This window comes from Pseudomonas sp. TAE6080, from assembly GCF_018732265.1.
Taxonomy (GTDB): domain Bacteria; phylum Pseudomonadota; class Gammaproteobacteria; order Pseudomonadales; family Pseudomonadaceae; genus Aquipseudomonas; species Aquipseudomonas brenneri.
Map to the genome: position 1 here is coordinate 1 of NZ_JAHIDY010000046.1, position 43,397 is coordinate 43,397.

39 protein-coding genes are annotated in these 43,397 nt (G+C 60.9%); 15 read left to right on the forward strand and 24 right to left on the reverse strand.

Translation table 11 applies throughout. The annotated features are described in order from the left end of the window. Nucleotides 1–165: 165 nt before the first annotated feature. Nucleotides 166–795: a glutathione S-transferase family protein gene (locus tag KL786_RS25105; RefSeq protein ID WP_215519338.1), complete on the forward strand. Its 630-nt coding sequence runs from the start codon at nucleotides 166–168 to the stop codon at nucleotides 793–795. A gap of 169 nt (nucleotides 796–964) precedes the next feature. Here KL786_RS25105 and creD read toward each other — a convergent pair whose 3' ends face one another. From creD to rloA2, 4 genes are read right to left on the reverse strand one after another with little or no spacing between them, the layout of a single operon-like run. Next, entirely contained in the window at nucleotides 965–2,338 is a 1,374-nt protein-coding gene (creD, locus tag KL786_RS25110) for a cell envelope integrity protein CreD (RefSeq protein WP_215519339.1), read from the reverse strand. Nucleotides 2,339–2,389: 51 nt separating this feature from the next. After that, the gene (gene creC, locus KL786_RS25115; RefSeq protein ID WP_215519340.1) at nucleotides 2,390–3,829 is read right to left on the reverse strand and encodes a two-component system sensor histidine kinase CreC; all 1,440 of its coding nucleotides are present in this window, start codon (nucleotides 3,827–3,829) and stop codon (nucleotides 2,390–2,392) included. Beyond that, a complete protein-coding gene (creB, locus tag KL786_RS25120; protein WP_215519341.1) occupies nucleotides 3,829–4,506 on the reverse strand; it encodes a two-component system response regulator CreB in 678 nt (225 codons plus the stop codon). The genes creC and creB overlap by 1 nt, the downstream gene beginning before the upstream one ends. Before the next feature lie 58 nt (nucleotides 4,507–4,564). After that, on the reverse strand, nucleotides 4,565–5,065 hold the full coding sequence (rloA2, locus tag KL786_RS25125; RefSeq protein WP_215519342.1) for a retropepsin-like aspartic peptidase RloA2: 501 nt from the start codon (nucleotides 5,063–5,065) through the stop codon (nucleotides 4,565–4,567). Between the two features lie 175 nt (nucleotides 5,066–5,240). Here rloA2 and yihG point away from each other — a divergent pair, with 175 nt between their 5' ends. Further along, a complete protein-coding gene (yihG, locus tag KL786_RS25130; protein ID WP_215519343.1) occupies nucleotides 5,241–6,128 on the forward strand; it encodes a 1-acylglycerol-3-phosphate O-acyltransferase, YihG family in 888 nt (295 codons plus the stop codon). On the opposite strand, the gene KL786_RS25135 is transcribed toward yihG, so the two are convergent. Continuing rightward, nucleotides 6,125–6,694, reverse strand: a complete 570-nt coding sequence (locus tag KL786_RS25135) for a DUF2780 domain-containing protein (protein WP_215519344.1) — start codon at nucleotides 6,692–6,694, stop codon at nucleotides 6,125–6,127. The two genes, yihG and KL786_RS25135, sit on opposite strands and share 4 nt — an antisense overlap. A gap of 180 nt (nucleotides 6,695–6,874) precedes the next feature. Between KL786_RS25135 and KL786_RS25140 the strand changes: the two genes are divergently transcribed. Continuing rightward, nucleotides 6,875–7,333 carry an anti-sigma factor domain-containing protein gene (locus KL786_RS25140; RefSeq protein ID WP_215519345.1) on the forward strand — a complete coding sequence of 153 codons (459 nt, stop codon included), beginning with the start codon at nucleotides 6,875–6,877 and terminating at the stop codon, nucleotides 7,331–7,333. A gap of 79 nt (nucleotides 7,334–7,412) precedes the next feature. Here KL786_RS25140 and fdhA read toward each other — a convergent pair whose 3' ends face one another. From fdhA to KL786_RS25180, 8 genes are all read right to left on the reverse strand, one after another. Further along, a complete protein-coding gene (fdhA, locus tag KL786_RS25145; RefSeq protein ID WP_032858631.1) occupies nucleotides 7,413–8,612 on the reverse strand; it encodes a formaldehyde dehydrogenase, glutathione-independent in 1,200 nt (399 codons plus the stop codon). A gap of 187 nt (nucleotides 8,613–8,799) precedes the next feature. Further along, nucleotides 8,800–9,657, reverse strand: coding sequence for a formyltetrahydrofolate deformylase (gene purU, locus KL786_RS25150; RefSeq protein WP_029296961.1), 858 nt, complete (start codon nucleotides 9,655–9,657; stop codon nucleotides 8,800–8,802). 132 nt (nucleotides 9,658–9,789) lie between these two features. Next, on the reverse strand, nucleotides 9,790–10,422 hold the full coding sequence (locus KL786_RS25155) for a sarcosine oxidase subunit gamma (RefSeq protein WP_215519346.1): 633 nt from the start codon (nucleotides 10,420–10,422) through the stop codon (nucleotides 9,790–9,792). Between the two features lie 134 nt (nucleotides 10,423–10,556). Further along, complete coding sequence (locus tag KL786_RS25160) at nucleotides 10,557–13,574, reverse strand: sarcosine oxidase subunit alpha (protein WP_215519347.1); 3,018 nt, start codon at nucleotides 13,572–13,574, stop codon at nucleotides 10,557–10,559. Then, complete coding sequence (locus tag KL786_RS25165) at nucleotides 13,571–13,873, reverse strand: sarcosine oxidase subunit delta (protein WP_010207083.1); 303 nt, start codon at nucleotides 13,871–13,873, stop codon at nucleotides 13,571–13,573. Before KL786_RS25165 ends, KL786_RS25160 begins: the two co-directional genes overlap by 4 nt. Nucleotides 13,874–13,888: 15 nt before the next feature. Continuing rightward, on the reverse strand, nucleotides 13,889–15,139 hold the full coding sequence (locus tag KL786_RS25170; protein WP_032858636.1) for a sarcosine oxidase subunit beta: 1,251 nt from the start codon (nucleotides 15,137–15,139) through the stop codon (nucleotides 13,889–13,891). Between the two features lie 22 nt (nucleotides 15,140–15,161). Beyond that, nucleotides 15,162–16,415 carry a serine hydroxymethyltransferase gene (locus tag KL786_RS25175; protein ID WP_215519348.1) on the reverse strand — a complete coding sequence of 418 codons (1,254 nt, stop codon included), beginning with the start codon at nucleotides 16,413–16,415 and terminating at the stop codon, nucleotides 15,162–15,164. Nucleotides 16,416–16,674: 259 nt separating this feature from the next. Then, complete coding sequence (locus KL786_RS25180; RefSeq protein ID WP_215519349.1) at nucleotides 16,675–17,403, reverse strand: TraX family protein; 729 nt, start codon at nucleotides 17,401–17,403, stop codon at nucleotides 16,675–16,677. A 90-nt stretch (nucleotides 17,404–17,493) separates the two neighbouring features. Here KL786_RS25180 and KL786_RS25185 point away from each other — a divergent pair, with 90 nt between their 5' ends. Continuing rightward, the gene (locus tag KL786_RS25185; RefSeq protein ID WP_029296975.1) at nucleotides 17,494–18,534 is read left to right on the forward strand and encodes a threonine aldolase family protein; all 1,041 of its coding nucleotides are present in this window, start codon (nucleotides 17,494–17,496) and stop codon (nucleotides 18,532–18,534) included. 52 nt (nucleotides 18,535–18,586) lie between these two features. On the opposite strand, the gene KL786_RS25190 is transcribed toward KL786_RS25185, so the two are convergent. Continuing rightward, nucleotides 18,587–20,401 carry a flavin monoamine oxidase family protein gene (locus tag KL786_RS25190; protein ID WP_215519350.1) on the reverse strand — a complete coding sequence of 605 codons (1,815 nt, stop codon included), beginning with the start codon at nucleotides 20,399–20,401 and terminating at the stop codon, nucleotides 18,587–18,589. A gap of 264 nt (nucleotides 20,402–20,665) precedes the next feature. Here KL786_RS25190 and KL786_RS25195 point away from each other — a divergent pair, with 264 nt between their 5' ends. The 3 genes from KL786_RS25195 to KL786_RS25205 all read left to right on the forward strand — a co-directional run bounded on the left by KL786_RS25195 (nucleotide 20,666) and on the right by KL786_RS25205 (nucleotide 23,310). Beyond that, nucleotides 20,666–22,111 (forward strand): purine-cytosine permease family protein, encoded by a 1,446-nt coding sequence (locus KL786_RS25195; protein ID WP_215519351.1) that lies wholly within the window; start codon nucleotides 20,666–20,668, stop codon nucleotides 22,109–22,111. Beyond that, nucleotides 22,108–22,923, forward strand: coding sequence for a nitrilase-related carbon-nitrogen hydrolase (locus KL786_RS25200; protein ID WP_215519352.1), 816 nt, complete (start codon nucleotides 22,108–22,110; stop codon nucleotides 22,921–22,923). Before KL786_RS25195 ends, KL786_RS25200 begins: the two co-directional genes overlap by 4 nt. Before the next feature lie 186 nt (nucleotides 22,924–23,109). Further along, complete coding sequence (locus tag KL786_RS25205) at nucleotides 23,110–23,310, forward strand: hypothetical protein (protein ID WP_215519353.1); 201 nt, start codon at nucleotides 23,110–23,112, stop codon at nucleotides 23,308–23,310. Nucleotides 23,311–23,360: 50 nt separating this feature from the next. Here the strand turns inward: KL786_RS25205 and gbcB are convergent, their stop codons facing one another. Continuing rightward, nucleotides 23,361–24,461, reverse strand: coding sequence for a glycine betaine monooxygenase reductase subunit (gene gbcB / locus KL786_RS25210; protein WP_215519354.1), 1,101 nt, complete (start codon nucleotides 24,459–24,461; stop codon nucleotides 23,361–23,363). A 281-nt stretch (nucleotides 24,462–24,742) separates the two neighbouring features. On the opposite strand from gbcB, the gene gbca reads away from it, so the two are divergent. Next, entirely contained in the window at nucleotides 24,743–26,038 is a 1,296-nt protein-coding gene (gene gbca, locus KL786_RS25215) for a glycine betaine monooxygenase oxygenase subunit (protein WP_215519355.1), read from the forward strand. 690 nt (nucleotides 26,039–26,728) lie between these two features. Here gbca and KL786_RS25220 read toward each other — a convergent pair. The 7 genes from KL786_RS25220 to KL786_RS25250 form a co-directional block, all read right to left on the reverse strand. Then, nucleotides 26,729–27,295, reverse strand: a complete 567-nt coding sequence (locus KL786_RS25220; protein ID WP_215519356.1) for a GNAT family N-acetyltransferase — start codon at nucleotides 27,293–27,295, stop codon at nucleotides 26,729–26,731. A gap of 97 nt (nucleotides 27,296–27,392) precedes the next feature. Next, nucleotides 27,393–28,163 (reverse strand): electron transfer flavoprotein subunit beta, encoded by a 771-nt coding sequence (etfB, locus tag KL786_RS25225; protein ID WP_154843036.1) that lies wholly within the window; start codon nucleotides 28,161–28,163, stop codon nucleotides 27,393–27,395. A gap of 15 nt (nucleotides 28,164–28,178) precedes the next feature. Continuing rightward, nucleotides 28,179–29,399, reverse strand: coding sequence for an electron transfer flavoprotein subunit alpha (etfA, locus tag KL786_RS25230; protein ID WP_215519357.1), 1,221 nt, complete (start codon nucleotides 29,397–29,399; stop codon nucleotides 28,179–28,181). Then, nucleotides 29,399–31,342, reverse strand: coding sequence for a dimethylglycine demethylation protein DgcB (dgcB, locus tag KL786_RS25235; RefSeq protein WP_215519358.1), 1,944 nt, complete (start codon nucleotides 31,340–31,342; stop codon nucleotides 29,399–29,401). The genes etfA and dgcB overlap by 1 nt, the downstream gene beginning before the upstream one ends. Nucleotides 31,343–31,497: 155 nt before the next feature. Next, complete coding sequence (gene dgcA, locus KL786_RS25240; RefSeq protein ID WP_215519359.1) at nucleotides 31,498–33,558, reverse strand: dimethylglycine demethylation protein DgcA; 2,061 nt, start codon at nucleotides 33,556–33,558, stop codon at nucleotides 31,498–31,500. A gap of 15 nt (nucleotides 33,559–33,573) precedes the next feature. Continuing rightward, entirely contained in the window at nucleotides 33,574–34,104 is a 531-nt protein-coding gene (locus KL786_RS25245; protein ID WP_215519360.1) for a DUF5943 domain-containing protein, read from the reverse strand. Nucleotides 34,105–34,173: 69 nt separating this feature from the next. Next, complete coding sequence (locus KL786_RS25250) at nucleotides 34,174–35,151, reverse strand: dipeptidase (protein WP_014720245.1); 978 nt, start codon at nucleotides 35,149–35,151, stop codon at nucleotides 34,174–34,176. A gap of 220 nt (nucleotides 35,152–35,371) precedes the next feature. Here KL786_RS25250 and KL786_RS25255 point away from each other — a divergent pair, with 220 nt between their 5' ends. Then, nucleotides 35,372–35,773, forward strand: a complete 402-nt coding sequence (locus tag KL786_RS25255) for a lysozyme inhibitor LprI family protein (protein ID WP_032858661.1) — start codon at nucleotides 35,372–35,374, stop codon at nucleotides 35,771–35,773. A 42-nt stretch (nucleotides 35,774–35,815) separates the two neighbouring features. Beyond that, complete coding sequence (locus tag KL786_RS25260) at nucleotides 35,816–36,223, forward strand: DUF3010 family protein (RefSeq protein ID WP_215519361.1); 408 nt, start codon at nucleotides 35,816–35,818, stop codon at nucleotides 36,221–36,223. Nucleotides 36,224–36,348: 125 nt separating this feature from the next. Here KL786_RS25260 and KL786_RS25265 read toward each other — a convergent pair whose 3' ends face one another. Next, nucleotides 36,349–37,284 (reverse strand): GlxA family transcriptional regulator, encoded by a 936-nt coding sequence (locus KL786_RS25265; protein ID WP_215519362.1) that lies wholly within the window; start codon nucleotides 37,282–37,284, stop codon nucleotides 36,349–36,351. A 194-nt stretch (nucleotides 37,285–37,478) separates the two neighbouring features. Here KL786_RS25265 and choX point away from each other — a divergent pair, with 194 nt between their 5' ends. The 5 genes from choX to KL786_RS25290 all read left to right on the forward strand — a co-directional run bounded on the left by choX (nucleotide 37,479) and on the right by KL786_RS25290 (nucleotide 41,690). Then, complete coding sequence (choX, locus tag KL786_RS25270; RefSeq protein ID WP_215519363.1) at nucleotides 37,479–38,417, forward strand: choline ABC transporter substrate-binding protein; 939 nt, start codon at nucleotides 37,479–37,481, stop codon at nucleotides 38,415–38,417. A 74-nt stretch (nucleotides 38,418–38,491) separates the two neighbouring features. Continuing rightward, complete coding sequence (gene cdhC, locus KL786_RS25275) at nucleotides 38,492–39,379, forward strand: 3-dehydrocarnitine:acetyl-CoA trimethylamine transferase CdhC (RefSeq protein ID WP_065942713.1); 888 nt, start codon at nucleotides 38,492–38,494, stop codon at nucleotides 39,377–39,379. Between the two features lie 164 nt (nucleotides 39,380–39,543). Next, nucleotides 39,544–40,509 carry an L-carnitine dehydrogenase gene (locus KL786_RS25280; protein WP_215519364.1) on the forward strand — a complete coding sequence of 322 codons (966 nt, stop codon included), beginning with the start codon at nucleotides 39,544–39,546 and terminating at the stop codon, nucleotides 40,507–40,509. A gap of 73 nt (nucleotides 40,510–40,582) precedes the next feature. Further along, nucleotides 40,583–41,056 (forward strand): thioesterase family protein, encoded by a 474-nt coding sequence (locus tag KL786_RS25285; protein WP_215519365.1) that lies wholly within the window; start codon nucleotides 40,583–40,585, stop codon nucleotides 41,054–41,056. A gap of 370 nt (nucleotides 41,057–41,426) precedes the next feature. Beyond that, on the forward strand, nucleotides 41,427–41,690 hold the full coding sequence (locus KL786_RS25290) for a hypothetical protein (protein WP_029300669.1): 264 nt from the start codon (nucleotides 41,427–41,429) through the stop codon (nucleotides 41,688–41,690). A 96-nt stretch (nucleotides 41,691–41,786) separates the two neighbouring features. Here the strand turns inward: KL786_RS25290 and gbdR are convergent, their stop codons facing one another. After that, on the reverse strand, nucleotides 41,787–42,890 hold the full coding sequence (gene gbdR / locus KL786_RS25295) for a choline metabolism transcriptional regulator GbdR (RefSeq protein ID WP_215519366.1): 1,104 nt from the start codon (nucleotides 42,888–42,890) through the stop codon (nucleotides 41,787–41,789). Between the last annotated feature and the right edge of the window lie 507 nt (nucleotides 42,891–43,397).

A 43,397-nucleotide genomic window follows, 5' to 3' on the forward strand; every position in this document is an offset into this window, starting at 1 on the left:
CTCATGCTGCTGAGGCTGCTAGCTGAAACTGTCCAACTTTTCGGGGGCAGTCCACAAATGTGGGAGCTGGCTTGCCTGCGATGAGGCCCTAAAAAACACCATAGAACCCTCGCCAGCCCCTCGACAACTGTCTAGTCTATGGCCGACCTTTTCCGAGGATTGCCCATGTCCGCGCCCAGCATGACGTTGTTCCAGCACCCCGCTTCGCCGTTTGTCCGCAAAGTCCTGGTCCTGCTCCACGAAACCGGCCAGCAAGACCGGGTCGCCCTGGAGACCGTGCTGGTCACGCCGATCAACCCGGTCCCGGCGCTGAACGAAGGCAACCCGGTGGGCAAGATCCCGGCCCTGCGCCTGGCCGATGGCAATGTGTTGCACGACAGCCGGGTGATCCTCGACTACTTCGACCACCAACACGTCGGCAACCCGCTGATCCCCCGTGACGGCTCGGCCCGCTGGCGGCGCCTGACCCTGGCCTCGATGGCTGACGCGGTCATGGATGCGGCCGTCTTGATGCGCTACGAAACCGCCCTGCGCCCGGCCGACAAGCAGTGGGACAGCTGGCTGCAAGAGCAGCGCAACAAGATCCGCCGCGCCCTGGCCGAGCTGGAGCGGGACGCTATCGCCGAGTTGGCCTGCCATTTCGACATCGCCTCAATCAGCGTCGCCTGCGCCTTGGGTTATGTGGATTTCCGCCACCCGAACCTGCAGTGGCGCTCAAGTAATCCAAAACTGGCCGCCTGGTACGCCGAGGTCAGCCAGCGGCCTTCGATGCTGGCGACTCAGCCTCCGGCCTGACCGGAGCCCCTCCTGTAGGAGCGAGCTTGCTCGCGAAGGTATTGCAGGCGCATTGCCGAGGTGGATGTACCTTTTGCGCGAGCAAACTCGCTCCTACAAGGGGCGGGGAGCAAGGCGATGATCATCGCCACCAACTCTCCCCTCACCTGCTGATCCTCACGCAGCCCGCTCATTGCACCGCCTCCAGGTCAAACTCCAAGGGCTCGGCCGCCTTGCGCTTGCCCACGCCATACCAGTCCAGTTTGCGTGTCAGTACCATCACCGTGCCCAGCAGCCCGAACAGCAACAACGAGCCCATCAACAGCGCGTAATCCTCGGCACTCAGCAACCCGTACAGCAAGCCGTACAACGCCGCCAACCCCGCCGAGAACCCCAGGCCGTGGGCCACGCTGCGCAGCACATGGCACACATAAAAACCGATCAACAACACACAGGCACTGGCCGAGACCAGGTACGCCAGGGCAAAGCCGATATGCTCGGACAGCGACAGCAGCAGCAGGTAGAAAAACGCCAGGGCCACGCCCACCAACGCATATTGGATCGGATGCACCGCCAGGCTTTTGAGCACTTCGAACAGGAAGAAACCGGCGAACGTCAGGGCGATAAACAGCAGCGCATATTTGATCGCGCGGTCACTCTTGAGGTACTGGTCCACCGGGTCGATAAAGTTCACGCCAAAGCTGCGTTCGTTGAAGTCATCACAGCGACTGCCAACCACGCAGCCGTACAGCGCCTCTTCAAGGTTGGTGGAGAAAAACGATGTCTGCCAATTGGCGGTAAACCCCTGGTCAGTGACCTCGCGCTGCACCGGCAGGAAGTTGCCGACAAAACTCGGATGGGGCCAGTTGGAGGCCAGCTTGACCACGCTGGTCTTGCCCACCGGCAGCACTTGCAGTTGCTCGGTACCTTGCAGGCGCAGGTCGAAGGCGAAGTCTAGTGGCGCTGGGTTCTTGCTGTCCTGGACCGGCAACGGTACATGCACGCCGGCACCGAGGAAGCTGACCTGGGTGCCCGGGGCAAACTCCAGGCGTTGGTTGCCCAACTCCAGCTTCAGGGCGTTTTCAATCCCACGGATGTCGCTGATGCCGACCGCCAGGAACGCCTGCTCAAACGTGTAGTCGGCAAAGTTTTCCTTGATCCCCATCTGCGCCGGCAGCACAAACCGACCGCTGATACGGTTGTCGGCATGGAACAGCCGCGCCTGGTAAATCCCCCGCGCCCGCAGCTCGGTCTGCACCTTGCCGTCGAGTTCGAAATGCTCCGGCAGGAAGTACAGGCGCCCGTGTTCTTCGCTGAGCACTTCATAGCGTTTGTTGAGCTTTTCATTGAGCTTCCACTCACGCACGGTCTTGCGATACGGCACCACCATCAGCGGCCCACTCACCTGCTGGCTGTAGCTGGAGCTGCGGGCAATGTCCATCAATACGCCGTCGCGCATCTCCTGGCGGTCGTTGATGATGCCGTCGATCATCAGCAACGGAATCAGCAATAGCAGGATCAGCAGCGCAATGGCGCCCAGTTTGAATAGCAGGCTGCGGTTCATGGGTCTCTCCCTGTTTGGATGGGGAGAGTCTGGTGGTGGCGTGTGGGGGATTTATGAGGGCAATGTGGAGACTGTGTGGAGATGCAGCACCACTTGCACACCACCGGGCACATTGCCGATCTGCAATGAGCCGCCATGCAGCTTCATCACTTCCTCGACAAAATTCAGGCCCAGGCCGGTGCTTTTGCGCCCGCTGGCCGGGCGTGGCAAGGAGTAGAAACGCTCGCTCAAGCGTGGCAAGGCATACTCGGGGATTGGCTCGGCTTGGTTGAACAGGCGCACCTCAACATCGTGATGCCGCACCTGGGCGCTGAAGCGCAGGGTGCCGCCGGGCGGGGTGAAATCCAGGGCGTTTTCCAGCAGATTGCCCAGGGCCTGGCGCAGCAGGAACGGCTCGCCATACAGCTTCACGTCGGCTTCGATCAGGCGCTCGACCTGCAACCCGGCCTGTTCGATCCGCGCACATTGCGCCTTGAGCACCTCATCCACCAACGCCGCCAACGGCACCGTCGATTGCTGCTCCAGGCCCTGGCGTTGTTCGACCTGGGCCAGGTTCAACAGGCGCTCGATCAACTGCTGCAACCGCGCGCTTTCGCTGGCGATATTGCCGACAAACCGTTGCTGCTGGACCGCTGTCATTTCACCCTGCAACAACTCCGCCGCACCACGGATCGCCGCCAGCGGGCTTTTCAGTTCATGGGTCAAGGTGTGTACATAACGCTCGACGTAGGCCTTGCCTTCCAGTTGCGTACGCATGTGCTCCACCGCCGTGGACAGCTGTTCCAGCTCACCGCCGCGATAATGCGGCAACTCGGCGCGCCGCCCTTCGCTGACGGCCTGGGCATAGGTGGTCAGGCGCCGCAGCGCAGCACTCAGCCACCACGACAACAGCGCCCCCAGCAATAAACCCAGCGCCACCAGGCCGGCGCCATACCACAGCAAGCGGCGCTCGGTACGGTCGACATAGGGTTGCAGCGAACTGTTGGGCTTGGCCACGGTCACCGCGCCGATGATCTGCCCGTTATCGCGGATCGGCGCGCCGACGTGCATCACCGACGAGGCCGGGTCATCGGCATCACTGCGAGTCGAACGGGCGCCATATTCGCCGCGCAGGGTCAGGTACACGTCGTTCCATTTCGCGTAGTCCTGGCCCACGGCTTCACCGGTGGAGTCCAGCAGCACGATGCCCTTGGCGTCGGTGACATAGATGCGGTGATTGACCTGGTTCTTCGCCAGCCCCCAGATCGTCGCGCCGGGCTGGCGCTCGCCATAGGCCTTGAGCACCGTCGGCCAGTGGCTTTGGCCCAGGGTGCCGTTCTTCACATCCTCACGCAGGATTTCCGCCAGCAGGTTGGCGGTGTCCACCAGGGTTTCCTCGGTGGACTGGCGCACGCCGGGGCGGATTTCCTTCATCACCGTGTTGAGCACAAAGTAGCCGGTCAGGCCGATAAACAGCGCGTACACCAGGAAAATCCGCAGCCCCATGCGCATCAGGCGTGGCTCGGGCTGTAGCTGTAACCCAGGCCGCGGTGGGTCTGGATCGGCTCGGCATCGGCCGCCACACTGCGTAGCTTGCTGCGCAGGCTTTTGATATGGCTGTCGATATTGCGTTCGTAGCCGGCATCGGCGGCCACACCGACGGCATCCAGCAGTTGCTCGCGGCTGAACACCCGCTCGGGCTGCTCCAGCAGGCAGTTGAGCAGGCGAAATTCATGGCGGGTGAGGTTCAAGGGCAGGCCACGGTAGTGGATCTGTACCCGCTCGTGATCGACCTGGAACAGTTCGCTGCTGGGCGGCGCCACGACCGGCATCACCCGCTTGAGGATCGCCTTGACCCGCGCCGCCACTTCCCGGGGGCTGAAGGGCTTGACCACATAATCATCGGCACCGATTTCCAGGCCCACCACACGATCGATCTCACCGTCGCGGGCACTGAGGAACATCACCGGCACTTCACTGAAGCGGCGCAGTTGCTTGCAGGTTTCAAAGCCGCTGATGTCCGGCAGGCCGATGTCGAGGATCAGCAGGTCTGCCGGGGTGTGCCGTTGATGCTCCAGCGCCGCCTGGCCGAGGGTCAGCCAGGTGGTGGTGAAACCTTCGCCCTGCAGGGCAAAAATCAGCGTGTCGGCTATCGCCGCTTCGTCTTCGACAATCAGGATATGGGGCATGGCGTCCGAGCACAGGGAGCTAAAGGTGAACGGTGCCCCATGCCTTGTGCGGCGTCAATCAGCAGTCGGGTTTGTCGGCGGTGTAGCGGCGAGCCGGGTTCACGGCGGCGCCGAATTCACGCAGGGCCTTGGCACCGATCAGCAGCGGGTAGTTGAAGCTGCTGCGATCGGTCAGGTTGACCTCGACGGTGCGCTTGACGTTGCCCAGGCACATTTCCAGGTCCACCACCGGGCGCTTGGCAACGCTGGTTTCTTCGCCGTCTTCATCTTCGTCAGCACGGTTCTTGATCTTGCTGATGCGCGCCACCTTGTGTTCGTAGAGCTTGTTGCTCACATCCTTGCCGCTGAGGCGGAAACGCACCCAATCCTCGCCATCGCGGGTGAAGGTCTCGATGTCCCGGGCCGACAGCGAAGCGGTCAGCGCGCCGGTGTCCATCTTGGCCTTGAAGGTCTCGCCGATCTCCGGCAACTGGATGTATTCGTAGCGCCCGTACAGGGTCGGCTCGGCGGCCATCACCGGCAAGGCAACAAGGGCTAACAGGGCAAGGAGAGATTTCACTGAAGGGGATTCCTTGAAGTAAGTAGGCCAATACTAGACTGCAAATACAGCCCGAAGTTGGATCATTACTTACCATACGCAACACAAAGTGAAACATTCGTCAGGCCATTTGCGATTTGGCCTCTAGACTCAAGCTGCTTATGATGGCCCGTCCACCCGCTTGCAAGAGTTCCTTATGCGCCGCCTGCTCACCGGCTGTTTCGTCACACTGCTGCTGTTACTCAACACGCTGATCCTGATCGGCCCCCTGCTGGTCTTCGCCCTGCTCAAGCTGGTGGCCCCGGGTCGTTCACGCGACTACGCCTCAGCCGCAGTGATGTGGATCGCCGAGACCTGGGCCGAGATCGACAAGCTGATCTTCGCCTGGTGCATTCCCACCCAATGGGACATTCGCGGCGATACCGGCTTGCGTGGCGACACGTCCTACCTGGTGATCAGCAACCACCAATCCTGGGTCGATATCCCGGCGCTGATCCAGACCCTCAACCGGCGCACGCCGTTCTTCAAGTTCTTCCTGAAAAAGGAACTGATCTGGGTACCGTTCCTGGGCCTTGCCTGGTGGGCCCTGGACTACCCGTTCATGAAACGCTACAGCAAGGCGTTCCTGGCCAAGCACCCGGAACTAGCGGGCCAGGACCTGAAGATCACCCAACAGGCCTGCGAGCTGTTCAAGCGCCAGCCGGTGACGGTGGTCAACTACCTGGAAGGCACGCGGTTCACCCAAGCCAAACGGGCACAACAGGATTCACCCTTCACCCACCTGCTCAAGCCCAAGGCCGGTGGCGTGGCGTTTGTACTGGCGGCCATGGGCGAACAGCTGGACGCGATCCTCGACGTCACTGTGGTTTATCCACAAGACAGGATTCCGGGCTTCTGGGACTTGATCAGCGGCGCAGTGCCCCGCGTGATTGTTGATATCCGCACCCGCGAGCTGGATCCAGCGTTGTGGCAGGGCGATTACGAGAATGATCCGGCGTTTCGCCAGACCGTCCAGAGCTGGGTCAACCAGCTCTGGATGGAGAAGGACATGCGGATTGCCGAGTTACGGGCCGAGCGCTCTTAGCTGCCGGTGCCCCAGGCCTGGGCCAGCTTGCCCAACAATGAGCTGTTGGCACCCTGGCCGCCCAGATACTGGAGGATCACCGGCGCAAACTGGCCGATCATGCCGCTGTCCATGCCCAGGGCGCTGAAGGCGGTGTTCAGGTCGTTGGTGTCCTTGACGTTACCCAGCAGGCCATCGAGGCCGCTGGTCTTGCTGCCGCCGGTCTGGCCGAGCATGCCGCTCAGGGCGCCAAGGCTACCCAATGCATTGTTGCCCGACAGCTTGTCCAGGCCCGGTACGCTTTTGCCCAACTGCGAATAATCCGTGCTGCTGAGCTGGTTCTTGGCCAGGCCCAACATAGCGCCAGTACCACCGATTGCCTGCTCCGGGGTGACATTCAACTGCTTGGTCAAAGCGCCCAGCAAACCGGCGGTTTCTGAGGTCGGTGCAGCAGCGGCGGCCTTGTTGGTACCTTGCGCACCGGACACGGCGTTGGCCACATCGCCCAGGCTGAAGCCTGCTGCGAATACCGGGCTGGCAGCCACGGTCAGGAGGCAGGACAGGGCAAAACCGCGTGAAATCTTCATGGGGACAACCTCTAAATTAGGAGCTAAAGCAGCCGTTTGACTCAGCATCCCGTAGGTTGTTCCGCCGCGCAGATTTGTTCAGATAGGCGACAAAAACCGACGTCATCAAATTGCCACTAGGAACCCATCACCGCCCATAGGGTCAATCAAGACACTACAAAATTTGTCAGGAAGAGCCTTATGACTGCGTCCCAACCTCCAGTGATCGAGCACAAGCCCTCATTCTGGACCCGCCCACGCCTGTTCATCGGCGTCTGTGTGGTGATGGTTGCCGGCATTGGCGGCGCGCTCTACACCCAGGACAGCGTAAAAGCCGCTGCAACGCTGGTGAGCACTACGCAACAACCGGCTGCGCAAATCATGGCGCACAAGGATTATCTGGAAGTCCAACCGATCGCCAGCACTGCGCCGGAACCGGATCGCAGCCTTGAACTGTGGGCCTTGCCGGCCGGCGGCACACCGGTGTCCCTGGGCCTGTTGCCGGAGGATGGCAAAGGCATCATCGGCCTTAATCCGCGCCAACAGGAAACCATCAGCCAGCCGGTGGAGTTGATGGTCAGTTCGGAAACCAAGGGTGGCTCGGTGAGCAAGCAGCCTACCGGCCCGACGGTGTATCAGGGCGCGCTGGCAATTCGCTAACACTCAAACACCACAAAACCAATGTGGGAGCCAGGCTCCCACACAAGCCCTCTCCCACATTGGCTATCGGTGACTGTGATTACGCCGCGCTGAACAGCTTGTGCGGATCAATCACAAACTTCTTCGGCACACCCGCATCGAACTCGCCGTACCCACGTGGCGCGTCGTCCAGGCTGATCACCTGTACGCCCACGATCTCGGCGATGTTGATACGGTCCCACATGATCGCCTGCATCAACTGGCGGTTGTACTTCATCACCGGGGTCTGGCCGGTGTGGAAGCTGTGGGACTTGGCCCAACCCAGGCCAAAGCGAATGCTCAGGCTGCCCATTTTCGCAGCAGCGTCCACCGCTCCTGGATCTTCGGTGACGTACAGGCCGGGGATGCCGATCTTGCCCGCCACACGCACCACGCCCATCAGAGAGTTGAGCACCGTGGCCGGGGCTTCCGCCTTGACGCCGTCGTGGCCGTGGCCGCGCGCTTCAAAGCCCACACAGTCGACGGCGCTGTCCACTTCCGGTTCGCCGAGCAACGCGGCGATTTGTTCGTGCAGCGGAGTGTCTGTGGACAGGTCGGCGATTTCAAAACCCTGGGCCTTGGCATGGGCCAGGCGGATCGGGTTGACGTCGCCGATGATCACCACCGCCGCGCCCAGCAGGCGAGCAGAGGCCGCAGCGGCCAGGCCAACCGGGCCGGCGCCAGCAATGTAGACGGTACTGCCAGGGCCAACACCTGCGGTGACCGCTCCGTGATAGCCGGTCGGCAGGATGTCGGAGAGGCACGTCAGGTCGCGGATCTTCTCCATGGCCTTATCGCGATCTGGCAGCTTGAGCAAGTTGAAGTCGGCATACGGCACCAGCACGTATTCCGCTTGCCCACCCGTCCAGTCACCCATATCCACATAACCGTAGGCACCACCGGCACGGGCCGGGTTGACGGTCAGGCACACACCGGTGTGTTGCTCTTTGCAGGAACGGCAGCGCCCGCACGCAACGTTGAACGGCACCGATACCAGGTCGCCAAGCTTCAGGTTCTCGACGTCACTGCCTTTCTCGATCACCTCACCGGTGATTTCGTGACCCAGTACCAGGCCGGTCTGGGCGGTGGTACGGCCGCGCACCATATGTTGGTCGGAGCCGCAGATGTTGGTGGAGACCACGCGCAGGATGACGCCGTGTTCGATCTTCCTGCCACGGGGATCCTGCATTTTGGGATAGTCGATTTTCTGTACTTCGACCTGGCCGTTGCCCAGATATACGACACCACGATTACCAGACATGCTTTCACCTCGCTGTTGTTTTTATGGAACTGCGCGGCCCTTTGGATGGGCGGCGCGTTTAAGTGCTCGGGTTACAGATGCTGTTTTGCGTTGTTAGTAAGGGCCTCTTCGCGAGCAAGCCCGCTCCCACATTCGACCGGGTTCACACAGTCAACCATGTGGGAGCTGGCTTGCCTGCGATAGCAATCTAAAGAACGACGGTTCTATTGGCGTTCAAAAACACCCGCCGCTCAATGTGATACCCCACCGCCCGCGCCAGGGTCAGGCCTTCAATATCCCGCCCCTTGGCAATCAAATCCTCGGGATAGTGGCTGTGGTCCACCACCTCCACGCCCTGGGCGATGATCGGGCCTTCGTCCAGGTCGTTATTGATGTAATGCGCAGTAGCGCCGACCAGCTTCACCCCTTTGTTGTACGCCTGGTGATAAGGCTTGGCGCCCTTGAACCCCGGCAGCAACGAGTGATGGATATTGATCGCCTTGCCATCGAGCTTGCGACACAACTCTGGCGACAGCACTTGCATGTAGCGCGCAAGGATCACCAGTTCGGCGCCCGCCTCTTCAATCACTTGCCACACCTGACGCTCCTGGGACGGTTTGTCGTTGGGGTCGAGGGGGAAATGGTAGTAGGGAATCTGGTGCCAGTCGGCCAGGGGCTTGAGATCGGGGTGGTTGGAGACCACCGCGACCACATCCATCGACAGTTGACCGATACGCTGGCGGTACAGCAGGTCGTTCAGGCAGTGGTCGGCCTTGGAGACCATGATCACCACTTTGGGCCGATAGTTCGGTGCCGTCAGCTCGAAGATCATGCCAAAGGCTTCGCCGCGCGTGGCCAGGCCATCACGGAAGCCTTGCTCGTCAAAACCATCGGGCTGGCGGAATTCCACGCGGATAAAAAAGCGGCCCGAGAGGCGGTCATCGAACGAATGGTGCTCGGTGACGTAGCAGCCTTGCTCGAACAGATAGCGGGTGACCGCGTCCACCGTGCCGAGCACGCTGGGGCAATCGGCGGTCAAAATCCATGTATCAGGTGCGCGGCTCATAGCGGGTAACTCCTCAAACTACTGTAGGAGCGAGCTTGCTCGCGAAAAACGTTAACGATAACGCGCCCATCCTGAATGAACGCGGGGGGGCTTGAGTTCTTCGCGAGCAAGCTCGCTCCTACCGGGACCATGTCAGGCTTCTACGTTCAGGCCATATTCGGCCGCCGCATCCTGTAGCCACAACCACCAGTAATCCGAGAAGCTGCGACGGATCAGCAGTTCCCAGGTGTCTTCGCCAGTATGACGAATCACCAGTTGCGACTTGGCGAACACCGTGCCCACGGCCTTGCCCACCGGGAAGTTGTCGGGATGCACGTCGTAACTGGTGGATTTCATCAGCACATCGCGCACGTTCGGACCGCTGAGTTCGAGGATCTGCTGGCCGCCACTGACGTTGACGACCTGGATATGCAACTCACCCAGGGCCGCGCGCAGGTTTTGCTCGGCGGCGAATTCTTCACCGCTTGGCACGATCAGCAGCCACTCATCCGGGCCGAGCCATTGCAGGCTGGTTTCACCCTTGACGACCACGGCCAGGGCACCGGGCAACTCGATGCCCAGGGCCTTGTGTACGCCGGCGGCGAACGCGGCGTCATGGCCATCGCCACGGAGGGTCAGGTGGCCGAGCAGTTTCTTTTCACGCACGGTCACGCCGGCGTTCTTGCGGCCCTTGCCCACCTGGCTGGCGAGGTCGGCATGGTGCAGCGACGACTCGGCCTTGACCCCGGTGGTGGGGCGTTGTTGGTAAACATTGGCTGCGGTCATATGGAGCACCTTTGTCTAGAATTCTGTGGTGACTGTTCCGGCCTCATCGCGGGCAAGCCCGCTCCCACATTTTGAATTGCGAATACCTTCAAATGTGGGAGCTGGCTTGCCTGCGATGCAAGCGACTCGGTCTGTCAGATGTTTTGGCGCTCGCCTTTAGGGTCGAAGAACACCGAAGACACAATCTCGGCCTCGATCACGCTGCCATCGGCCTGGGGCGAGAACACCCGCTCACCCATACGCTTCAAGCCGCCCTTGACCACCGCCATCGCAAATGAATAGCCGAGGGAGTTGTGGGCATAACTTGAGGTGACGTGACCGACCATCTTCATCGGGATCGTCTGCTTGGGATCGAACACCAACTGCGCGCCTTCCGGCAGCCACACTTTCGGATCAATCGGCTTCAAGCCCACCAGTTGCTTGCGCTCTTCGCGCACGCAGTCTTCACGGTTCATCCCACGCCAGCCGATCCACGAGAACGGTTTGGTACGGCCTACGCACCAGCCCATGTTCAGGTCGTCCGGGGTCATCGAGCCGTCGGTATCTTGCCCTACGATGATGAAGCCCTTCTCGGCCCGCAGCACGTGCATGGTCTCGGTGCCATACGGGGTCAGGTTGTACTGTTTGCCGGCCTCGACGATCTGCTCCAGCACGCCCATGGCGTAGTCGGCCTGCACGTTGACTTCATACGACAGCTCGCCGGTGAACGAGATGCGGAACACCCGCGCCGGCACACCGCCCACCAGACCTTCTTTCCAGGTCATGAACGGGAAACCGTCCTTGTCCAGGTCGATATCAGTGACTTCGGCCAGCAGCTTGCGGCTGTTGGGACCGGACAGGGTCATGGTCGCCCAGTGGTCGGTGACCGAAGTGAAGTACACCTTGAGGTCCGGCCATTCGGTCTGCTGGTAGATTTCCAGCCACTGCAACACACGCGCCGCGCCGCCAGTGGTGGTGGTCATCAGGAAGTGGTTGTCCGCAAGGCAGGCGGTCACGCCGTCGTCGAAGACCATGCCGTCTTCCTTGCACATCAGGCCGTAGCGCGCCTTGCCCACGTCGAGCTTGGTCCAGGCGTTGCTGTAGATACGGTTGAGGAACTCGCGGGCATCCGGGCCCTGGATATCGATCTTGCCGAGGGTGGACGCATCCAGCAGGCCCACGCTGTCGCGCACCGCCAGGCATTCGCGTTTGACCGCGGCATGCAGGTCTTCACCGTTGCGCGGGAAATACCAAGGGCGCTTCCACTGGCCGACATCTTCAAACTCGGCGCCGCTCTTCACGTGCCAGGCTTGCAGCGCGGTGTAGCGCACCGGTTCGAAGATATGCCCACAGTGACGGCCCGCGACCGCGCCGAAGGTGACCGGCGTGTAGTTGGGACGGAACATGGTGGTGCCCATCTGCGGGATGGTCACGTTCAGCGAACGGGCGGCAATCGCCAGGCCGTTGACGTTGCCCAGCTTGCCCTGGTCGGTGCCAAAACCCAGTGCGGTGTAGCGCTTGACGTGTTCCACCGACTCGAAGCCCTCGCGGGTGGCCAGTTCGATGGCGGCGGCGGTGACGTCGTTCTGCAAGTCGACAAATTGCTTCGGCGCCCGTGCAGTGGCTTTCTCGTGGGGCACCTGGAACAGCGCCAGGGTTGGCTCTTCCAGACGCGTCAGAGCTTTTGGCAAGGTGCCTTCCACCGGGGCAAACCCGGCTTCGCTGGCCGCGCGCACGCCGCCTTCAAAACCATCGGCCAGGGAGTCACCCAGGCCGTAGACACCGTTGATGCCCCCCACGCACACACGTTTTTGTGGCGCTTCGCCGGGGACGAAACCGAGGATATCTTCACGCCAGGTCGGCTTGCCACCCAGGTGCGAAGCCAGGTGTACCACCGGGCTGTAGCCGCCGGAACTGGCCACCAGGTCACAGTCCAGCCACTCGCCGGGGCTGGTGACTTTATGGGCTTTGACATCGATGGCCGCCACGCGGGCAGCGGTCACATGCTTGCTGCCACGGGTCTCGATCACCGCACTGCCGGTGAGGATGCGAATGCCTTTGGCGCGAGCCTCTTCAACCAGCGCACCGCGCGGGTTGTGACGCGCATCGGCCACGGCGACCACTGAGAGGCCCGCATCGAACCAGTCCAGCGCAACACGGTAAGCGTGGTCGTTGTTGGTCGACAGCAGCAACTTCTTGCCCGGTGCGACACCATAACGACGCACATAGGTGGAGACCGCGCCAGCCAGCATATTGCCCGGCACATCGTTGTTGCCGTACACCAGCGGCCGCTCGCAAGCACCGGTCGCCAGCACCACGCGCTTGGCGCGAACGCGGTGCATGCGCTGGCGCACCTGGCCAATCGGTGCACGATCGCCGAGGTGGTCGGTAAGGCGCTCATGAATGGTCAGGAAATTGTGATCGTGGTAGCCGTTGACGGTGGCACGCGGCAACAGCAGCACACCCGGCAGCGCTTGCAGCTCGGCGATCACACTGGCGACCCACTCCACCGCTGGCTTGCCGTCCAGGCTTTCACGGGAATCGAGCAAGGTGCCGCCGAACTCTTCCTGTTCATCGGCGATGATCACCCGTGCGCCGCTGCGCGCAGCGGCCAGGGCCGCAGCCAGGCCCGCAGGGCCGGCACCGACGATCAGCACATCGCAGTGATGGTTCATGTTGTCGTAGGTGTCCGGATCGTTCTCGGTCGGCGAGCGACCCAGGCCTGCGGCCTTGCGGATGTACTTCTCGTAAGTCATCCAGAACGATTGCGGGTACATGAAGGTTTTGTAGTAGAAGCCCGGCGGCATCAGCTTGCCGCCGACCTTGCCGAGGATGCCCATCATGTCGTTGTTCACGCTCGGCCAGCCGTTGGTGCTGGTAGCAACCAAACCTTGATACAGCGCCTGTTGCGTGGCGCGTACGTTGGGAATCTGCGTGGCTTCGGTGGCACCGATTTGCAGCACCGCGTTCGGCTCTTCGGCGCCGGCGGCAAAGATGCCACGCGGGCGCGAATACTTGAAGCTGCGGCCGATGATGTCAACACCGTTGGCCAGCAGCGCTGCGGCCAGTGTGTCGCCTTCAAAGCCCTTGTAGCTCTGGCCGTTGAAAGTGAAGGTCAGGGCTTTATTACGGTCGATCCGGCCACCGTTGGACAGGCGATTGATCTGGCTCATACCTTCTCTCCAGAGGCCTTGGCGGTGAATTGCGGCTTCTCGCCGATCTTGTAGGTTTCAAGAATTTCGTAGGTCAGGGTGTCGCGGGTGGCGTTGAAGTACTGACGGCAACCGGCGGCATGGATCCACAGTTCGTGATGCAGCCCACGGGGGTTATCGCGAAAGAACATGTAGTCGCCCCACTCTTCGTCGGTGCAGGCATTGGGGTCCAGCGGGCGCGGGATATGCGCTTGGCCGGAGGCGTGGAATTCCTCTTCGGAGCGCAGTTCGCCACAGTGAGGACAGAAGATATGCAACATAGGGAATTTCTCCTGTTAGTGGGCGACGGCCGCAGCGCCGTGTTCGTCGATCAGCGCACCGTTGTGGAAACGGTCGATGGAGAAAGGTGCCGCCAACGGGTGCATTTCACCCTTGGCCAGGCTCGCGGCAAATACGTTGCCTGAGCCGGGGGTGGCCTTGAAGCCACCAGTGCCCCAACCGCAGTTGAAAAACATGTTCGGGACCGGGGTCTTGGAGATGATCGGGCACGCGTCCGGCGTGGTGTCGACGATGCCGCCCCACTGGCGGTTCATGCGCACCCGCGACAGCACCGGGAACATCTCGACGATGGCCTGGATGGTGTGTTCGATCACCGGGTACGAACCACGCTGGCCGTAGCCGTTGTAGCCGTCGATACCGGCGCCGATCACCAGGTCGCCCTTGTCGGACTGGCTGATGTAACCGTGCACGGCGTTGGACATGATCACGCTGTCGATAATCGGCTTGATCGGCTCAGACACCAACGCTTGCAGCGGGTGGGATTCGATCGGCAGGCGGAACCCGGCGAGCGAAGCCATGTGCCCGGAGTTACCGGCTGTGACCACGCCGACGCGCTTGGCACCGATAAAGCCTTTGTTGGTTTCCACACCGATGCACACGCCGTTTTCCTTACGGAAACCGATGACTTCGGTCTGCTGGATCAAGTCCACGCCCAAGGCGTCGGCGGCGCGGGCAAAACCCCACGCCACGGCATCGTGACGGGCCACGCCGCCGCGCCGTTGCACGGTGGCGCCGAGTACCGGATATCGAGTGTTTTTTGAGCAGTCGAGGTAAGGGATTTCGTCCTCGACCTGCTTGGCGTTGAGCAGCTCACCGTCCACACCGTTGAGGCGGTTGGCACTGACGCGACGCTCGGAGTCACGGATGTCCTGCAAGGTGTGGCACAGGTTGTAGACGCCGCGCTGGGAGAACATCACGTTGTAGTTCAAGTCCTGGGACAGACCTTCCCACAACTTCATCGCATGTTCATAAAGGTGGGCCGACTCGTCCCACAGGTAGTTGGACCGCACGATGGTGGTGTTGCGCGCGGTGTTACCGCCGCCCAGCCAGCCTTTCTCGACCACGGCCACATTGGTGATCCCGTGTTCCTTGGCCAAGTAGTAGGCCGTCGCCAGACCATGCCCGCCACCGCCGACGATGACCACGTCGTAGACCTTTTTCGGGGTCGGCGTGCGCCACATCTTCTGCCAGTTTTCGTGATGGCTGAGGGAGTGCTTGAAGAGGCCGAAGCCCGAGTAGCGTTGCATAGTCATTACTCCAAAACCGCGCTCAGCGATAAACCGGGAAATCAGCGCACAAGGCGGACACATGCCTGGCCACGTTGGCCTCGACATCGGCATCGCCGAGGTTGTCGAGGATGTCGCAGATCCAGCCGGCCAGCTCAACGCACTGCGCCACCTTGAAACCGCGCGTGGTCACCGCCGGGGTGCCGATGCGCAGGCCCGAGGTCACGAATGGCGACTGCGGGTCGTTGGGCACCGCGTTCTTGTTGACGGTGATGTGGGCGCGACCGAGGGCGGCGTCTGCGTCTTTGCCGGTGAGGCCCTGGCGGATCAGGCTGACCAGGAACAGGTGGTTATCGGTGCCGCCGGACACCACATCGTAGCCACGCTTGATAAACACGCTGGCCATGGCCTGGGCGTTGTCGATCACCTGCTGTTGATAAGCCTTGAAGCCTGGCTCCATCGCTTCCTTGAAGCACACAGCCTTGCCCGCGATCACGTGCATCAGCGGGCCGCCCTGTGCGCCAGGGAACACGGCGGAGTTGAGTTTTTTCTCAATCTCTTCGTTGGATTTGGCCAGGATCAAACCGCCACGTGGACCGCGCAAGGTTTTGTGCGTGGTAGTGGTAACCACATCGGCGTAAGGCAGCGGGTTCGGGTACAGGCCAGCCGCCACCAGGCCGGCGACGTGGGCCATGTCGACGAACAGCAGCGCGCCAACCTTGTCGGCAATCTGACGGAAGCGTGGGAAATCCAGGGTCTTGGAGTAGGCAGAGAAACCCGCCACGACCATCTTTGGTTTGTGCTCCACCGCCAGGCGCTCGACTTCGTCGTAGTCGATCAGCCCGGTGTCGGTGTTGATGCCGTACTGCACGGCGTTGTACAGCTTGCCTGAGGACGACACCTTGGCGCCGTGGGTCAGGTGACCGCCGTGGGCCAGGCTCATGCCGAGGATGGTGTCGCCGGCATTGATCAGCGCCAGGTACACCGCGCTGTTGGCGGACGAGCCGGAGTGCGGTTGCACGTTGGCGTAATCGGCGCCGAACAGCTGCTTGGCGCGCTCGATGGCCAGGGCCTCGACTTTATCCACATGCTCGCAGCCACCGTAGTAGCGCTTGCCTGGATAGCCTTCGGCGTATTTGTTGGTCAGGCCGCTGCCCTGGGCCTGCATGACGCGCTTGCTGGTGTAGTTCTCCGACGCGATCAGCTCGATATGATCTTCCTGACGCTGCTCCTCGGCATTCATGGCCGCCAGCAGTGCGTCGTCATATCCCTGGATCTGGTCTTGTTTGCTGAACATCGCGTCTCTCCCAGCCTTTCGTATTGTTGAGGCCCGTGCAGGGCCCTTTGATGCGATGGTAGGGCCGGCGCAAACAGACCAAATGCCTGCGCACGCCACGCAAAGGTGCGTTTACGACATGGCCTGAGCAAATGCTAACTGGAGGCCGACAAACTGTAGGAGCGAGCTTGCTCGCGAAAAACCTGAGGGCGCTGCGTTCAATCAGGCAGCCCGCGTTCTCGTTGACGCTTTTCGCGAGCAAGCTCGCTCCTACAGGGGGTTAGGCGATGATCTGACGGACGAGTAATAGCAGGAGAAAATGCAAGGGATAGAGGATGTAGGCCCAGCGACGCATGGCTGGCGGCGAGGCATTTTTGGCATGTCGCAACAAGACCAATCCGGCCAATGGCGCAATCAGGCATGTAGCCAACCCGAGCATCGCAACGAGGTTGCCGCTATTGAGCAATACCTGCCACTGATTGGCAGCCACACACACCAACCCCGGCACTACGCTGAAATACCAGGGTCGACTGAACACCAGCAGCATCGCCAACGGCAGCCATACACCAAAAAAACCGAACATCAGGCTCGACGAAAATACCGCCGCCAATAACAAGGCGATCAGCGCCAATCCACGATCAAAAAGCGTCTTCTGCTGCCATCCCCGGGCAACCAGCAAGCCCAGCGCCAGGGTTGGCAGCACATTCAAAGTATCGGCATCCTCGATAAACATCCGATACGGCACCTCGCTGATCACGCTGAACAGCAGCAACCAGCCCAAGTAACGCCATTGAAAGGTCGCAGGTCCATCCTTGACCCGGTACAGGTTCGCCGCAATCGCCAGGCAAAACCACGGGAACGCCAGGCGCCCCGGTACGTAAAGGCCGTCGAGGTTCAAGCCGACATAACGCAAGTGATCGAGCACCATGCACAGCAGGGCCAGCCATTTGAGCAGGTCGAGAGCGCCATCGCGCACGCGTCCTACAGGAATCGTTTCAGTACCGTGCATAATTCCCCAGAGACTTTGCATTAACAGTGCGTGCGCCCTCCGGATATTCTTGGTTAAAGTGCGCACCAACATCGACCACAGGAACGGGCCATGACCGACAAGAGCCAACAATTCGCCAGCGATAACTATTCCGGTATCTGCCCGGAAGCCTGGGCCGCCATGGAACTCGCCAACCAGGGCCATCAACGCGCCTATGGCGACGATGAATGGACCCACCGTGCCGCCGACGGTTTCCGCAAACTGTTTGAAACCGACTGCGAAGTGTTCTTCGCCTTCAACGGCACCGCCGCCAACTCCCTGGCCCTGTCGTCCTTGTGCCAGAGCTACCATAGCGTGATTTGCTCGGAAACCGCCCACGTCGAGACCGACGAATGTGGCGCACCGGAGTTTTTCTCCAACGGCTCCAAGCTGCTCACCGCCCGTACCGAGAATGGCAAGCTGACCCCGGAGTCGATCCGCGAGATCGCGCTCAAGCGCCAGGATATCCACTACCCCAAGCCCCGCGTCGTGACCCTGACCCAGGCCACCGAAGTGGGCAGCGTGTACACCCCGGATGAAATCCGCGCCATCAGTGTCACCTGCAAGGAACTGGGGCTGAACCTGCACATGGACGGCGCACGCTTCTCCAACGCCTGCGCCTTCCTTGGCTGCTCACCCGCAGACCTGACCTGGAAAGCCGGCGTAGACGTGTTGTGCTTTGGCGGCACCAAGAACGGCATGGCGGTGGGCGAAGCGATCCTGTTCTTCAACCACAAGCTGGCCGAGGACTTCGACTACCGCTGCAAACAGGCCGGCCAGTTGGCGTCGAAGATGCGCTTCCTTTCTGCGCCATGGGTCGGCCTTTTGGAAAACGATGCCTGGCTCAAGCATGCGCGTCACGCCAACCACTGTGCGCAGTTGCTCAGCAGCCTGGTGGCGGATATTCCCGGTGTGGAGTTGATGTTCCCGGTGCAGGCCAACGGCGTGTTCCTGCAACTCTCGGAACCGGCCATTGCCGCGCTGACCGCCAAGGGCTGGCGCTTCTACACGTTCATTGGCAAGGGCGGCGCACGCTTCATGTGTGCGTGGGATACCGAGGAAGAACGCGTACGTGAACTCGCGGCGGATATTCGCGAAGTGATGGGCGCCTGATCTCATACCGGCGATGGCGCCTTCAAAATCGCCACCGCCGGTAAGCAGAGCCCTACAACTGGAGGGGTTTCAAGGCATCCCACTGGTCAATCGGCCCGGGATTGTTTTCGAACGCCCCGCCGCCAAATTTCACCGCCAGTTTGTTTACCGCATTCAAGGCTGTGGTCACAGCGCCCTCGGCCCAGCCGCCGGTCCAGGAGATGTCATCTCCCGACAGAATGAAACCGTCCGGCGCCCCCTCCTTCACACCGCTCATGAACTGGGAAAACAGCAGGCGCTGATACTCATACTGCCCCGGCAGGTTCATCTTGAAGGCACACAGGTAAAACGGCTCTTCTTCCCAGTTGATCTCAACAAAGGGGTCAACCATGCCGAACTCGGCCGCCAGGTTCAGTTGCGTGTTGGCGTACACGGTATCCAGCAAGGTCGTACACAACTGGACATGGGACGGCAACGGCGCGCTGCGGTCCCCCAGAAACTTCAGGCTGTCATCGTTCCAGGTATATGAGAGAAACATCCCGCTGCCCTTGTTCACTCCGTTGCCTGGGCCGTAGTCCAACAGGTACGTGCCACGAGTCAGGCGATCCGACAAGGTCACGCTCATCTTGTAGCGACCATCCTCGACATCATCCCAAAACGGCCGCCGGGTGGTGGCGAAGATTTTCGCCGACTGCATGTAGTGGGTATACATGACCGCCTCCCAGGTAGCCTGGGGTAGCAAACTGTTCATTGAGGTGAAACGTGCCTTGCCATCCATATAGCGGAACTTGTCGAGGATCCGCACATGCGGTGTATAGACCACACTTTTAAAGTTGCGCACAGTGTCGCTGCCCGACTTGTTGTCATGCAGGTGCACATCGAATGTGCCATCTGCCAGACGATGGATCTGTCGAACCTCCTGGTTGAGAGGATCGGTAATTTCCCGACCCGTCAGACTCTCCACAGTCGTGTCCGCCGGCCAATGGACCAGGGCGTCGCCAAACGAAGCCGGCGTGCCGCTCCATAAGCGCTGGGGCAGTTCACTGGAGCCGTCGTACATCAAGGTATGGTTGGTATCCAGGCCGGTATAAAGCACCCGCAGCACTTCCAGGAAACAGTTTGGGTAATCGGTGTTCCAGCCGCCAGTACCGAAGCCGATCTGGCCAAAAAGGTCGATATCTTCACGGCTCCACTTGGCCTGCTCGACCATGGCGGCATAGAAACTGAGGCCATCCCATCCCGCCCTCAGGATCGTGTTCCAGATCGCCTTGATTTCGTCCTGGTTCACCTGACCTTCACTCATCGCAGCTTCCATATCGGCAAACCGGATCGGGTCCTGCGCCAGAAAATCGAGGAAGAACATGTCCTCGATTCTTTTGTACTTGTCCGGCAGGTCGTTGCGCTCGTAATACGTCTGCTCATTCTTATAGTCGACAACGGTACTGGGCGCAGCAGGCGAACCGGGGTTGGGAAAATCCGCCGAATTGGTGCTCATCCCGACCTTATCAAAGTAGTGCATCAACGCCTTTCCGGACTTGGGAAAGCGCATGGCTCCCAACTCACAGATCACCCGGTTCTGAGGGTCGTTGCGATCACCCACCACGTGGGAGTAGAGCCGCCCGCCGATGCGGCCAGAGGCCTCTACCACAATCGGATGCAGGCCCATGCGCATGGCTTCATAGGCAGCAACCAGCCCGGAGACACCGGCACCGACAATCAGCACCTGTTCCCCCAGCCGCTCCTCGGAGACGCGACCCAGAGGCTGCTTAAACATGGCCGCCCGCAATAAATACCAGGCGTAATGAAAAGGGAAATCAGGAATCAGCGCCGTAACGTTGTTGTTCAACAGCCGTTGGGCACCTTGGGAACGGGAGGGAATTGCAGACATGATTGCTTCCTTGCAGGTTGGTTGGGTGATTGTCCACCCTCTACTACAAGGCTAAAGGCGACTGCGACGGGACTGAGGATCAGCCTAGAAGATCTTCTAGGCTGCAGTTATATCGCTTTGCAATAAGAGTGCGGGGTTCCATCGCCACTGATAAAAACCCATTACTTACGAAAAGTCTGAAGTGATTATTTATAGATCACGATTCAATTGGCTCACCAGTTACCCGATGCTGCGGCACTCACTATAAAAACAAGCCGTGAATCTATGAACGCCCTATCTGACAAGACGGCTCCTCCCGTCACACCCGGCCTGAAAATCGAGACCCGTTCCATTGACTATGTGCCGCGCAACGAACGGCACGGCAAAGTCTGGCACCAAGGTCCCTTTTGGTTCACCGGCAATTTCGTCCTCACCACCATGGTCACCGGGTTCACCGGCGCTGCGCTGGGCTTGAGCCTGGTCTATGCAATCCTGGCGATTGTCATCGGCGTGGGCCTGGGCACTTTCGCCATGGCCTTCCACGCCAACCAGGGCCCGCGCATGGGCTTGCCGCAGATGATCCAGTCGCGGGCCCAGTTCGGCCTGCGCGGGGCGATCGTACCGTTCATCGCCGTGATCTTTGTGTACATCGGCTTCAACGTGTTCAACGTGATTCTCGCCACCGACGCCATCAACACGGTCCTGCCGGGAAGCCGGGCGCCGTGGTATGCGCTGATGATCATCCTTGCGGTGGTGATTGCGGTGATCGGCCATGACTTGCTGCACACCGTGCAACGCTGGCTGACCTACGTGATGATCAGCGTGTTCGCGGTACTGACCGTCGCCGCCTTGATGAGCCTGTCAGCCGATGCGGCGGTGGCCGAGGCGCATTTCTCCTGGTCAGCGTTCCTGATCCAGCTCAGCGCCGCGGCCGGTTATCAGATCAGCTACGCCGTCTATGTCTCGGACTACTCGCGCTATCTGCCCCACCAAACCCCGTCGCGCCGGGTGATTTTCTGGACATACCTGGGCGCTGCCGGCTCAGCCCTGTGGCTGATGTCGCTGGGCGCATTCCTGGCCTCGGCCCTGCCTTCTCCCGATGCCATCGGCAGCGTGCGCACCGTGGGCAACCAAGTAATTCCCGGCTTCGGCACCTTTACCGTGCTGATCGCGGTGCCAGCACTGGTTGGCATCATGGCAGTCAACTGCTATGGCGCGATGCTGACCGGTATCAGTGCCATCGACGGCTTCGTGAAGATCCAGCCGCGCCTCAAGAGCCGGGTCATCGGCATCGGCCTGGTAGCGGTGATCATTTTCCTGATCGCCTTGAGCATTCCCGACAGCTACCTGGCCAGCTTCAATACGTTTGTGCTGCTAATGTTGTACTTCCTGGTGCCGTGGACCGCCGTCAACCTCGCGGACTTCTACCTGGTGCGCAAAGGCCAATACGCCATCAGCGACATCTTCAACCCCGCCGGCATCTATGGCCAATGGGGCAAGGCCGGCCTGGTTGCGTACTGCCTGGGCCTGGTGTCGATGATCCCGTTCATGTCGCTGAGTTTCTATGAAGGGCCGGCCGCCGTGGCGCTGGGCGGGGCTGACATCGCGTTCGTGATTGGCCTGGGCGTTTCCGCGGCCATCTATTGCATGATGAGCCGTAACCTTGACCGTGATGCCGAACGCCGTGCCATTATCGCCAGCGAGGCCATGCTGGAAGGTAATAAACCATGAATACCCTACGTGTCATCTGTCACCAACTCGCACCGCGTATCGCCGATGTGGAACACAACCGCACACTCAGCGCCGAGGCTATTCGCGGTGCGGCGGCGCTGGGCGCGCAGGTGGTGGTGTTGCCGGAGTTGATGCAAAGCGGCTATGTGTTCAATGACCGTCAGGAAGCCCTGGCGGTATCCGAGGCGCTGGACGGCCCGACACTCACCCTGTGGAAAACCCTCGCGAGCGAGCTGGGCATCATTGTCGTGGCCGGGTTTTGTGAGCGGCTGGCGGCAGACCACCTAGCCAACAGCGCAGCGCTGATCGAACCCGACGGCAGGCTGACGGTGTACCGCAAGGTGCATTTGTGGGATCGCGAAAAGTTGATCTTCACCCCCGGCAGCGAGCCCCCACCGCTGGTCGAAACCGCTGTCGGGCGCATCGCCATGATGATCTGCTACGACCTGGAATTGCCCGAGTGGGTACGCCTGGCAGCACTGGCCGGGGCCGACCTGCTCTGTGTCCCCGTGAACTGGCCGGACGGCCCGCGCCCAGCCGGCGAGAGGCCGGCAGAAATAGTCCGGGTCCAGGCCAACGCCGCAGTCAACCGCATGTTCATCGCCGCTTGCGACCGTCATGGCGAAGAGCGGGGCGTCAACTGGGTGGGGGGATCCGTGATTGTCGACGCCGATGGCTACCCCTTGGCCGGTGCAGTCTCACATCAGAAAGAACAGCGCCTGGTGGCTGACCTGCCGCTGGCCCAGGCCAGGGACAAATTCATCAGCGAGCACAACCACGTACATCAAGACCGTCGGCCGGGTTTGTACTGAGCCCTGTGCTGCATACTGGCGGATTGCCGAGACTGTTTTTTGATATTTCTGACAGCTACCAATCCGTTTTTCATGGACTAGGATCTTGTGACCCGCAAGGAAAAGGCCGCTGCAGAGGTCACCTTCCGGGCCAAACTGCCTGCCGAATAATCGGCCGGAAACGGAAATCCAGCAGAGTACTACACCATGGAAAATCAAAACTTCGGCATCATCCTGAAAAGTGACACCCAACTCTCGACCACCATCGTAGGCTGGGATGACTTCAGGAAACTGGCGCAAGTCGGTGACATCATCCAGGAACCTGGCAGGACCTTGAGAATCACTGAAAAAGTCTTCGAACCGACAGCTTCAGGCGAGCAATTCGCGATCCATATCTACGCACGTTAATCCCTGCCGCTGATCGTTCCCACCTTCGCGGGGGAACGATCAGCGGGGGATTAGAACTCGATGCGCACATCCCCCTTGGGCACGCTGCAGCACGACAGGATGTAACCCTCGGCTTCGTCCTCCTCAGTGATGCCGCCGTTGTGCTCCATTTCCACTTCTCCGCCCAACTTCATGACCTTGCAGGTCCCGCAAATACCCATGCCGCAAGCCTTGGGAATCAGCAGGCCGAGCTTGGCCGCCGCCGCATGGACCGTTTCGCCCGGCGCCACACGGATGCTTTTCCCAGACGCAATGAACTCCACCTGGTGCAGGTCCGCCAGGTCAATTTCCGGCGCGTCCGCTGCTTGTTCGGCTTGCTCCACCGCGTCGGCACGGGCTTCCGGCGGCGTGGCACCGAAAGACTCCTCGTGATAACGCGCCATGTCGAAACCGGCCACTTCCAACAAGCGCTTGACGGCATTCATGTACGGCGTGGGGCCGCAACAGAACACTTCGCGCTCAAGGAAGTCCGGCACCATCAACTCCAGCATCTTGTGGTTCAGGTACCCGCGATACCCGGCCCAGGGCTCACCCAGACCGTGCTTCTCGCAGATCAGGTGCAGGCTGAAGTTGTCGATCCGCGAGGCCATGTGCTCCAACTCGCGGTGGTAGATGATGTCTTTGGGCGAGCGCGCGCTGTGGATAAAGGTCATGTCGACATTGGCGTTGGTGTCGTAGAACCAACGGGCCATGGACATCACCGGCGTGATCCCCACGCCACCGCTCAGGTACAACACCTTCGGGCTCGGGAAGTCGATGGCATTGAACAACCCAACCGGGCCGTGTACCGCCAGCTCTTGCCCTTCATGCAGGGTGTCGTGCAGCCAGTTGGAAACCCGTCCGCCCGGTACGCGCTTGATCGTCACCGAAAAGCTGTAGGGCACCGACGGCGAACTGGAAATGGTGTAGGAGCGCATGATCGGCTGGCCTTCGATTTCCAGCTCCAGGGTGACGAACTGCCCCGGCTTGAAAAAGAACAGGATCGGCTGGTCAGCCATAAAGCAGAAGGTGCGCACGTCCCAGGTTTCCTGGATGACTTTGACGCAACGGACAATGTGTCGACCATTGGCCCAGGTCTGGGTGGTGACAGGATTCAGGAAGCTGTTGGACATGCTGTTCTCCACGGCCGTAGTTCGGCTTGATGCTGGCGATTCTGCGTAAGGCCGCTACCTGCCATTTACCTATCTGCGACATTCGCATACTTATCGCGACCAGCCCCCATACCACTGGGGTTGCGCGTCGGGAACAGAGTGGGCCATGTCGTTAATGGATAAGGTTGCGGGCACCGCCGGGCCCACACTCGCAGCCAACAACGACGCTTTCTTTACGCCTTGCTGCAAACCTGATTAGCCACTTATCGCGGCCACACAGAATGGCCTTGAGGACACACACGATGGACGTCACCGCAACCCTGAGCTTGGGCGATCCGCTGGAACCCGCACGCAAGGCCACCGCACAAATGCTGCAAGAACGCGAGCGCACGTTCTCGCTGCCGCAGCCGTTTTATTCTGACCAGCGACTGTTCGATATCGACATGCAGGAGATCTTCCAGAAGGAATGGTTGATCGCCGGCATGACTTGCGAAATCCCCACCAAGGGCAATTACCTGACCCTGCAGATCGGCAAAAACCCGATCATCGTGATTCGTGGTGCCGAAGGCGTGGTGCATGCCTTTCACAACGTCTGCCGCCATCGCGGTTCGCGCTTGTGCACCAGCGACAAGGGCAAGGTCGCCAAACTGGTTTGCCACTACCACCAGTGGACCTACGAACTCGACGGGCGCCTGCTGTTCGCCGGCACCGAGATGGGCGCCGACTTCGACATGAAGCAATACGGCCTCAAGCCAGTGAACGTGAAGACCGCCGGCGGCTACATCTTCATCAGCCTGGCCGAGAACCCGCCGGCCATCGATGACTTTCTGTCGACGCTGAACCACTACATGGAACCCTACGACATGGAAAACACCAAGGTGGCGATCCAGACCACCTTGTTCGAAAAAGCCAACTGGAAACTGGTGCTGGAAAACAACCGCGAGTGCTACCACTGCAACGCCTCGCACCCCGAGCTGCTGAAAACCCTGCTGGAATGGGACGACGTCACCGACCCACGGGCCGACCAGGCCTTCAAGGACCACGTCGCCGCGTCAGCCGCCGCCTGGGACGCCGAGAAAATCCCTTACGCCCACGCCAGCTTCGGCCTGCGTAACCGCATCGTGCGCATGCCGCTGCTCAAGGGCACCGTATCCATGACCCTGGATGGCAAACAGGGCTGCAAGAAATTGATGGGCCGGATCCAGAACCCGGACCTGGGCTCGATGCGCATCCTGCACCTGCCACACTCGTGGAACCACTGCATGGGCGATCACATCATCGTCTTCACCGTATGGCCAATCAGCGCCCAGGAAACCATGGTCACCACCAAGTGGCTGGTGCACAAGGACGCCGTGGAAGGTGTGGACTACGACGTCGAGCGCATGCGCCAGGTGTGGGACGCGACCAATGACCAGGACCGTCGCCTGGCCGAAGAGAACCAGCGCGGGATCAACTCCACCGCTTACCAGCCGGGGCCGTACTCCAAGACCTATGAGTTTGGCGTGGTGAACTTTGTGGACTGGTACAGCGAGCGTATGCTCAACAACCTGGGAGCAGCACCGGCGCCATACCTCAAGGGCGTTGCCGCACACGAGTAACTGACCCACCGAGCATCAAACTGTGGGGGCGGGCTTGCCCCCACAGTTTGGCTCTCCACTTGGTCACAAATTGATCATCGCGCCTCCAGCCCACTACTAACCTGCCCTCCAGCCATCGCCCAACAACTTATCCACAAACCAACCCACAGCAATTGTGGGCAACTGCTCTCTCCCCTCAAAATAAAACCAAGAAAATCCGTGACTTATTCAAATAAGCGGATTCTATCCAGCATCGATCATTTTTTGATCAAAAGCCTACAGACCACGGTTTATATAGGCTGTAGAGAAACGCAAACACCTTATCCACAGAAGCGCCAACAGACTTTGGGGGCAACTTTGGCTTATCTGTGGAAAACCATCTGAAACCGAGCAAAATCGAGGCTTTGCGCGAAGACTCAAGCTGAAATGGCAATATTGATCATATTTCAACCAATCCACTACAAGCCTTTATCTATAAGGCCTGTAGCGGATAGCGAACATCTTATCCACAGAAGCACCAACAGACTTTGGGGGCAACTCTGGGTCGGAGTTTTTCCTTATCCACAGAAAAAGCCCAGTAAAAACCGTCGCTTAGGTTGGTTGTTTTTCGTACAGAGGGCTGCATGGCCTGATTCTATTGGGATGTGGACAGCCGCGAACAGGTTATCCACAGAGGGTTCAACAGGGATTGTGGGTAACCGCAATCAAAGATTACGGGTACTGCATCAAATAGGCCTCACCGGTCACAGCCAGCATCGGGTGGGGGGTTACCTGACAACTGCCGACGATACGAAAACCATGGCGCTTGTAAAACCTCAGGGCCCCCGTATTGGCCGCATAGTCAATCAGGCTCAAGCCGATAAGCCCCAGGCGGTCGGCCCGCTCTCGGGCATGGGCGAGAAATTGCACACCCAGGCCTTGGTTACGCCAACCTTCGTGCAACGCCAAGCTGGAAATATAGAGGGTATCGGGGATTTCCAGGTCCGCGTAGGGCGCGAGGACGGGATCGGTAACCGGCTCTGCATCCGGGTCATGGCGCATGACATAGCTGTGCATCATGCCCACCACTGCGCCTTCCGATTCGGCGATCAGGCAATTCTCATAGGAGAAATCCACCCCTGAACGTGCATAACGACGGGTACCAACGTCCAGAAGGTCCTGGCCCGGCTCTGCCAGTTGGCTCCAGATGTATGCGGCGGCCCCCTCTGAAGAAATCAGAAACAGGCGGGCAATATCACGTGCATCGGCAGGTAATGCCGGACGAAACAGGATGGGCATAGGGCTGATTCCTTTGGTTGAAAGTTCTTTGTTTAGTCGCCCTCCATGGTGCTGGCAAGCTCACCGGCAATCGCATGTATGAGTGATTATTTCGGCCCTATCGAACCACGCCTTCCTCAATCAGCAATTTGAGAATCGCGTCCGCACCCGCCTCAGGACCGATCCCCTTGAGCACCTGCCCACCGCCGCCGCTGGCCTTGGCCGTGGCGGCCTTCATACGGTCGGCGCCGCTCTTGGCCTTGATCACTTTGAGGCGCTTGGGCCGAGGCTTGGCCGGTTGCAGCACGGCGCCTGTGAATAACTCATCGTCCACCACCTGCACGTCGTGCTCCTGCAGGACGCCGCGCTGGGCTGGGCCATAGGCACTTTGCCGAGGCTTGGGCCCGGCGTTATCCACCGTGGCCAGGAACGGCAGGCGTACTTTCAGGCGCCGCCGCTGACCACGCGGCAAGGCTTGCAGCACATGGGCCACACCGCTGTCGATGGACTCCACCTGGGCCAGCCCGACAATCAGTGGCCAGCCCAATTGCTCGGCCAACAGGAAGGGCAACATGCCCGAGCCTTCGCCGGTTTCCGCCTGGCTGCCGGTAAGCACCACCTGGGCGCCAGCGTCGCGTAGATAGTCACCGAGCACCGGCAAGGCATCGGCGCCGGCCGGTTGTTCCAGCACATGCAACTGCGCAAGCCCCATGCCCAGATAGGCACGCAGGGTCGGTTCGGCGATGTCGCCGGCATGCAGCACTTGCAAGTTATCCCCAGCCAGTTGCAGCCCCAGCTCGACGGCGCGCGCATCCTGCTCGGCACGGCGAGGCCGGCCGGAGGTCGGGTGGGCGCCGATGGATACCAGACTGATTACATGGGTCGTCATGGCCATATCCTTTGCTTAAGCCGCATCGCGCTTGGCGCCGTTGCGGTGGGCCTGGACCGCAGCGATCAAGGCCCGGAGAATTTCAGCGCTATCACCAATCACCGACAAGTCGGCACGCTTGATCATGTCGCAACCCGGGTCGAGGTTGATGGCCACCACCTTGTCGCAGGCACCGATGCCTTGCAGGTGCTGGATCGCCCCGGAGATCCCCACGGCCACATACACCCGCGCGGTGACCCAGATGCCACTGGCGCCAACCTGGCGATCACGGGCCATGAAGCCATCGTCCACGGCCACCCGCGACGCACCTTCGGTGGCACCCAGGGCGGCGGCGGTCTGGTGGAACAGGTCCCAATCCTTGACCCCGTTGCCACCGGAGAAAATAAACTCGGCCTCGGCCATGGGAATCGCACCGGGATCCACCGCCACCGCGCCCAGATCCTCGATACGCGGCAAACTGCGCGCCAGGGCTGTGGATAACTCCACTGGCAATACTTCGTGGCGCGTATCGCTGACGGGATCGGCACATTCCACGGCGGCCAGGATCAGCCTTGGCAGCGCTCGCGCCAAGTCTTGCTGGCCCGCACCGGCACGGCCGATGCACTCGTTGCCCTTGATCTGCCAGACCCGGGTTGCCGGGCGCTCCTTGAGGCTCGCGGCAAAGCGCCGCCCCAGTTCGCCACCGCCACTGCGGCTGTCGGGCAGCAGCCAGTGACGCGGGCTGAACTGGTTATCCACAGCCCGCAGGCCGTGGACCCGTTGCTCCGGTGAATAACCGTCGAATTCGCGGCCGTCCAACACCAGCAGGCGGTCCACGCCGGCCGTGTCGAACGCGCTTTCCTTGTGCTCGCCAAACACCACCGCCAGCACCGCGCCGTCGCTGCCGGCGAGTTGCCGCGCCAGGCCCAGCAAGTCGCGGTCGTGGCTGCTCAGGCGGCCGCCGACCATATCCGGCACCACGTTGATGTAGAACGCCGGGGCTGGCACCTGATGCAGCGGCAACTGCACTTGCACCGCTGCCGTGCGCTTGGTGGCGCCACCCTGCTGGGCGCCGCTGCGGTCGATACGCTTGATGCCGTTGGGGCCGATAAAACCCATGCCGTGCACATTCTTGCGGATGATGCCGTTAGGCCCCATCCAACTGTGCTGCTCCGGTTGCATTGCCGCATGCAGCGGGTGCAGGCGGTTGCGGGCGATCCATTCGGCCCGTGGGTCGCGGCGGATAATGTCGCTCATCAGTGCACCTCCGCAGGTTCACGCGAATTCGGGGTCTTGGCCGGTGCAGGCTCTTCGAGCAGGGCATCCGCCACCAGTTCGGCAATGTCTTTGATCAGGGGGCGTGGCTCGACCACCCCTTCGAGCATCGCCGTGCACTGTGGACAACCGACGGCCACCAGTTCGGCGCCGGTCTCGCGGATGTCTTCCATGCGCATGTCGGGGATGCGCTGCTTGCCGGGAATATCGGTGATCGGCGCGCCGCCCCCGCCGCCACAGCAACGGGAACGGAAGCCCGAACGCTGCATCTCCTTGACCTCGATCCCCAACGCCCGCAGCACTTGGCGCGGCGCCTCGTACTCGCCGTTGTAACGACCCAGGTAGCACGGGTCGTGATAGGTCACGCTGTTGCCTTTGTGCTGGCCCAGGTTCAGCGCGCCGGCGTCGATCAGCTCGGCCATGTAGGTGCTGTGGTGCTGCACCCGGTAATGGCCGTCGAAGGCGCCGTATTCGTTTTTCAGCACATGGAAACTGTGGGGATCGCAGGTCACGATGCGCTGGAAGCGGTACTTGGCCAGGGTCTGGATATTGCGCGCGGCCAGTAGTTGGAAGGTCGCCTCATCACCCAGGCGCCGGGCCACGTCGCCGCTATCGCGCTCCTCCAGGCCCAGCACAGCGAAGTCGACCTTGGCCGCCTTCAGCACTTTGACGAAGGCGCGCAAGGTCCGCTGGTTACGCATGTCGAAGGCGCCGTCGCCGACCCAGAACAGTACGTCGGTGGTGTGCTTGTCGCCGAGCAACGGCAGGTTCAAGTCCGCCGCCCAGTTCATCCGCCCGCCTGGGGCAAATCCGCCGGGGTTGTCGGTGGCGATCAGGTTCTCCAGGACCTCGGCGCCCTTGTTCGGCGTCGCGCCTTTTTCCAGGGTCAGGTGGCGGCGCATATCGACGATGGCGTCCACGTGCTCGATCATCATCGGGCACTCTTCGACACAGGCGCGGCAGGTGGTGCAGGACCACAAGGTCTCGGCGTCCACCAGGCCGTTGACGATCGGTTGATGGGGGTTGCCACTGTGCTCGCCAATGGCCTTGCCCGGATACGGGCTGCCAGCGAACTTGGCATCGGTGCCACCGGCCAGGCCGACCACCATGTCCTGGATCAACTTTTTCGGGTTCAACGGCTGGCCGGCAGCGAAGGCCGGGCACGCGGCTTCGCACTTGCCGCACTGCACGCAGGCGTCGAAACCGAGCAGTTGATTCCAGGTGAAATCCTTGGGTTTTTCCACGCCCAATGGCGCGCTTTTGTCGCTCAGGTCCAGCGGCTTGAGGCCCGTGGAACGGCCACCGCCAAAACGTTCGGCGCGGCGGTGCCAGGCCAGGTGCAGGGCACCGGCAAACGCGTGCTTCATCGGCCCGCCCCAGGTCATGCCGAAGAACATCTCCGACACGCCCCACAGCACGCCCGCACCGAGCAGCGCAGCCAGCAGCCAGCCACCGAAGTCGGCAGGCAGGATCCCGGCCACCGGCAAGGTCACCAGGAAGAAACTGACCGAGAACGCCATCAGGCTTTTCGGCAGGCGCATCCACGGGCCTTTCGACAGGCGCGCGGGTGGGTTGCGTCGACGCAGATAGACGAAAGTGGCACCAACAAACATCAATACCGAGGCCAGCAGCAAGGCGTAGCCGAGGATGCGATTCTGCAGGCCGAAACCGTGCACCAGAATCGCCAGCAACGCCGACAACACAAAGCCCAGCGCGGTAGCAACGTGGGTGTTGGCGATGTATTTGTCACGGGCGACCACGTGGTGCAGGTCGACCATGTAGCGTTTGGGCATGGCCAATAGGCCGCCTAGCAGGTCGACCTTGGCGGCACGGCCACGGCGCCACATGTTCACCCGGCGCAAAGCGCCGAGGACAGCCAGGCCCAGCGCCGCAAACAGGAGAATCGGAAGAAGGGTGTTCAACATGGTGAAGCTCCCACAGACCACACAGCTCTAATGTGGGAGCGGGCTTGCTCGCGAAGGCGGTGCATCAGCCACCGGATGTATCGACTGACACACCGCTTTCGCGAGCAAGCCCGCTCCCACATTTTTGACCGAGTCCACATTGGTTCGGTGTTGGGTCAGAAATCCTTGCACAGGCGCAGGGCGTCATAGATCGCGGCGTGGGTATTGCGCTGGGCCACACAGTCACCGATGCGGAACAGCAAATACCCTTCCCCCGGTTCGCTCAGGCACGGTTGCGGCTTGATCGCGAACAACGCTTCGACGTCCATCTGCCCCTTGTTGCGCGCCCCTTGCTTGAGGGCGTAGTAGATTTCTTCATCCGGGCGCACGCCGTTTTCCACCACCACCTGGTCCACCACCCGCTCTTCCTTGGCGCCGGTGTATTCGTTCTCCAGCACTGCGATCAGCTTGTCGCCCTCGCGGTAGACCTTCTCCAGCATCATGTCGCCGGTCATGATCACTTCCTTGGGGTACATGCTGCGGTAGTAGGTCGGGAACGACGTACCGCCGATGGCCACGCCAGGCTTGATGTCGTCGGTGACGATCTCGACCTGGCAACCCTTGTCGGCCAGAAAGTCGGCCACTGACATGCCGGTGAATTCACAGATGGTGTCGTACACCAGCACGTTCTTGCCCGGCGCCACCTTGCCGTCGAGCACATCCCAACTGCTGACCACCAGGCCTTCGGCTGCGCCCCAGTGTTCGTTCTGCTCAATGAACGGATGCCCGCCCACCGCCAGCACCACCACATCGGGGCGTAGGTCGAGGATGGTGTCGGCATCCGCCGCCACGCCCAGGCGCAGGTCGACGTTGAGCCGTGCCAGTTCCAGCTGGAACCAGCGAGTGATACCGGCGATCTGGTCGCGCTGCGGTGCCTTGGACGCGGTGGTGATCTGCCCACCGATAAAGTCTTTTTTCTCGAACAGGGTCACATCGTGGCCACGCTCGGCAGCGACCCGAGCGGCCTCCATCCCGGCCGGGCCGGCACCGACCACGACCACTTTGCGTTTGGGCCCGGTGGATTTCTCGATGATGTGCGGCACCCCCATGTATTCCCTGGAGGTCGCGGCGTTCTGGATGCACAGCACGTCCAGGCCCTGATACTGGCGGTCGATGCAATAGTTGGCGCCGACGCACTGCTTGATCTGGTCGATCTGGCCCATCTTGATCTTGGCGATCAGGTGCGGGTCGGCCATGTGCGCGCGGGTCATGCCGACCATGTCCACATAGCCGCCTTCGAGGATGCGCGTGGCCTGGTTCGGGTCCTTGATGTTCTGCGCGTGCAGCACCGGGGACTTGACCACTTCCTTGATGCCGGCCGCCAAGTGCAGGAACGGCTCCGGTGGGTAACTCATGTTCGGAATCACGTTGGCCAGGGTGTTGTGGGTGTCACACCCCGAGCCGACCACCCCGATAAAGTCGAGCATGCCGGTGTCGTCGTAGTACTTGGCGATCTGTTTCATGTCCTCGTGGGACAAACCGTCCGGATGGAACTCATCCCCGCACAAACGGATGCCCACGCAAAAATCCGGGCCGACTTCGGCGCGCACGGCCTTGAGCACTTCCAGGCCGAAACGCATGCGATTTTCGAAGCTGCCGCCCCACTCATCAGTACGTTTGTTGACCCGCGGGCTCCAGAACTGGTCGATCATGTGCTGGTGCACCGCCGACAGTTCCACGCCATCCAGGCCACCGGCCTTGGCCCGGCCTGCGGCGCTGGCGTAGTTGCCGATCACGCGCCAGATTTCTTCCGGCTCGATGGTCTTGCACGTAGCGCGGTGTACCGGCTCACGTACGCCGGAGGGCGACATCAGGGTCGGCCAGTTGAAGCCGTCCCAACGCGAGCGACGGCCCATGTGGGTAATCTGGATCATGATCTTGGCGCCATGCTTGTGCATCGCGTCAGCCAGGTTCTGGAAGTGCGGGATGATGCGGTCGGTGGACAGGTTCACCGAACTCCACCATTCCTGCGGGCTGTCGATCGCCACCACGGAGGAGCCGCCACAGATCGCCAGGCCAATACCGCCCTTGGCTTTCTCTTCGTAATACCGGATGTAGCGCTCAGTGGTCATCCCGCCGTCGGTGGCATACACCTCAGCGTGGGCGGTACTGAGCACACGGTTGCGGATGGTCAGTTTGCCGATCTGGATCGGCGCAAACATTGCTTCGAAAGCCATGGCACGGTCCTCGGCTTACAACGGCTTGACGGTGAACAGACCGTCGTCGTGGCCCTCTTCGGAGCCTCCGTAGACTTGTTCGGCGACGGTGCGGATGCTGCTGCCGCGCGCTTGCAGAATCTGGTCCATGGCGCCGGCAAACCAGCCGGTGAACATGTAGTCGACCTTGCGCCCGACCTTGCCGTACACGTAGACGAATGCCGAGTGTTCAAGCTTGACGCTGGCGGTGCCCTTGTCGAGGTCGATGTCCTGGATCTTGAACAGGCCCCAGCCGCGCTGCGACAGGCGCTTCATGTAGTGTTCGAACACTGCGACGCCTTGCAGGCCATGGCATTCGGCTTCTTTTTCACACCAGTGCCAGGCGGATTTGTAGCCGGCCTTGTAGAGGATTTCGGCGTAGGCATCAGCACCCAGCACCTCTTCGATGCCCATGTGGTTGTTGACGAAGAAATGACGCGGTACGTACAGCATCGGCAAGGCGTCGGAAGTCCAGACACCGGTTTCGCTGTCGACTTCAATAGGCAATTGCGGGGCGATCTTGGCCATGGAAACTCAACTCCAGAAAATTCTTGGTAATGCCCCGACGCGAATGGCCGGGGGAGAAAAAACGGTGGCTTATTCGCCCCAGACGTCTTTCAACACGTTGACCCAGTTCTCGCCCATGATCTTGCGTACCACGCGCTCGCTGTGGCCGCGCTTGAGCAGGGTTTCGGTCAGGTTGGGGAACTCGCCCACGGTGCGGATGCCGAGCGGGTTGATGATCTTGCCGAAGCTGGTCAGCCGACGGGCGTAGCCCTTGTCATGGGTCAGCATTTCGAAGAAATCCTGGCCATGGCCCTGGGTGAAGTCGGTGCCGATGCCGATGGCGTCTTCGCCGACGATGTTCATGGTGTATTCGATGGCTTCGGCATAATCGTCGATGGTCGAATCGATACCCTTGGCCAGGAAGGGCGCAAACATGGTCACGCCGACAAAACCACCGTGGTCGGCAATGAACTTGAGTTCTTCATCGGACTTGTTGCGCGGGTGCTCTTTCAGGCCGGACGGCAGGCAGTGGGAGTAGCACACCGGTTTTTTCGATTCGAGGATGACTTCTTCGCTGGTCTTGGAGCCGACGTGGGACAGGTCGCACATGATGCCGACGCGGTTCATCTCGCCGACGATCTCGCGTCCGAAGCCCGACAGGCCGCCGTCACGCTCATAGCAGCCGGTGCCCACCAGGTTCTGGGTGTTGTAGCACATCTGCACCACGCCGACGCCGAGCTGCTTGAAGATCTCGACGTAGCCGAGCTGGTCTTCAAAGGCATGGGCATTCTGGAAGCCGAAGATGATGCCAGTCTTGCCCTGCTCCTTGGCGCGGCGAATATCGGCAGTGGTTTTCACCGGGATCACCAGGTCGCTGTTCTCGCGGATCAGGGTCTGGCTGGCCACAATGTTATTGATCGTGGCCTGGAAGCCTTCCCACACCGACACTGTGCAGTTGGCGGCAGTCAGGCCACCCTTGCGCATGTCCTCGAACAGGTCGCGGTTCCACTTGGCAATGATCAGCCCATCGATAACGATGCTGTCGGCGTGTAGTTCGGCTGGGCTCATCAGGCGTCCCCTTATTGGCGATTCATGCGCCGAATCGTCTGCCGGCGCTTTGGGGCCAGCATATGCCCAGGGGCCGGTGGAGCCGGGTGCAAAAACGACAGGGGAATTGCCGAAAGCGTCAATCCACGACAAAGGGTGCTAAGACGTGTCTGTCCTGCATCTGTTCTTTGGCCTACGCTTGAGCCAGAATTCGACCCATCCACCGATATGAGAAGGCGCAATGAAACCGATTTTCCTGGCTTTGGCACTCCTCGCCACCGGCGTCCACGCAGCCGAAGACACCGACAGCACCCCGTGTGATGGCATCGAAAACGACAAACAGACCCTGGAATGCGCCTCCTACAACAAAACCACTGCCCAAGAGCTGCTCAAGGATAACTACCAGGGCCTGCTGGAACGCATGGGGTCTACCTATGCCAGCGATAAGGCACAGTTGGCGGACATCACCGCTCGTCTGAAGGATGCCCAGCAGAAGTGGGAAAAACTGCGGGATGCCGATTGCGCGGTGGACACCTTCCCGGCCGTGACCGGCACCAAGGCCTACGCCATTGCGCAGAATGACTGCCTGGCACGGATGAGTGATGAGCGGTCGGAGTTTTTGGAGTCGATTGGCCAGGAATAAGCGACAATTGCGCGCATCCTTTCCTCTGAACCAAGGCCACCCATGACTCTCTGCGGCATCGAAATCAAAGGCAGCGAAGCGATCATCGCCGTTGCCGCCCAGGACCTGACGCACGTCGCCCTGCCCAGCAAAAAAATTGCCCTCGACGATGACGACGAGGCCGCCAACGTCAAAGCCTTCGCCAGCCAGGTGGCCGCGTTTGTGCGCGACAACGGCATCACCCGCATCGCAATCAAGAAGCGCAGCAAGAAAGGCGAGTTCGCCGGCGGCCCGACCACCTTCAAGATCGAAGGCGTGCTGCAGTTGCTGGACGGCGTTGACGTGACTCTGCTGTCGCCGCAAACCATCAATGCACAGAACAAGAAGCACAACTTCGATCTGCCGGCGACGCTGAACAAGTACCAGCATGAGGCGTTCAAAACCGCGTGCTCGGCCTTGGTAAAAAAATAAGCCACACCACACATCCAATGTGGGAGCTGGCTTGCCTGCGATAGCGGTGTATCAGTTGGCAAATAAGTTGCTGACCCACAGCGATCGCAGGCAAGCCAGCTCCCACATTTTGGTTGGCGTATGCCCTACCGCCGCCGATCCTCCCGCGGACACCTGGCAAACCGCGCCCGGTAGCTGCGGGTGAAATACGACGGCGATTCAAACCCGCAGGCAATGCTCACCTCCAGCACGCTCATGCCGCTCTGGCGCAGCAGTTGCCGGGCCTTTTCCAGGCGCAGCCCGAGGTAGAAGTTGCTTGGCGTTTCGTTCAGATGCAGGCGGAACAGGCGCTCCAGTTGGCGCCGTGTGACCTTGATCATCTCCGCCAGCGCCAGGGTGCTCAGGGGCGGTTCGGTATGTAGCTCCATCTCGCCAATCACTTGCACCAACTTCTGGTTATTGATGCCATAGCGCGTGGCGATCTGCATGCGCTGGTGGTCTTTGCGCGGGCGGATACGGCCCAGTACGAACTGCTCCGAAACCTGGATCGCCAGCTCCGGGCCATGGGCCTGGCTGATCAGGTCAAGCATCAGGTCGATGGAGGCGGTGCCGCCGGCGCAAGTGATGCGCCGGCGGTCGATTTCGAACAGTTCCTGGGTCACGGCCAGTGAGGGATAGGACTCCTTGAAGGCATCAATGGCTTCCCAGTGCAGGGTCAGGCGGTAGCCATCGAGCAGGCCGGCCTGGGCCAGGACGAAGCTGCCGGTGTCGATGGCGCCGAGGGTCACACCGTCATGATCGAGGCGGCGCAGCCAGTGCTCCAGGGTTGGCGTGACGAACTCCAGCGGCTCGAAGCCGGCCACCACCAGCAACGTCGCGCCTTTTTTCAGTGGCGCAAGCCCCTCGTCAGCGTTCACCGACATGCCATTGCTCGCCAACACCGCGCCGCCATCGGCACTCAATACGTGCCAGCGATACAGCTCGCCGCGAAAACGGTTGGCCACGCGCAGCGGTTCGATCGCCGAGATAAAACCGATGGCGGAAAAGCCGGGCATCAGCAAAAAATAAAAGTCCTGGGACATACAAGCGCTCTCGTCAGGCGGGCAGCGTGTGTTGTGTGATACGCCAGTTCAATCGCCCATTCAAGAGTACGGGTCGCCACAGTGCAAGAGCAGGTCGCCGCCGTGCGTTTTGCCGGGTATCAAGGTGAGTAACTTGGCGACACGGCGCACAAAGACGCCGGAACCCACAATAACGACCTGCCGAGGGATCCATCATGAACCGACTGATCAGCCGCTGCGTGCTCGCACTCAGCGCCGTCTTGAGCACCAGCCTGTGGGCCGCCGATGCCACCTCCTGTAAAAACGTGCGCATGGGCGTGGTGAACTGGACCGACGTGATCGCCACCAGCGCCATGACCCAGGTGCTGCTCGACGGCCTCGGCTACACCACCAAGCAAACCAGCGCTTCCCAGCAAATCATCTTCGCCGGCATTCGCGACCAGCGCCTGGACCTGTTCCTCGGCTACTGGAACCCGCTGATGACCCAGACCATCACGCCTTTCGTCGACGCCGGGCAAGTGAAAGTCCTCGACTCGCCCAGCCTCAAGGACGCGCGCGCCACCCTCGCCGTGCCGACCTACCTCGCAGACAAGGGCCTGAAAACCTTTGCCGACATTGCCAGGTTCCAGAAAGAGCTGGGCGGCAAGATCTACGGCATCGAACCCGGCTCGGGCGCCAATATCCAGATCAAGGCGATGATCGCCAAGAACCAGTTCGGCCTGGGCAAGTTCCAACTGGTGGAGTCCAGCGAGGCTGGCATGCTCGCCGCCGTAGACCGCGCCGTGCGTCGCAAGGAGGCCGTGGTGTTCTTTGGCTGGGCGCCGCACCCGATGAACGTCAACGTCGCGATGACCTATCTGTCCGGCAGCGAAGGTGCGCTGGGGCCCAATGAAGGCATGGCCACGGTCTGGACCGTCACCGCGCCGACCTACGCCGAGCAATGCCCGAACGTGCACAAGCTGCTGACCAACCTGACCTTCACCGCCGCCGACGAGAGCCGCATGATGCAGCCGCTGCTGGATCACAAGGACGCATTCGAATCGGCCAAACAATGGCTCAAGGATCACCCCCAGGACCAGCAGCGCTGGCTGGAAGGCGTGACCACCTTCGATGGCAAGCCGGCGGCCGCCAATCTGCAATTGACCAGCAAGTAACTTTTCCTGAATCCCCGTTTCGCGGCCATCAACGGCCGCGAACGGCACCCTCACGCCTGTAAGGAACCCGCCCCATGAACCACGACGTCATCATCACCTGCGCACTCACCGGTGCTGGCGACACGAGCGCCAGAAGCCCACACGTGCCGGTCACTCCAAAACAGATCGCCGCTGCGGCGGTGGAGGCTGCCAAAGCCGGCGCCACCGTAGTCCACTGTCATGTGCGCGACCCACACACCGGCAAATTCAGCCGCGACGTAGCGCTGTACCGTGAAGTGATGGAGCGCATCCGCGAGGCGGATATCGACATCATCGTCAACCTCACCGCCGGCATGGGCGGCGACCTGGAAATCGGTGGCGGCGAGCATCCCATGGAGTTCGGCCCCAACACCGACCTGGTCGGCCCGTTGACCCGCCTGGCCCACGTCGAAGAACTGCTGCCGGAAATCTGCACCCTGGACTGCGGCACCCTGAACTTCGGCGATGGCGACACCATTTACGTGTCTACCCCGGCCCAACTGCGTGCGGGCGCCAAGCGCATCCAGGAGCTGGGGGTGAAGGCCGAGTTGGAGATTTTCGACACCGGCCACCTGTGGTTCGCCAAGCAGATGATCAAGGAAGGGCTACTCGACAACCCGTTGTTCCAACTGTGCCTGGGCATCCCCTGGGGCGCACCGGCCGACACCACCACCATGAAAGCCATGGTCGACAACCTGCCTGCTGATGCGGTGTGGGCCGGGTTTGGCATTGGCCGCATGCAAATGCCGATGGCGGCACAAGCGGTGCTGCTGGGCGGCAATGTGCGGGTCGGGCTGGAAGACAATCTGTGGTTGGACAAAGGCGTGCTGGCGACCAATGGGCAACTGGTGGAACGCGCCGGGGAAATCCTCAGCCGCCTGGGCGCGCGGATTCTGACCCCTGCTGAAGGCCGCACAAAAATGGGCCTGACCAAACGCAGCTAATCCCCCTGCCGCAACCCGCTCAAAAATGTGGGAGCTGGCTTGCCTGCGATAGCGGTGGGTCAGTGCCAAATGCATCAACTGAAACACCGCTATCGCAGGCAAGCCAGCTCCCACAGTGAGCCTCTTTAGCACTGGAAATTACCGAACTTCTTTAGGACGCCACCATGAGCTTTATCACCGAAATCAAAACCTTCGCCGCCCTGGGCAGCGGTGTCATCGGCAGTGGCTGGGTGTCCCGTGCCCTCGCCCACGGCCTGGATGTGGTGGCCTGGGACCCAGCGCCCGGCGCCGAAGCCGCGTTGCGCAAACGCGTCGCCAACGCCTGGGGCGCCCTGGAGAAACAAGGCCTGGCCCCCGGCGCCTCCCAGGACCGTCTGCGCTTTGTCGCGACCATCGAAGAGTGCGTGAAAGACGCCGACTTCATCCAGGAAAGCGCCCCGGAACGCCTGGAGCTGAAACTTGAACTGCACAGCAAGATCAGCGCGGCCGCCAAGCCCAATGCGCTGATTGGCTCCAGCACCTCGGGCCTGTTGCCCAGCGAGTTCTACGAAAGCGCCACCCACCCGCAACGCTGCGTGGTCGGCCACCCGTTCAACCCGGTGTACCTGCTGCCGCTGGTAGAAGTAGTGGGCGGCAAACACACCGCACCCGAAGCAATCCAGGCAGCCATCAAAGTCTACGAGTCCCTCGGCATGCGCCCCTTGCATGTGCGCAAGGAAGTGCCGGGGTTTATCGCCGACCGCTTGCTCGAAGCGCTGTGGCGCGAGGCGCTGCACCTGGTCAACGACGGTGTGGCGACCACCGGCGAGATCGACGATGCGATCCGCTTTGGCGCCGGTTTGCGCTGGTCGTTCATGGGCACGTTCCTGACCTACACCCTGGCCGGCGGCGATGCCGGCATGCGGCATTTCATGGCGCAATTCGGCCCGGCACTGCAACTGCCGTGGACCTACCTGCCGGCGCCGGAACTGACGGACAAACTGATTGATGACGTGGTCGATGGCACCCGCGAGCAGTTGGGCAGCCATAGCATTTCAGCGCTGGAGCGCTATCGTGATGATTGTTTGCTGGCGGTACTGGAAGCGGTGAAGACCACCAAGGCCAAACACGGCATGAGCTTCACTGAATAACTGCTGTTGATTTCTGTGGGAGCTGGCTTGCCTGCTCCCACAGTTGACCGAGTACAGATCCGGGATTCATGACATGCCTACGCTGAGCACCTACACCACCAAAATCATCCCCGACTGGGTCGATTACAACGGCCACCTGCGCGATGCGTTCTACCTGCTGATCTTCAGCTACGCCACGGATGCGTTGATGGACACCTTGGGCCTGGACAGCGACAACCGCGAAGCCAGCGGCCATTCGCTGTTCACCCTGGAACTGCATCTGAACTACCTGCACGAAGTGAAACTGGGCGCCGACGTTGAAGTGCATACCCAACTGATCGCCCATGACAGCAAACGCCTGCACCTCTATCACAGCCTGCATCTGGTCGGCGAAGCACGGGAACTGGCGGGCAATGAACAGATGCTGCTGCACGTCGACCTGGCCGGGCCACGTTCAGCACCCTTCAGCGCGGCGGTTGCACAGCGGTTGGCAGTTATCAGTACCGAACAAGCCGACCTGCCCCGGCCCGCCCTGCTCGGTCGCATCATCGGCCTGCCCCAACGCTAACCCTGTAGGAGCGAGCTCGCTCGCGAAAATCGTTAACGAAGACGCGGGGCACCAGGAAGAACGCGACGCCCTTGAGTTTTTCGCGAGCAAGCTCGCTCCTACAGAACGGCAAAAACAGCCATAAAAAAGCCCCGATCAAGCCGTGACAAGATCGAGGCAGAGTGCTTTGTGTGAGCGTGCGTCCCGAGGGTGACCAAACCTTCAACCCGCTTGCTTGAGGCCAGTGTGCCCGCAACGCTTGCCGGTAACTGGCCCGAAAGCGACATGCTCATAGTCGTTCCTGCCATTGTGGCATTCAGGTCTTGCCGACCCGTTGATGGCCCACCAGAATCGAACCTGATCGAAGTCTCCCCTAACCAGGATGAACATCATGATGCACGCCGATTTGATTGATCAGGATGACCTGTTGAGCCAACTGCGCTCGCTGGGTTTCGAGGTGTCCAGCGGCGCCACCGCCGAGCAGGCCTGTGAGTGCGCGGTACGCGGTTTGAGTGAAGCGCGGGCCAAGGCGCTCAAGGGCATGGTCGAGCAGATGTATACCGGCAGCGCGACGATTCTGCCGGCGGTACGCCAGGCGATTGATAAGCAGTTGTTGCCGGCCCTGGTGCAGTTCAAACAGAACTCCGGGGCCTGATATACCGCATTCGCGAGCAAGCCCGCTCCCACATTTGAAGGTATACACACATCAAAATGTGGGAGCGGGCTTGCTCGCGAATACAGGCGACTCGGTCTACAGCCTTACACTGGCAAACGTCGACTCATTGCGCGCCTGGCTCAACGCCGACATCGGCCCGGCCAACGGTGACAACACCAGCGCCTGCGGAATCGGCATCATCGCCACTTGCTGGGTGGTATTGGAGCCTACGCGCTCATCCCGTGGCGGAATGCCGAAGTATTCGCGGTAGCACTTGGAGAAGTGCGGCGTGGACACAAACCCGCACACCGACGCCACTTCGATGATCGACATCGGCGTTTGCTTGAGCAACTGCCGGGCGCGAATCAGGCGCAGCTTGAGGTAGTAGCGCGACGGCGAGCAGTGCAGGTATTTCTGGAACAGCCGCTCCAACTGGCGCCGCGAGACGGCGACGTACACCGCCAGCTCATCGAGGTCGATCGGCTCTTCCAGGTTGGCTTCCATCAGCGCGACGATTTCCTGCAGCTTCGGCTGGTTGGTGCCGAGCATGTGCTTGAGCGGCACACGCTGGTGATCCTGTTCGTTGCGGATGCGCTCGTACACGAACATCTCGGAGATTGCCGCCGACAGTTCACGGCCGTGGTCGCGGCTGATCAGGTGCAGCATCATGTCCAGCGGTGCGGTGCCGCCCGAACTGGTGAAGCGGTTACGGTCGAGGGTGAACAGGCGTGTGCTCATGGCCACGCGCGGGAAAGCTTCCTGCATCGACGCCAGGCATTCCCAGTGCACGCTGCAATCAAAGCCGTCCAACAGACCAGCGCAAGCCAGGGCCCAACTGCCGGTACACACCGCGCCAAGACGACGGGACTGGCGCGCCTGGCTTTGTAGCCACGACACATGCTCGCGGGTCACGGTGCGCTGGATACCCACGCCGCCACAGACAATCACAACGTCCAGGGCCGGGGCTTTGTGCATGGAGCAATCGGGGGTGATTTGCAGGCCATCGCTGGCCCAAACCTGATTGCCGTCGACGCTCAAGGTGGTCCAGCGATACAGCTCGCGACCGGACAACTGGTTGGCCATGCGCAGCGGTTCGACTGCGGACGCCAGGGAAATCAGCGTGAAATTGTCCAGCAGCAAAAAGCCGATGGATTGAGGCGCACGGTTCTGGGGTTGAGCCCCGGAGTTGAACGACGTCATCGCGGTATCTCCTCACACAAAGCGGGTGATGGCCTCAGGCGAGGCTCTTGTTATTGCACTCTTCGTCCATCAGGAGAGAGGCTTTGAATTGATAGAGCAATTGCCATGCCTAAAGTTGAATAGGCATTCAATAACTCCTGAAAACGACCTGCTGAGGCGTCTATATAAGCCCACGCGCGGCGTGAGGATATGAGTAAGAAAAGTCCTACGCCCAGGCTCTGTGAGCAGATCGGTAGCACTTGTGGGAAGGCGCTTTCAGGGCGTAGGAAAAGTGTGTCACCGCACGCACAGGTGACGGGGGGCAGGCGGGGTATCGTTTGGGAGCTACTTATCTGTTTGCGACGCGCTAAAAGGTGGCGCTTTTGGTTGGGGTGTTCACTTTATGAGCAGCGGTGACCTGTCTACCGTCATCGCGAGCAAGCCCGCACCCACATTTTGATCTGTGAATACAGCCAAATGGACTGCCCCCGAAAAGTTGGACAGTTTCAGCTAGCAGCCTCAGCAGCA

Excerpts from the sequence above, each read along its gene's own strand:
- KL786_RS25105 (WP_215519338.1), top strand. The coding sequence starts at position 166 with ATGTCCGCGCCCAGCATGACGTTGTTCCAGCACCCCGCTTCGCCGTTT.
- creD (WP_215519339.1), bottom strand. The coding sequence starts at position 2,338 with ATGAACCGCAGCCTGCTATTCAAACTGGGCGCCATTGCGCTGCTGATC.
- creC (WP_215519340.1), bottom strand. The coding sequence starts at position 3,829 with ATGCGCATGGGGCTGCGGATTTTCCTGGTGTACGCGCTGTTTATCGGC.
- creB (WP_215519341.1), bottom strand. The coding sequence starts at position 4,506 with ATGCCCCATATCCTGATTGTCGAAGACGAAGCGGCGATAGCCGACACG.
- yihG (WP_215519343.1), top strand. The coding sequence starts at position 5,241 with ATGCGCCGCCTGCTCACCGGCTGTTTCGTCACACTGCTGCTGTTACTC.
- KL786_RS25135 (WP_215519344.1), bottom strand. The coding sequence starts at position 6,694 with ATGAAGATTTCACGCGGTTTTGCCCTGTCCTGCCTCCTGACCGTGGCT.
- KL786_RS25140 (WP_215519345.1), top strand. The coding sequence starts at position 6,875 with ATGACTGCGTCCCAACCTCCAGTGATCGAGCACAAGCCCTCATTCTGG.
- fdhA (WP_032858631.1), bottom strand. The coding sequence starts at position 8,612 with ATGTCTGGTAATCGTGGTGTCGTATATCTGGGCAACGGCCAGGTCGAA.
- purU (WP_029296961.1), bottom strand. The coding sequence starts at position 9,657 with ATGAGCCGCGCACCTGATACATGGATTTTGACCGCCGATTGCCCCAGC.
- KL786_RS25155 (WP_215519346.1), bottom strand. The coding sequence starts at position 10,422 with ATGACCGCAGCCAATGTTTACCAACAACGCCCCACCACCGGGGTCAAG.
- KL786_RS25160 (WP_215519347.1), bottom strand. The coding sequence starts at position 13,574 with ATGAGCCAGATCAATCGCCTGTCCAACGGTGGCCGGATCGACCGTAAT.
- KL786_RS25165 (WP_010207083.1), bottom strand. The coding sequence starts at position 13,873 with ATGTTGCATATCTTCTGTCCTCACTGTGGCGAACTGCGCTCCGAAGAG.
- KL786_RS25170 (WP_032858636.1), bottom strand. The coding sequence starts at position 15,139 with ATGCAACGCTACTCGGGCTTCGGCCTCTTCAAGCACTCCCTCAGCCAT.
- KL786_RS25175 (WP_215519348.1), bottom strand. The coding sequence starts at position 16,415 with ATGTTCAGCAAACAAGACCAGATCCAGGGATATGACGACGCACTGCTG.
- KL786_RS25180 (WP_215519349.1), bottom strand. The coding sequence starts at position 17,403 with ATGCACGGTACTGAAACGATTCCTGTAGGACGCGTGCGCGATGGCGCT.
- KL786_RS25185 (WP_029296975.1), top strand. The coding sequence starts at position 17,494 with ATGACCGACAAGAGCCAACAATTCGCCAGCGATAACTATTCCGGTATC.
- KL786_RS25190 (WP_215519350.1), bottom strand. The coding sequence starts at position 20,401 with ATGTCTGCAATTCCCTCCCGTTCCCAAGGTGCCCAACGGCTGTTGAAC.
- KL786_RS25195 (WP_215519351.1), top strand. The coding sequence starts at position 20,666 with ATGAACGCCCTATCTGACAAGACGGCTCCTCCCGTCACACCCGGCCTG.
- KL786_RS25200 (WP_215519352.1), top strand. The coding sequence starts at position 22,108 with ATGAATACCCTACGTGTCATCTGTCACCAACTCGCACCGCGTATCGCC.
- KL786_RS25205 (WP_215519353.1), top strand. The coding sequence starts at position 23,110 with ATGGAAAATCAAAACTTCGGCATCATCCTGAAAAGTGACACCCAACTC.
- gbcB (WP_215519354.1), bottom strand. The coding sequence starts at position 24,461 with ATGTCCAACAGCTTCCTGAATCCTGTCACCACCCAGACCTGGGCCAAT.
- gbca (WP_215519355.1), top strand. The coding sequence starts at position 24,743 with ATGGACGTCACCGCAACCCTGAGCTTGGGCGATCCGCTGGAACCCGCA.
- KL786_RS25220 (WP_215519356.1), bottom strand. The coding sequence starts at position 27,295 with ATGCCCATCCTGTTTCGTCCGGCATTACCTGCCGATGCACGTGATATT.
- etfB (WP_154843036.1), bottom strand. The coding sequence starts at position 28,163 with ATGACGACCCATGTAATCAGTCTGGTATCCATCGGCGCCCACCCGACC.
- etfA (WP_215519357.1), bottom strand. The coding sequence starts at position 29,399 with ATGAGCGACATTATCCGCCGCGACCCACGGGCCGAATGGATCGCCCGC.
- dgcB (WP_215519358.1), bottom strand. The coding sequence starts at position 31,342 with ATGTTGAACACCCTTCTTCCGATTCTCCTGTTTGCGGCGCTGGGCCTG.
- dgcA (WP_215519359.1), bottom strand. The coding sequence starts at position 33,558 with ATGGCTTTCGAAGCAATGTTTGCGCCGATCCAGATCGGCAAACTGACC.
- KL786_RS25245 (WP_215519360.1), bottom strand. The coding sequence starts at position 34,104 with ATGGCCAAGATCGCCCCGCAATTGCCTATTGAAGTCGACAGCGAAACC.
- KL786_RS25250 (WP_014720245.1), bottom strand. The coding sequence starts at position 35,151 with ATGAGCCCAGCCGAACTACACGCCGACAGCATCGTTATCGATGGGCTG.
- KL786_RS25255 (WP_032858661.1), top strand. The coding sequence starts at position 35,372 with ATGAAACCGATTTTCCTGGCTTTGGCACTCCTCGCCACCGGCGTCCAC.
- KL786_RS25260 (WP_215519361.1), top strand. The coding sequence starts at position 35,816 with ATGACTCTCTGCGGCATCGAAATCAAAGGCAGCGAAGCGATCATCGCC.
- KL786_RS25265 (WP_215519362.1), bottom strand. The coding sequence starts at position 37,284 with ATGTCCCAGGACTTTTATTTTTTGCTGATGCCCGGCTTTTCCGCCATC.
- choX (WP_215519363.1), top strand. The coding sequence starts at position 37,479 with ATGAACCGACTGATCAGCCGCTGCGTGCTCGCACTCAGCGCCGTCTTG.
- cdhC (WP_065942713.1), top strand. The coding sequence starts at position 38,492 with ATGAACCACGACGTCATCATCACCTGCGCACTCACCGGTGCTGGCGAC.
- KL786_RS25280 (WP_215519364.1), top strand. The coding sequence starts at position 39,544 with ATGAGCTTTATCACCGAAATCAAAACCTTCGCCGCCCTGGGCAGCGGT.
- KL786_RS25285 (WP_215519365.1), top strand. The coding sequence starts at position 40,583 with ATGCCTACGCTGAGCACCTACACCACCAAAATCATCCCCGACTGGGTC.
- KL786_RS25290 (WP_029300669.1), top strand. The coding sequence starts at position 41,427 with ATGATGCACGCCGATTTGATTGATCAGGATGACCTGTTGAGCCAACTG.
- gbdR (WP_215519366.1), bottom strand. The coding sequence starts at position 42,890 with ATGACGTCGTTCAACTCCGGGGCTCAACCCCAGAACCGTGCGCCTCAA.